Consider the following 57671-nt stretch of genomic DNA (forward strand, 5'->3'; position numbering starts at 1 on the left):
CTGAAACCCCAATAAACCATTGATCGCCAACCGTTCCTGGCATAATCATATTAAAGAAATCAATATAATGACCTAACAAAATTACGATTCCAGCCATAACTAATACCCAAGTAATTCTCTTAAAGTCAGTATTAATCAAAATTAAAAGAGGGAAAAGGAAATTCATAGCTACAGCACCAAAGAATGGAAGATTATACAACTGAATTCTTGTTACAAAATAAGTAATCTCTTCAGGGATATCAGCATACCAAATCAACATGAATTGAGAAAACCATAAATAAGTCCAAAATACACTAATACCGAACATAAATTTAGCCAAATCATGAATATGACTTGTATTAACGTGTTCTAAATATCCTTTTGATTTCAAGTACAACGTTACCATAGCAATCATTGTAATTCCACTTACAAAGAAACTTGCAAATACATACCATCCAAATAATGTACTGAACCAATGAGGATCAATTGACATAATCCAGTCCCAAGACATAATTGACTCAGAAACAATGAAGAAAACTAAAAATCCAGCCGATATTTTAAAATTCTTTTTGTAGTTTAAATTATCATTAGCCTCATCTTGAGCTAAACAATTTTTTCTTGAATAATAACGGTATAAATTCCACCCTAACAAGAATACAGCTGCTCTAACAATCCAAAATGGAAAGTTCAAATAACCGGCTTTACCTGCAATGATTTCATCATAATTAATGCTCTTAGGATCTGTAACACCTTCTCCTAACCAAACAAATAAATGATTAAAATGTAATCCAGATAATAGCAAGAATATAAAAAATAACACCGAACCAACAGGCAAATAAGATGTAATTCCTTGCATAACTCTAAACAATACAGGTGACCAACCAGCTTGTGCCACTTGTTGAATAGCATAAAAAGCTAAAGTTCCCATAGCAATCAACAAAAAGAAAATACAAGCAACATACAAAGCAGCCCAAGGCTTATTTTGTAATTGATGTAAAACATGTGTTAAATGCGCTTCGTGTTCAGCATGTGCATTATCCTCATGTGCTTCAGTTGCATCATGAGTTTTGCTTTCACTATTCGTTGCTACAACTTCATGAGATTTTTCAACTTCATGTTTAGCAACACCATGCTCACCATGGCTTTCAGAAGCTAAAAGCGCTTCAACTTCTTTAATATCTTTTGGAGCAGTATAAAAACCATATCCAATCCCTAGTAGACCAACAGCCATTAAGACTAAAGAAAAGGTTTTTAATTTACTTGAAAATGTGTACATATCTATTACGATCAGTTTGTTCAACAATTATAATTCACTTTTAAGTTTAAGAACATAGTTAGCAACTAACCAACGTTCTTTGGCATCCAATTGATTGGCATGAGAACCCATTGAATTAAGACCATACGTTATTACGTGAAAAATACTCCCTTCAGTAATAGGTCTGTCTGCATAACTAGGAACACCAAGAAATTTTTCTCTCTCTACTAATTTTCCTTTACCATTTCCAGCAGCACCATGGCAACTAATACAATAAATTTCATATAATTCTTGACCTTTAGTCAAATCTTTTTGAATAGAATCTAATGGAGATTTAAGGTTAGCCTTAGCCAATTCATAACCTGCAGTAGAATTTTCATATACGTAAGGCTCAAATCCTCTATTAATTGTACCAACTACAGGAAGTTGACCTTCTTTTCCGTCTTTAAATGCAGCCGATTCAGAATAGGTTTCATAACCTGCAGATTCGTACATGTTTGGAAAATATTGGTAATTTGGTGCAGATTTATCATGACAAGACGACACCAATGCAGTCATACCAAATAAAAACGCTATTTTAAATATATTTTTCATAACTATGATTAATGCTTTTCTATTACTTTAACTTCAATAGCTCCAGTGTTCTCGAAAAACGAAACTAATTCAGCTTCATTATCATTTACAGCAACTTCCATCAAAAAGTGATCATCAGTTGTTCTAACATCAGGATTTTCAGCTTCTTTAAATGGCCACAATTTACTTCTCATATAAAAAGTAATCACCATTAAGTGAGCTGCAAAAAATACCGTTTCTTCAAACATAATTGGAACGAAAGCTGGCATATTTTCGATATAACTGAAACTCGGTTTACCACCAATATCTTGAGGCCAATCTTGAATCATAATATAATTCATCATCCAAGTTCCAAAAGAAATACCACACAACCCATATAAAAAAGCACAAATGGCTAAACGTGTTGGGGCAAGTCCCATAGCTTTGTCCAAACCGTGAACAGGAAATGGACTAAAAACTTCTTCGATATGATGATGAGCAGCACGTGTTTTCTTAACGGCATCCATCAATATATCATCGTCATTATAAATGGCGTATATTACTTTATTACTCATGGTGTGAATCTTTATTTGCTCTTTCTCTAATATAATTATCTCCAGTTGCTTTTAGGATTGTTTTAACCTCTGCTTGAGCAATTACTGGGAATGTTCTAGCATATAATAAAAACAATACAAAGAAGAAACCAATTGTTCCAATGAATATACCAATATCAACAAATGTTGGTGAGAACATTGTCCATGAAGATGGTAAATAATCTCTGTGTAATGAAGTTACAATGATTACGAAACGTTCGAACCACATTCCAATATTTACAACAATAGAGATTATAAAAGAGAACATAATACTTGTTCTTAATTTTTTGAACCACATAAATTGAGGTGAAAACACATTACATGTCATCATCGACCAATAAGCCCACCAATAAGGTCCTGTTGCTCTATTTAAGAAAGCATATTGTTCGTATTCTACACCTGAATACCAAGCAACAAATAACTCAGTAATATAAGCTACACCAACAATAGAACCTGTAATCATGATTACAATATTCATCAATTCAATATGTTGAATAGTAATATAAGCTTCTAAATTAGATACTTTTCTCATAATGATAAGCAAAGTATTTACCATTGCAAATCCAGAGAATACCGCTCCAGCAACGAAGTAAGGTGGGAAAATAGTAGTATGCCATCCTGGAATTACTGAAGTAGCAAAGTCCATCGATACGATAGTGTGTACCGAAAGTACTAATGGAGTTGCTAAACCTGCAAGAACTAAAGATACTTCTTCAAAACGTTGCCAGTCTTTTGCTCTACCACTCCATCCAAAACTCAAGATAGAATAAATTCTTTTGTGAAAAGGTGTAATCGCTCTATCTCTTAACATAGCAAAGTCAGGCAATAATCCAGTCCACCAGAAAACTAATGAAACCGAAAGATAAGTTGAAATTGCAAATACGTCCCATAACAATGGTGAGTTAAAGTTTACCCATAATGAACCAAACTGATTCGGAATAGGCAATACCCAGTAAGCCAACCAAGGACGTCCCATGTGAATAATTGGGAATAAACCAGCCTGAATTACAGAGAAAATAGTCATAGCTTCTGCAGAACGGTTAATAGCCATTCTCCAACGTTGACGGAAAAGTAATAATACAGCAGAAATCAACGTTCCTGCGTGACCGATACCTACCCACCAAACGAAGTTAGTGATATCCCAAGCCCAACCCACGGTTTTATTTAATCCCCATGTTCCGATTCCTGTAGATACAGTATAGATAATACAGCCTAATCCCCAAAGGAAAGCTGTTAATGCGATTGAAAACACAATCCACCAATGTTTGTTAGCTTTACCTTCAACAGGAGCTGCAACATCTACTGTTACATCGTGATAAGACTTATCACCTATAACTAAAGGTTTTCTAATGCTTGATTCGTAGTGAGACGACATAATCCTTTATCTTGTTTCTTAATTAATATTTTATACTAGGTATTTCTAACTTTAACGTGATAAATCACATTTGGCTTAGTTCCTACATGCTCTAATAAATGATACATTCTATCATCAGCAGCCAACTTAGCTACTTTTGCATCTGCATCATTAACATCTCCAAATACCATTGCTCCGGTAGAACATGCATTTGAACAAGCCGTTTGGAATTCACCATCTTTAATCGCTCTTCCTTCTCTCTTCGCTTTAAGAATTGTTGCTTGTGTCATTTGTAGACACATAGAACATTTTTCCATAACTCCACGAGAACGAACATTCACATCTGGATTCAATACCATACGACCTAAATCATCATTCATATGATAATCAAACTCGCTATTTTGACTGTATAAGAACCAGTTGAAACGACGAACTTTATACGGACAGTTGTTAGCACAGTAACGAGTACCAACACATCTGTTGTAAGCCATATTGTTTTGACCTTGACGTCCGTGAGAAGTTGCTGCAACAGGGCAAACAGTTTCACAAGGTGCATGGTTACAATGTTGACACATAACTGGTTGGAAAGCCACTTGAGGATTATCCCCAGCTTTTTCCATTTCGTTAAATGTTGACAATGAACTTGACAAACCTGCAATATTTTCTTTTCTTTCGTTATCTCCTTCAAAAGTACTTTCAGAAGAATAATATCTATCGATACGCAACCAGTGCATATCACGACTTCTTCTAACTTCTGATTTACCAACTACAGGAACATTGTTCTCTGCGTGACAAGCGATAACACAAGCACCACAACCAGTACAAGCATTTAAATCGATAGAAAGATTAAAGTGATGTCCTATTGAACGATCAAATGAATCCCATAAATCAACTTTAGTTGACTCTACTTCTTTGTGATCCAAAGATACCATAGGAACTTCATTCCATTCTTTAGCATCTTTAGTATTAAAAATTTCTAAAGTAGTTTCTTTAATAATATCACCTCTACCCATCAAAGTTTTTTGACCTTGAACACAAGCAAACTCGTGTTCTCCATCAACTTTAACCAATGATACCGATTGTACATTATTAAACCCTTTATATAAAGCGTAAGCATTTATACCTACTACCATTTCTTCTTTTAGAGCAGCTTTACGACCATATCCTAAAGCTAAACCTACAGTTCCAACCGCTTGACCAGGCTGAACAATTACAGGTACATTGTCTAATTTAACACCCTCTGTAGTTGTAATAGTAGCATAACTACCATTTAATCCTCCATTAGCAACAATTTCATTAGTTAATCCTAATTTTTTAGCATCAGCATTAGAAACCGTTACATAATTATCCCAAGATACTCTTGTGATTGGATCAGGGAATTCTTGTAACCAAGGATTGTTAGCTTGTTGACCATCACCTAAACCAGTTTTAGTATATAAAACTAATTCAAATGCTTCTGAAGCTTTTGATTTTGACAAAGCAGTTGCTGCAGCAGCATAATCAGCTGAACCAGCAGATGCTGTTGGAACAACACCAACATATACACCATCATGTAATACTTTATTCCAAGTAGATCCTGCAATTATTGAAGCTGCAGTTCCTTTAATGTAATCATAAAAAGTACCTGCATTACCGTTCAACGACAATAAAACGTCTTGAAATTGTTTGGTATTAAATAATGGACGAATTGTTGGCTGAGTAAGGCTATAAGTCCCTTTTGTCAAACTTAAATCGTTCCAAGATTCCAAATAATGAGGAACCGGGGCAGCTATTGTAGCAACTGAAGCTGTCTCATCTTCTTTCAAAGAGAAAGCAACTGAAGTAGTAACCTTTTTAAGTCCTTCTACAAAAGAAGCACTGTCTGCCAATGTATAAACAGGATTAACACCACTCATAATCAATGTATGAACGCTACCTGCTTTCATTTCATTAATCAATTGAGCTACTTTCTCGTTAGATCCTTTTCTTATTTGTCTTGTTCCAGAAGTAGTAAAAGCTTCACTAGCCAATTTTTGATTGATAGCCAAAACTAATAACTGAGCATTTTTATCTTGAATTCCAGATACCAACACTCCTTTTGAACCTGCAGCCTTTAATTGTTGCGCTGCTTTTGTAACTTCTGATTTAAATTGATCATCTAAACTTACTGCAACTGAAGAACCAGTTACAACATTATACATATGAACTAATGCTTGTTTTTGATTCGCAGTTGACATAGGCAAACGCTTATCAGCAGCAGCACCAGACAAAGTCATATTCGCTTCCAATTGGAAATGACGTGACATTTTTCCGTTTTTAGGAATTCTACCTTGAGCATAACCCGCATCATATCCTCCACCTTGCCAATCTCCTAGGAAATCAGCTCCAACAGAAACGATTAAAGACGCTTTAGAAAAATCATAATCTACTAACGCTCTTTCTCCGTATACCGTTTCAAAAGCATCTAATGCTTCAGAAGATGAAACCGCATCATAAACTACATGTTTTGCATTTGGATTTTTAGCAACAAACTCAGCAATCAACTTTTCAGTTGATGGACTCGCCAAAGTATTTGTCAACAAAACGACCTGACCTCCTTTTGCTTTAGCTTCCACAATGCTTGATGCAATTTTAGAATTCACATCAGTCCAACTTGCATTAGAACCGGCAATTTTAGGCTCTTTCAAGCGCATACTGTCATATAAAGACAAGATTGACGCATGAACTCTTGCATTAGCAGAAAATTTTGCTCCAGCAATAGCATTATTATCAATTTTTATAGGACGACCTTCGCGTGTTTTAACTAATAAATTAGCAAAATCAAAACCGTCAAAAACAGAAGTTGCATAATAATCCGCTACACCAGGAATAATTTGTTCTGGTTGCAACACATAAGGTATTGATTTATGAACAGGACCTTCGCAAGCAGCAAGAGTAGCTGCTGCAGTACTAAATCCAACGTACTTTAAAAAATCACGACGTGTTGTAGAAGAAGATGACAAGGCATCATTATTTCCTAAAAATTCATCTGTAGGAATCTCTTCAACGAATTCGTTATTTTTAAGCGCCTCAACAATAGAACTATTTCCGTCTAGTTCCTCAACACTTTTCCAGTATTTTTTGTTTGATGACATATATAAATATTAAAAACTTAATAATTTGATTAATAGTGACATTTACCACATTCTAAACCTCCCATTTGAGCAGCAGTCAATTTGTCTACGCCATACTTTTTAGAAAGTTGTTCGTGGATTTTAGTGTAATATTCATTACCCTCCATTTTAACATCAGTTTTTCTGTGGCAATCAATACACCATCCCATTGTTAAAGGAGCAAATTGTTTTTGAATTTCATATTCTTGAACTGGTCCGTGACAAGTTTGACATTCAATTCCGGCAACAGTTACGTGTTGTGAATGATTGAAATATACAAAGTCAGGTAAATTATGAATACGAACCCATTTAACAGGTTGTGTTTTTCCAGTATACGATTGCGTTGTTTTATCCCAACCCACTGCAGTATATAACTTTTGGATTTGCTCATCATAAAATACCTTGCTATATTCTGGAGTAGCAGTAGTTTCTGCAACTTCAGAAATATTTTTATGACAATTCATACACACATTCAAAGAAGGAATACCGGCATTTTTACTAACTCTAGCAGCAGAATGACAATATTTACAATTAATCTCATTATCACCAGCATGGATTTTATGAGAATAATGAATTGGCTGAATTGGAGAATATTCTTGATCAACACCTACTTGCATCAAGAAACCATAAACCAAATAAGCACCAGATAACAATAAGAATATTGCCGTAACCAATATTAAAAATTGATTTTTAACAAATGCTTTCCAAATAGAAATTCTTGGTTCTTTTGGAGCAACTTCAATATTATTCGCTTTAGCTACTTTTCTTAACACATTGTTCACCAAAAACAACATTACCACAAGCATAGCCATCACCAAAGCAAGAGCTCCTAATATAATATTATTTGACAAACCACTTTCTGACGAAGCTGCAGCATCAGTTCCCGGAACAGCAGCACCAGCAACAACCGGAGCTTCTTCTTTAGGAGTTGAAGTATACGCTATAATATTATCAATATCTCCTTCTGACAACTGAGGAAAAGCAGTCATTACCGCTTTATTATTTTCTTCAAAAACTTTCACAGCAGCAGCATCTCCAGATTTAATCAAATCAGAGCTATTATGCACCCATTTGTAAATCCATGACATCTCATATTTACCAGCCACACCTCTAAGAGCAGGACCTGTAGATTTAGCATCTAATTTATGACATGCAGCGCAATTTGCATTGAATAGTTCTTTTCCTTTTGCAGGATCTCCACCAGTTGCAGCTGCAGGAGCCACCGTAGCATCAGCAGCTGCAGGAGCAGCATCTTGAGCAAATGAAGTTACAGAGAAAATTAGCATTAAAGCTAAGCAGAAATATAATTTCCTTAAGATCGAATTATGGTTACCCACCTTTTTCATATAGTATAATGATTATCTACTAAAATTGGTACGGTTTTTTCTACTAATGTTTTTAGAAAAAACGTATACATTCTTTTTAAACTTGCACAAAAATACGACTTAAGAACTATTCTCAAAACCTTAAAATAGTCTTAAATTCAATTTATATTAATTCTAAATAATATTTAGAGTTAACATTACTTTATTAAATATTACTTTTACATAAAAATCACCACATTATGAGAATTTTAACAATTTCAAAATGGCTTTTACCCATAATTATATTTGCAGTACTAAGCAACTCCTTAAAAGCCCAAAACACAAAAAGCACTTCAAATAACGAATCAAAATTCGAAAAATTATTAAACGAAAAACGAAAAGTACATGCTTCTATAGCTTTGAACGAGAGGTATAAAATTCAGATTTTTAGTGGCGAAAGTGAAAAAGCAAAAAAAACAGTACTCCAATTCAAACAAGAGTTTAAAGATATTGACGCTACCATTATCTTCAATACACCAAACTATAAAGTGTGGGTAGGCAACTTCAAAACAAGAATGGAAGCGGAAAGAAATTATGTGGAAATCAAAAAAAAATACAAAAATACACTCCTAATAAAGCCTAGCAAATAACATAAAAATAAGCACAAAAAAATCCCGATAAATCGGGATTTTTTTGTGCTATAAATTAAATATTACTTCAATTTCTTTTTGATTGCAACTTCATGGTATGCTTCAATAACATCTCTTTCTTCGATATCATTATAACCTTTAATTTGAATACCACAATCATATCCTTTAGTCACTTCTTTCACATCGTCTTTGAAACGTTTCAGCGCTACTAATTCACCATCAAATACCACAACACCTTCTCTAACTACACGAACCTTAGCATTTCTAGTAATTTTACCATCCATCACCATACATCCAGCAATAGATCCTACTTTAGAAATTTTAAATATCTCTCTAATTTCAGCAGTACCAAGTACTTCTTCTTTCATTTCTGGTGCTAACATTCCTTCCATTGCATCTTTCAAGTCATCGATAGCAGCATAGATAATAGAATAATAACGGATGTCTATCTCTTCTTTATCAGCTAATTGTCTTGCATTTCCAGCAGGACGAACATTAAATCCGATGATAATCGCATCCGAAGCAGATGCTAACATTACGTCAGTTTCTGTAATAGCACCCACTCCTTTGTGGATGATATTAATTTGAACTTCTTCAGTAGATAATTTAGAGAACGAATCAGACAACGCTTCAACAGAACCATCAACGTCTCCTTTAAGAATTACGTTTAATTCTTTAAATTGACCTAGGGCAATTCTTCGTCCAATTTCATCTAATGTAATATGACGTTGTGTTCTTACTGACTGCTCACGCATCAATTGAGAACGTTTTGAAGCAATTTGTTTTGCTTCTTTTTCGTCTTCAAAAATATTGAATTTATCTCCAGCAGTAGCTGCCCCATCCAAACCTAAAACAGATACTGGAGTAGAAGGACCTGCTTCTTTAACCACATGGCCTCTTTCGTCATGCATGGCTTTAATTTTACCATGATGTTTCCCAGCCAACATATAATCCCCGATTCTTAAAGTTCCATGTTGTACTAATAAAGTAGAAACATACCCTTTACCTTTATCTAAGAAAGCCTCAACAACAGTTCCCTGTGCAGGTTTATCTGGATTTGATTTTAAATCTAAAATTTCAGCTTCAAGCAATACTTTTTCAAGCAATTCCTTAACACCTAACCCAGTTTTAGCCGAAATATCATGCGATTGAATTTTACCTCCCCAATCTTCAACTAGCAAATTCATACCCGCTAATCTTTCTTTAATCTTATCTGGATTAGCATTTGGCTTATCTACCTTATTAATTGCAAAAATAATTGGAACACCTGCCGCTTGAGCGTGACTAATTGCCTCTTTCGTTTGTGGCATGATGTCATCATCCGCAGCAATTACAATAATTGCAATATCAGTAACTTGAGCTCCACGAGCACGCATTGCCGTAAAGGCCTCGTGACCTGGAGTATCTAAAAATGCTATTTTTTGCCCGTTATCCAAGGTAACCCCATAAGCACCAATGTGCTGTGTGATTCCTCCTGACTCTCCTGCAATTACATTTTCTTTACGAATGTAATCCAATAAAGAGGTTTTACCGTGATCGACATGCCCCATAACAGTTACGATAGGCGCCCTGAACACTAAATCTTCTTCTTTATCTTCAACAACTTGAATTGCTTCTTCGATATCTACGGTAATGAATTCCACTTCGTAACCAAATTCATCCGCAACAATAGTTAACGTTTCAGCATCCAAACGCTGATTCATGGTTACCATAATTCCAAGTGACATACATGTACCAATTACTTTAGTAATAGGCACATCCATCATGATTGCAATTTCACCTACAGTAACAAATTCAGTAACTTTAATAGTTTTACTTCCTTCGTCCAAAGCTCTTTGCTCTTCGTCAGATTTTTGACGGTGCGTATCTCTTTTATCTCTTCTGTATTTCGCTGCTTTAGATTTACCTCCTTTGCCTTGAAGTTTTTCTAAAGTTTCACGGATTTGATTTTTAACCTCTTCTTCTGTTGGCTCTACTTTTGCAACAATAGCAGGTCTATTTCCTTTTACAAAACCTGGTTTAGCACCTCTATTAGCATTGAAACCACCTCCAGCATTTGGAGTAATTTTATTCGGATTTGGAGCTCCTGGCTCACCTGGTGTTGATGGCTTAGCTACAATTCTTTTTCTTTTATTCTTCCCTGCATTAGCTCCAGCACCTGGCGCACCTGGTTTGTTTGGAGTAATTTTAGGATCTTCTTTTTTCTTTTTTGGTTTATTGAATTGAGATAAATCAATAGTTTGACCTGTCAAAGTAGCACCTGATAATTTCTGGTACTGAGTAGTAATTGTTTCGTCTACAGGAGCATCATCAGTATTAACCTCTGCTTTCACTTCAGCAGGAACTACTTTTTTCTCTTCTTTTGGTGCAACTTCTGCAACTGGTTTTACTTCTTTTTTGTCTGAAATTGGTTTTTCCGAAACAACATCTTGAGATACGTCTTGAGCTTTAACTTCTACAGGAGTTGACGGAACGTTAGCAGGTTTTTTAGGATTGAGTTCAATTTTACCAACCTGGACAGGACCAGTTACAACAGCTTTTGCTTTAATAACTTCTTGACGCTCCTCTTCTTGTTTGCGTTTTTCTTCAATCTCTTGCTCACGTTGAATACGTAATGCTTCTTTTTCTTTTCTTTTCTCTTCTCCTACTTCTTTAGAAGCCTCTTTATTCCCCTTATCGCCCGCAAATTGACTTTGTAGGATACCAAACTCTCGTTCAGAAATTTTAGCATTTGGATTTGCATCAATGGCAATTCCCTTATCTTTTAGATAATCTACTGCTCTTTCTAACGAAATGTTTAATTCCCTTAAAACCTTGTTTATTCTTATTACTCTCTCTTCAGACATAAAACCTTTTTATTATTATCTTTTTGTTGTGTTTCTCGACCCAGACCTTTTAAATATTTAAGGACAATGAAGTTAAGACATTTTTTTAAGAATTGGATTAATTATCAAATTCTTCTTTTAATATTTTGATTACATCTAGAATTGTTTCCTCTTCTAAATCTGTTCTTCTTACTAAATCTTCTACATCTTGCTTCAAAATACTTCTTGCAGTATCCAATCCTATTTTAGCAAATTCGTCTATAATCCATTCTTCAATTTCGTCAGAGAATTCAGTTAATTCAATATCATCTTCTTCTCCACCAGCCACATCTCCTTCACGAATTACATCTAACTCATATCCTGTTAACAGACCTGCCAATTTAATGTTGTGTCCACCTCTACCGATTGCTTTAGAAACTTCTTCTAATTTCAAGAACACTTCTGCTCTCTTAGTTTCTTCATTAATTTTAATAGAAGACACTTTAGCCGGACTCAAAGCACGAGTAATGTATAGTTGAATGTTACTTGTATAATTAATAACATCAATATTTTCATTTCCTAATTCACGAACAATACCGTGAATACGTGACCCTTTCATTCCCACACAAGCTCCTACAGGATCAATTCTATCATCATAAGAATCTACCGCTACTTTTGCTTTTTCACCTGGGATTCTTACTACATTTTTAACCATAATTAAACCGTCAAAAACTTCAGGAATTTCTTGTTCAAATAATTTTTCCAAGAACTTATCAGAAGTTCTAGACATAACGATTTGAGGTTTGTTTCCTTTTAATTCAACGCTTTCAATGATCCCACGCACATTGTCTCCTTTACGGAAAAAGTCAGAAGGGATTTGTTTTTCTTTTGGTAAAACAATTTCATTTCCTTCATCGTCAACCAAAATAACAACTCTTGGTCTTACGTGATGCACTTCGGCAGTATATATTTCACCGATAATATCTTTAAATTGTTTGTACAAATTAGTATTATCGTGTTCATGGATTTTAGAAATCAAGTTTTGACGTAAAGCCAAAATAGCTCTTCTTCCTAAATCAATTAACTTTACTTCTTCAGAAACCTCTTCACCGATTTCGAAATCAGCTTCAATTTTTCTAGCTTCTGTTAATGTTATTTCTTCATTTTCGAAATCCAAATCTTCATCAGCAACGATAACTCTTCGTCTCCAAATTTCCATATCTCCTTTATCAGGATTGATAATGATATCAAAATTATCATCTGAACCGTATTTTTTCTTTAATGCATTTCTAAATACATCTTCCAAAATTGCCATAAGCGTTACACGATCAATAAGTTTATCATCTTTAAACTCTGAAAATGAATCGATTAATGCTAAATTTTCCATGCGAATTCTTTAATTAAAATGTTACTGTAACAATTGCTTCTTTAATATCTGTATAAGGAAGTTCTACCGTTTTTTGAACTGTTTCTTTTCCTTTTCCTACTTTCTTTGGTTCTCTTGCTTGCCAAGACAAAATTACAAATTCATCATTAGCTTCCACTAATTCTGCTTCAATATTTTCTGTCGATGTCTTCACTATCAAGGTTCTACCTACATTTTTTTTATATTGTCTTACCATTTTTAATGGTGACCCAACCCCAACAGAGGCTACTTCTAGAGAATAGTCTTGTTCTTCTCTATCTAAATTACCTTCAATTGCTCGACTTACATCGATACAATCTTGCAATGCCACTCCATTGTCACCATCTAAATTAACAATAACTTTAAAAGCATCGGTAATCGTTAAGTCAATTAAAAAAAGACTTGGTTTATCTGCAAGGCATTCCTCTACTAGTGTATTTACTTTTTCTTTGAACGTCATAGTTGTATAAAAAGAGGGGACGATTAGTCCCCTCATTATCTAGATTTTAATAAATAACGATGCAAATATAGTGTTTTTTTTAATATTTAAAATAATCGAATACTTTAAAATTATAACTGCCACATAAAATTCAAAAGCAACATCGGACTATAACTAAAAAAAGTTCTACGAAATACATCGTAAAACTTTTTTAAAAAAATTTTAATTTAAATTGATTAGAATTGCTCCTGAACCAAATTAATAATAGCATTTGCGTCTAACTCTCCCGATTGCCTCCAGATCATTTGACCTTCTTTATAAATCATCAGAGTAGGAAGCCCTTTAATTCTTAGCGCTTCGGCTAGCTCTTGATTTTTATCGACATCAATCTTTATCACTTTAGCTTTATCACCAAGTGCTGCAGCTACATCTCTTATTACAGGATGCATGGATACAGAAGACTCATTCCAATCTGTGTAAAAATCAATTAACACAGGGATTTGTGCGTTTATAAGTTCTCCAAATTTTGACATAAAACCAAAAATTTAATTTTTATAATCTGCTTAAAAAGAGATAAATATTTTACAAATGTAGCATTTTTAACTAATTACACTACATTATTCCCTTTTTTTAGCTCTATCACCGTAATTTCAGGCATGATTCCAACCCTTCCTGAGTAGGCATGAAAACCAAATCCTCGATTTACATACACATGCCTACCTTTGTTTTCATACAAACCTGCCCATTGTTTATACACATATTGTGCCAAACTCCATTTGAAGTAACCAGGAATTTCAATTCCAAACTGCATTCCGTGTGTATGACCCGATAAAGTTAAATGAAAATTTTTCTTGTGATGTTGCACTATATAGTCCCAATGACTTGGATCGTGGCTCATTAAAATTTTAAAATCTTTTTTAGTTAATCCTTCAGAAGCCTTGTCTATATCTCCTAATTTTTTAAAATTATGACCCCAATTTTCAACACCAACTAGAGCTATTTTTTGACCGCCTTTTTCGATAAAAGTATGTTCATTTAAAAGCAATTTGAAATCAATTTGTCCGTATAAATCTTTTATAGCTTGAAAATTAGCTTCTTTTTCTTTTTCAGAAGGCCAAGTCACATATTCTCCGTAATCATGATTTCCAAGAACTGAATACTTACCATATTTATGTTCTTTAATCTTGTTAAAAGTCCCAATCCACGGAATCATTTCTTTGGCATGCGTATTTACAATATCTCCTGTAAACAAAATCATATCTGAATCTTGTTGATTTACCAAATCTATAGCATAATTAATTTTTTCAGGATTATCAAAACTACCACTATGCACATCTGAAATTTGAGTGATTTTAAAACCATCAAATTCTTCTGGTAAGTCTGGAAAATAAATACGTTGCTTAATTACTTTAAAATTGTACTTCCCTTCAAAAATACCATACATTAAGGATAAAAAAGGAATAGACGCTAATCCTAAACCCATCTGACTTACAAATTTTCTGCGTGAAGCAAAGAAAGGCTGATCTTTCTTTTTCTTTGCCAAATAATTTACAGATCCTTTTCCTACCCTAAAAAAATCTTCGGTTAACATCACTAGTGCCAAAACCGCTTTAGGCAAATACACCATTAGCGCAAATCCTAATACCAACATTGTTTTTCTAGTTTGACCAATTGAACGATCAAATTGAGAAATAGAATAAATAAAATAAACGGCTAACAGAAGTGAAACTGCTTGGTACAACACCAACATCTTTTTTCGTTGTAAAAGTGTTCGAAGAGCTTGAAAGGAAAACCACTCTATAGTTCCAAAAATCAGAAAAAAAGTTAATAAAACAGTAATCATTTATAGGACAATAAATTATTATAGGAGCAAAATAACAACTTAATTATACAAAACAGGTTTTAATTAATTAAAATTTAACTCTAAAAGAAAACTTTCATTCGGTTTCCTTATTTTTACAGATTCAAATTTTAGAACAAAATACTAATGTCTACTAAAAAACGACTTTTCCTTCTTGACGCCTATGCCTTAATTTTTAGAGGGTATTATGCTTTTATAAAAAACCCACGCATCAACTCTAAAGGGCTTGACACCTCTGCTATTATGGGATTTATGAATTCTTTGATGGATGTCATTAAAAGAGAAAAACCAGATCATCTAGCTGTTGCCTTTGACAATGGAGGAAGCGATTTGCGAAATGATATTTTTCCAGAATACAAAGCCCATCGTGATGCCACTCCCGAGGCTATAAAAATTGCTGTTCCTTATATCCAAGAATTGCTTCGCGCCATGCACATTCCTATTATTGAAGTAAAAGGATACGAAGCAGATGACTTAATTGGAACAATTGCTAAACAAGCCGAAAAACAGAATTACCAAGTTTTTATGGTAACACCAGACAAGGATTTTGCTCAATTGGTTTCAGAAAATATCTTCATGTACAAACCTGCCCGAATGGGAAATGGAATCGAAATTTGGGGTATTCCAGAAGTGTTAGCAAAATTTGAAGTAGAAAGACCGGAACAAGTAATTGATTTTCTTGGAATGATGGGAGATGCAGCGGATAATATTCCTGGACTCCCTGGAGTAGGCGAAGTAACTGCTAAAAAACTATTAAAAGAATTTGGCTCTATGGAGAACCTTTTAGCAAATACAGACAAGCTGAAAGGAAAAATGAAGGATAATATTGAAGCTAATAAAGAAAAAGGACTTTTGTCAAAAACATTAGCTACTATTTTACTAGACTGTCCCGTTCAATTTGACGAAACCGATTACGAGTTATCTACTCCCGATGTAGACAAAACAGATGCTTTATTCAACGAATTGGAATTTCGTAGAATGGCAGAACAATTTGATGCCATTTTCAGAAAAGGGGAAACAGCACCCGTAATAGACGAAGCCAAATTATATAAAAAACCACAACCGAAGACTGAAGAACAATTTGATCTTTTTGGAAGTGCTATTGATGAAGGTTCCGAAGAAACACGTCATCAATATTACAATTCGTTAGAAAACACAGAGCATTCGTACCAAATTATTCAAGGTGATTTAGGAATCAAATTATTATTGCAGAACCTACAAAACCAAACTTCGGTTTGTTTTGATACCGAAACGACAGGATTAGATGCCTTACACGCCGAATTGGTCGGGATTTCATTTTCGTATGAAAAAGGAAAAGGATTTTACGTTCCGTTTCCTGAAAACCAAACAGAAGCCCAAACTTTAATTGAAAAATTAATTCCTTTTTTCGAGAATGAAAACATTGAAAAAATAGGTCAGAATTTAAAATATGATTTAAAAGTATTGTCGAATTATGGCATTACTGTAAAAGGTAAATTATTCGACACCATGATTGCGCATTATCTAATCAACCCAGATATGCGTCACAATATGGATATTTTATCTGAAACGTATTTGAAATATGCACCTCAATCTATTGAAGCATTAATTGGCAAAAAAGGAAAAAATCAAAAATCGATGCGTGACGTTCCTTTAGAGGAAATAAAAGAATATGCAGTAGAAGATGCTGATGTAACCTTACAGCTTTCTGAAATTTTCAATACTGAACTAGACAAAACACACACTAAAAAACTATTTGAAGAAATCGAAATTCCTTTAGTTACTGTTTTAGCAAGCATGGAAAAAGAAGGAATCAATCTGGACGTTCCATTCTTAAAATCGCTATCGAAAGAATTAGGTGACGATATTTCTCAATTGGAAAGTCGCATTTACGAAATTGCAGGAGAGAAATTCAATTTGGCTTCCCCGAAACAATTGGGAGATATTTTGTTTGACAAACTAAAAATTGGTGGCGCCAAACAAAAGAAAACTAAAACCGGTCAATATGCTACTGGTGAAGAAATTCTAAGTTATTTAGCCAAAGATAACGAAATTGTGAGTGCTATTTTAGATTGGCGTTCGCTTATCAAATTACAAAACACCTATGTAGAAGCTTTGCCTTTGCAAGTAGACGCAAAAACGCATCGTGTTCATACCGATTATATGCAAACTGTAGCCGCTACAGGACGTTTAAGTTCTAACAATCCTAATTTGCAGAACATCCCGATTCGAACAGAACGTGGAAGACAAATCAGAAAAGCATTTATTGCTCGAGACGAAAACTATACGTTACTCTCTGCCGATTATTCTCAAATTGAACTGCGCATTATTGCTGCTTTAAGTGGTGAAGAAAATATGATTAAGGCTTTCCAGCAAGGAGAAGACATTCACAAAAGTACTGCCGCCAAAGTATTCAATGTCCCTTTAGAAGAAGTAACCAAAGAACAACGTAGTCATGCTAAAACGGTCAACTTCGGAATTATATACGGTGTTTCTGCTTTTGGATTAAGTAATCAAACATCTTTATCACGTGCCGAAAGTGCCGCGCTAATTGAAGCCTATTACAACACTTATCCAAAACTAAAATCATACATTCAAGAGCAAATTGAAAATGCACGAGAGAAAGGTTTTGTACAAACCATTTTAGATCGTCGTCGTTATTTAAAAGACATCAACTCGGCCAATGCAGTGGTGCGTGGTGCGGCAGAACGAAATGCTGTCAACGCTCCTATTCAAGGAAGTGCCGCCGATATTATCAAAATTGCTATGATCAATATTCATAAAAGACTGATTGCTGAAAATTGGAAGTCAAAAATGTTGCTGCAAGTTCATGACGAATTGGTATTTGATGTTCACAATAGCGAGTTAGAAAAAATTCAATCGATGATCAAACATGAAATGGAACAAGCAGTTTCATTAAGCGTTCCTTTAGAAGTGGAAATCGGAATAGGAAAAGATTGGCTAGAAGCCCATTAAAACCATAAAAAAAATCCATTCATTAGAATTGATTTTTTGTTTTTATACTCTTGCAGTAGTTTCACGTTCTTTCAAAACGGTTTTAATCACTTTAGTTTCATAAGGTGGTTCTTCTTCTGAATCGTCTTCCAAACGCTTAATCAATAATTTAGCCGCCTCTTCTCCTATCTCAATTCCGTGCTGACTTACCGTAGTTAAACTTGGTGACAATCTTCTTGAAGCTAAAATACCATCGGCAAAGCCAATAATACAGAGTTCTTCTGGAATTTTATATCCTTTTTTCAATCCCATTCGTAAAGCTGCAACCGAATCATTTTCTTCTAACGCGAAGATGCCATCAATTTTATTATTGGTAAAAACAGATTCCATTTTTTCTTTCAAATCTTCTTCTGAGTCGGTTCTAATAATCAAATTATTGTTTACAGGAATATTATTTTTTTCTAAAGCTTTCAAATACCCATCAAATCTCAGTTTTCCAACACTCAAATTATCAACTGATGAGAGTAGCGCTATATTTTTACACCCTAAATCAATTAAACGTTGCGTAGAATCTAAAGCCGAATCGAAATCATCAACAACCACTTTATCACAATCAATACCTTCGGCGATTCTATCAAACATCACAATAGGGGTCCCATCATTGATAATTTCCTTAAAGTGATCATAATTATTTTGTTTTTGGGCTTCTTCAGAAACTGACAAAATAAATCCGTCAATCGTACCATTACTTAACATCTCTAATGTATGCGCCTCTTTTTCCAAAGACTCATTGGAGATACACATAATAACGTTGTATCCTTTTTCATCAGCCACTTTTTCAATTCCACTAAAAACTTTTGCAAAAAACGAATTCAAAATGTTCGGAATAATAACGCCTATTGTTTTGGTCTTTCTATTCTTAAGATTCAAGCCTATAATATTAGGCTTGTAATTTTTAAGTTTAGCATATTCCTTTATCTTGGTTTTAGTTTGCTCGCTAATTTCAGGACTATCGTTAAGTGCTTTTGAAACTGTAGATACAGACACATTAAGTTCTTTGGCGATTTGTTTTAGTGTTGCTTTAGCTTTCATATATGGAATTTAAAACGCTAAAATAAGAAAAAAATTGGTTGAATAACGCGATTAGGCTAATGACTGGACGATTACGATTCAAAAAAACATTGAAAAATCAAGATTTTTTCAAAAAATAGATCCGATTTTAACAAAAAAGAAGCTCGAAAAATACAAAAACACAAAGCAGCCTAAAAACAAATCCTTTAGCTACTGATAATCAGAACTAAATAATATTTTAGGACAATTTGTATTTCAGAAAAATAATTGTACTTTTGCATCCCCTTTATTGGGGATGGAATGTTTAATTAAAAATAAAAATTGTGAACACATTAAGCTACAAGACAATTTCAGCTAACAAAGCCACTGTATCAAAAGAGTGGATTGTTGTTGATGCTGATGGTCATAACTTAGGTCGTCTTGCTTCAAAAGTCGCTATGATTTTGAGAGGTAAATACAAGCCAAGTTATACACCGCACGTGGACTGTGGAGATAACGTAATCGTTATTAACGCAGAGAAAATCAACCTTACAGGTAACAAATTGGATGAAAAAACATACATCCGTCACACTGGTTACCCTGGAGGACAAAGAAGTTTGACTGCAAAAGTATTGCAATCAAAAAACCCAGCTTTATTAGTAGAAAAAGCTGTAAAAGGAATGTTGCCTAAAAACAAATTAGGAGCTGAACTTTTTAGAAATTTAAATGTTGTTGTAGGATCTGAGCACAAACAAGGCGCTCAAAAACCTAAAACTGTTAACCTAAACGATCTTAAGTAATGGGAGTTATTCACAAAATCGGTAGAAGAAAAACCGCTGTTGCACGTGTTTATGTTTCGGAAGGAACAGGAGTAATCACTGTAAACAAAAAAGAATTCGCAACTTACTTTCCAACTGCTACTTTACAGTACAAAGTGTTACAACCAATGTCTATGACAGAGAACGCTAACAATTTTGACGTAAAAGTAAATGTTTACGGAGGTGGTTCAACTGGTCAAGCAGAAGCTGTAAGAATGGCATTAGCACGTGTAATGTGTGAAGTAAATGCTGAAAACAGAGCAATCTTGAAACCAGAAGGTTTATTAACTAGAGACCCTAGAATGGTTGAACGTAAGAAATTCGGTCAGAAGAAAGCTCGTAAGAGATTCCAATTCTCTAAACGTTAATATTACCTGTCTTGTTCAAATGGGACAAGACATCGTTCATTTATTATTGAATTTAAAAACACAGTTATTGTTGCTCCTACCGAGGTAGGGAATAGTTTAGCATCTAAATGTATATAGCCGAGCAATCGCCATCTATACATTGCTAATCAACAGAACGTAAACTAGTACAAAAAATGGCAAACAAAGTTGAAGTAAAAGAATTACTAGAAGCAGGTGTTCACTTCGGACACATGACTAGAAAATGGGATCCAAACATGGCTCCTTACATTTATATGGAACGTAATGGAATCCACATTATCAATCTATATAAAACTGCAGCAAAAATCGAAGAAGCTAATGAAGCTTTGAAAAAAATCGCTGCATCAGGTAGAAAAATTTTATTCGTTGCTACCAAAAAACAAGCAAAAGATATCGTAGCTGAGAAAGCTAAAGCTGCAAACATGCCTTACATCACTGAAAGATGGCCAGGTGGAATGTTGACTAACTTCGTAACTATCCGTAAAGCTGTTAAAAAAATGGCTACTATTGATAAAATGAAGAAAGACGGAACATTCATGACTCTTTCTAAAAAAGAGCGTTTGCAAGTAGATCGTCTTCGTGCTAAATTAGAGAAAAACTTAGGTTCTATCGCTGACATGTCTAGACTACCTGCAGCCTTGTTCGTAGTAGATATCAAAGCAGAACACATCGCTATAAAAGAAGCTCAAAAATTAAACATTCCAGTTTTCGCAATGGTGGATACGAATTCAGACCCAAGAGAGGTTGATTACGTAATCCCTGCAAATGATGATGCTTCTAAATCAATCGATAAAATTTTAACTTTAGTTACTGCAGCTGTTGTTGAAGGTCTTTCTGATAGAGGATCTGAAAAAGAAGTTGAAGAAGTTGCCGCTCCTGCTGTTGAAGCAGAAGTAGAAGCTGCTCCTGCTGCTGAAGCTCCAGCAACTGAAGAATAAATCAAACCATTTTAAGATTGAAAGATTTGAAGATTTCAAATTATTGATTGATACAATTAATAGTTAAGTCCTTAAATTTTTCAATCTTTTACTCTTTAAATTAAAAAAATTATGGCAACAATTACTGCTGCAGACGTAAATAAATTAAGAACAATCACAGGTGCAGGTATGATGGACTGTAAAAAAGCCTTGGTTGAAGCTGACGGAGATTTTGATTTAGCAATCGAAAACTTACGTAAAAAAGGACAAAAAGTAGCGGCTAACCGTTCTGATAGAGAATCTACAGAAGGTGCTGTTATCGCTGTTGTAAACGACGCTAAAACATCTGGTGTTGTTATCTCATTAAACTGTGAAACTGACTTCGTTGGTAAAAACGAATCTTTCGTGAAATTAGCACAAGAATTAGCTGCTTTAGCTTTGAACTTTGATTCTAAAGAGGCTTTCTTAGCAACTGATTTCCACGGAATCACTGTAGCTGAAAAATTAATCGAGCAAACAGGAGTAATTGGAGAAAAAATCGAAATCGGTTCTTTCGAAAGATTAGAAGGCCCATTCGTTGGTTCTTACATCCACGCTGGAAACAAAATCGCTACTTTAGTTTCATTATCTGCTAATGTTGCTGGAGCTGAAGAAGCTTCTAGAAACGTAGCGATGCAAGCTGCTGCTATGAACCCAATTGCTTTGAACGAAGCTGGTGTTGATGCTGCTGTTATCGAAAAAGAAATCGAAATTGCAAAAGAGCAATTAAGAGCTGAAGGTAAACCAGAAGCGATGTTGGAAAACATCTCTAAAGGAAAAATCCAACGTTTTTACAAAGACAATACCTTAATAAACCAAGATTATATCAAAGACGGTTCTATGAATGTAGCTGCTTATGTAAAATCAGTTGACGCTAACTTAACTGTTACAGGATTCAAAAGAGCTGCTTTAGGATAATCTAAGGAGATTTTAATCTATCCCTATAAATCCCATTCCTAACCGAATGGGATTTTTTTTGTGTTTATACGAGTGAAAGTAACCTAAATTAAGTGCTGAAAAAGAGAATTGTGGGTCAAGAAAAAAAATAGGATTAGCACAGAACAATTTTAAAAAGAATTACTATTTTTATCTCACCTAAATTTATTTCCTAAATCTTAATCTGCCCCAATTATGAAATCCATAAAGCACATAGATAGAATTAATAAAATACACTCCCTTATTAATTCTCAAAAAACAGGAACTCCAGAAACATTTGCCAAACAATTGGATTTAAGTCGTAGACAAATGTATAATGAGTTAGAATTCTTCAAAACCTTAAACGCTAAAATTAAGTATTGTAAAAAGAAAGAGACTTTTTACTATACTTCCGAATTTGAATTCTCATTTAGTTATGCATTGGTTGCAATTTCAGACGCGGAGTCTATAAAAATTTCAGGAGGGCTTTGTCTTAATACTATAAAGTTTAATGTATTTTATGAAAGATAATTTATCAAAGAAAGATTTAAGTATTTTAAAAAAGTCTTTAAGAAATATATTAATTGTTATCATTTACTATTTCATAATTCTCAATCGCCTACTTTTAAAAAATATTCACCAGATGTAATAGATTTTCTCTTAAACACCTTACCCAATTTTTCAGCTGGTATAGTTGGTACAATTGCATTTTATGAATATATACAACACTATAGAAACAGGTTGTTGTTTTCAATAATGATTTCGGGGATTTGGCTTACAGCAGAAGAGTATTATCCTGTTTTTTCTCATAATTTATATTTTGACTATTGGGATATTTTTATGAGCTGGTTTGGATGTGGTTTATCAGCATCATTTATACTTTTTAGAAGATTTAAAAAAATATTTTAATTTATTTCATAGTGCTTAGAACTTGCACGGAAGTAAGATAAATTTGAATTATTAAAAAAGTTCTCGAGAAACTAATTTTGTGTTTAACCAAATTATTAACGTTTTAAAAAATTTAATTATGAACTTAGAAAATTTAAATTTAGTAGAGCTTAATGCTCAAGAATCAAGAAAAATAGAAGGGGGATGGTCTTTTTTTAGATTCGTCTTAACTGGTGTTTTAGATGGAATTCCAAACAACACAGAGTCTCACTTCGAGCTTTTTGGCATAAGTCTATGGTAGTGTAAATAAATCAAATGCTCTATAAATTATTAAAGTATAGAGCATTTTTTACTCCCTTCCTAATGTGAAATTATTATACACTACAGAGAATGAAAAATAGACTCTTCATTATAGTTTTATTATCTTTTTCTTTTTCGTATTCTCAAAAATTAATTTGTGAACTTGGAAAAGATGTTACTGTTCCTTTTGTAGAAATATATTCTGACAATGGAGATTTAATAGACATAACAAATAAGAATGGTGTAATAAGCGAAAAATTAGAAGGAAAAATAGACTCCTCTAATACACAGTTTATAACTTTTAATCATCCTTTTTTTGAAAGCAAAGAGGTTTCTATTAGAGATTATTTCAAATCAAAAGTTTTTTTTTTAAAACGAACTGCAATTGAATTAGACGAAGTTCTAATAACTAAGAAGAAAAATATAAAATATTTAAAGTTAAAAGGTTATTTTAGAAGTGTGCAGATGAACGAAAATAAACCGCATTATTTCAATGATGGAATTGTAAGTTACTATGTATCACTAAAAACAGGAAAAATAAAATCAAAAGTATTGTACAATAGATCTTTTGAAGATAAAAATTTAAAACAATTAAGTGGATTATACCACTTTTCTGTCGTTGGAGTTCCCTTATTTAATGATTTGCTGATACAAAAAAACATTTTAAATAAATATACTTTAAATAAAGAATCTGATAAATTTAAGAGCATCATATTTGATAATAAAACAAAAGGATATTTAAACACAAATAATGACAATATTGAACTTCAACTTTCAATTAATTCAAAAGAAGATTCAAAAAAAATGAAATTATTAGGGATGGAATCGGAGTTAGATTTATATAATATTTCGGCCATTTATGATTCAAGTGACAAAATTGATTTCGACTTAAACAATCTTATATTTTTTAAAGAAATCCGAGGATATAATTTAAGAAAAAATAAACAACAAAATTTTTCAAGAATAGACGCAACACATGAGTTTTTTTTACTTGAAAAAGAATACCTTGAGAATATTGACGATAATAATTTTGATAATAACTATTCATTTATATATCCCAGTAGGTATGATTATTCATTTTGGTTAAAAATAGATAACAAACTATTTCAACCTTATCCAACCTCATTGTCCAAAGCCATTCAGCAAATGACAGAAATAAAATAATATGAAATTTGTTTTTTTATTTTTCATTGCCTCAAAATTATTTTCTCAAAATTCAACATCAATTGACAATTTGAGAGATACTGTCTCTAAAAAAATTATACTTAAAGATGTTATTGTAAGGAACAATTCAAAAATTAATGCTTTAGAATTAGGTATTTTATCGCGCGCGCCGAAAAAATATACTTTACAAGAAAGGAGGTATTATTCATCAACATCAGGGCCAATTTTCTTACTAATAAATAGTTTGAATGGAAATGTAAAGACCCTCAAAAAAAATATTGAAGTCGAAAAAAAAATAAAATTATTAGCAGATTTATCAAATCTTATAGACAACTCATTCTATATTGATGTTTTAAAAATATCAGAAAAAGACATCATGAGTTTTAAGTATTTCATTATTGAGAACTCTATTTTTAGACAAGAATTTAATTTAAATAAATTAAATATTATGAAATTTAAAATGATTGAATTGTCAATTAAATTTAAACAACTCGATTAATAAACTTCTTTATGTTACATTAACCATATAAATTTTATTAATATTTCATTTAGTGCTTAGAACTTGCACGGAAGTAAGATAAATTTGAATTATTAAAATGAAGTTCTCGAGAAACTAATTTTGTATTTAACCAAATTATTAACGTTTTAAAAAATTTAATTATGAACTTAGAAAATTTAAATTTAGTAGAGCTTAATGCTCAGGAAATGAAAGATATTGAAGGTGGCTTCTTGTTGGAGTTACTATGTCTTGTCGTTGGAATTATTGTAGGAGTAAATTTGTATAACGCAACTCATTAAAACTTAAAATTATGAAATTAGAAACATTAAATCTAGTAGAACTAAATGAATCTGAAAAAATAGATACTTCAGGAGGTTTTTTTGGTTGGTTTATGCTTGGTCTTTTTATAGGCTGGATTTTATCTGGAGGTGAGGTAACAACAACACAATAGTTATGAGCATTAATAATGTTGTGAAACATTAAATCAATCAGCAAACAATTCTCTGGTAAAACAGAGAATTGTTTATTAAAAACAACAAACTATATGAAAAAAACATTGCTAATTTTCTTAACTTTTCTAAATATCGGTTTTTCTCAAACAAAATACTATTGTTTAGATATAACTGACGGTTCGAATAGTTTATTTACAATAAATCAATTCAATAATTTGGTATTAAACGGTTATAGAATAGGATTTGGACAAATTAACTATGAAAAATTAACAAAAAAAGAAAAATTAATCATAAATTCTTCCCAGCTATTGATTTCAGGACTTTTAGCATTGCCTCTAACTCATGAAGAAGGCCATCGATCAGTTCTTACTAATTTAGATATAGGGTCAATTAGTGCACCTATCATAGATTCAAAAGGAGTAGCTAAAGTTGTAGGTGTAACTGACGTAGTGTTAAAGGATTTGCGAGACACCAATTTTCCAAATTATATAAGACTGCATAATGCAGGATTAGAATCGGATTTTGATTATCTCAAAAAGTCAGACGCTTTGTTTAATTTTAAGGAAGAAGAATACAATGTTTTATCTAATGATTATTTTATAAGGAAATTATCGGTTTCAATGTATTATCTATCAACATTAATTCATAATAAAACGGGGATCAAAGAATCGGATACTCCTGAATTAAAAAAAGATATTGTAGGCCACGATATTTTTGGAATGATACGGCATTTACATAGACCAGATATGGAATTCAAGCGTTACACAGAATGGGATGATTTAACAACCCAAGAAAAAAATTATGGCAAAAGAATTGGTTTGATGTCTTTATTCAATTATGCAAATCCAAATTTATGGAGAAAAAGTAGTTATAAATTATCAGAAAACATTGATTTCAATTTTTCACTCAATTATTGCTTAGCTCCTTTTGGAGATTTTATAGAACAAAATGCTTACTTAAATATCAATAAAAAATGGAAAATAAATCCTTTTATAAGGCAATATTTCAACAAAAATAATACTTTTTGGGCTTCAGGAATTAATCTGCATAATTTTGTGATAAATGAAAATTTCTTACTTAATAGTTCCATAGAGGCTTGGCAACAACCAAAAAACCAAAGTTTTACTACATCTGATTCGGATTTTGGCATAGGGATAAAAACAGAAATAGCATATAATATATTAGAAGTTAAGAAAAGTAATATTTTCTTTAATCTAGGATTAAATTATAAAACTAAAGGGTTCATTCCTGCTTCTCCCTCTTTAGGCAAAGATTTCAGAGTCAATTTTGGTTTGATAATAGCAACGTCTAAATAGTTTACCCAAAAAAATAGTAATAAATGACCTTCAGTCAAGATCCCATCCATAACCTCGAAAATTTTACCCATAAAAACAAAACTAAGAGTATCTCCATTTACTTGGTTGTAGTGTTGTCACTATTAGTTTTCATAAGTTCATTGCCCCTTGTCAAGATTGACATTAGTAGTCAAAGTCGTGGTATCATTCGTAGTACTACGGATAACGTACCTTTAACCAGTTTGGTTAATGGAAAAGTAGTTTATGTTCATCTAAAAAACAACCGCTTGGTGCAAAAAGGAGACACCTTAGTCCAACTCACCCAAGAAAGTCTCAACACAGAGAAATATACCACTGAATCACTATCAAGTGATTTACAGAACAGAATTAGTGATTTGTCTCGTATTGTAACGAGTTCAAACGCTGTACTAACCACCCCTGAACTGCAACAAGAATGGAACTCGTACAACAGTAAAAAAAATGAATTAGAAAGTAAAATCGCACAGGCTAAAATTGTGTATGACCGTAACAAACAACTCTTTGACAAAGGAATCATCGCAAGAGCCGAGTTTGAAAAATATAGTTTTGATTATACCTACTCTGAGCAATCGTTGTCAAGTTTAATCAAAAGTCAAAAAAGTGTGTGGCAAAACCAAAAAAGAGATTTGGAAAATCAATTGAAGAATCTCAAAGGAACACTCAATAAAATCAATGTAGAATCTAAAAACTATGTGATTACTGCTCCCATTTCAGGAACCATCGAGAACTTCTCAGGAATACAAGTAGGTTCTTTTTTGAATGCTTCACAACCCATTGCCACTATTTCAGCCACCGATAAGTTAATTGTGGAAAGTAGTGTCTCTCCGAGTGACATAGGACTCATTCATAAAAACCAAAAAGTAAAGTTTCAAATCGATGCTTTCAATTACAACCAATGGGGACTATTGGAAGGTAAAGTCATCGACATTGACCATAACATTACCATTCAAGGAGAACAAGCCTTTTTTAAAGTACGTTCGGTTTTAAACACTACGCAATTACAACTCAAATCAGGTTACAAAACCAAAGTCTCCAAAGGAATGACCCTAACCACCCGATATATCTTAACAAGACGAAGTCTCTTTGACTTACTCTTTGATAAAATGGACGATTGGTTGAATCCCAAAATCAAATAATACAATACATGGCATCAATAAAAATAAAACAACATGATATTAAAGATTGTGGTGCGGCTTGTTTGGTATCTATTGGCAATCATTACAAGGTTAATCTCCCGATAGCCCGTGTACGTCAATTAGCCAATACTGATAAACGAGGTACAAACGTCTTAGGAGTTATAGAAGGAGCTGAAAAAATGGGTTTCACTGCCAAAGGGGTTAAAGGTGGTTTAGACGCTATTGATAAAATCCCACTTCCTGCCATAGCCCACGTAGTAGTAAAACAACAATTACACCATTACGTGGTTATCTATTCTGTAACAAAAGACAAGATAGAAGTAATGAATCCTGCCTTTGGTAAAATGGAGACCTACACCTTTGAAGAATTTCAAAAAATTTGGTCAGGAGTGTTAATACTTTTTGCTCCCAATGATGACCTAACACCTCATAACGATAAGGTATCTCCAAGTCGTCGTTTTTGGAATTTAGTACAACCACATAAATCCATTTTAATTCAGTCCTTAGTAGGAGCAATTGTGTTTACCGTTTTGGGACTCGCTATGTCCATTTACATTCAAAAGATAACCGATTATGTCTTGGTCGAAGGAAATAAGAAATTATTGAACTTACTAAGTATTTCAATGATTGGTATCATTCTACTGCAAGCCTATATCGGTTCAAAGAAAAGTATCTTCGTGATGAAGACGGGACAATTGATTGATGCGAAATTGATTTTAGGTTACTACAAACATTTACTTCATCTTCCCCAACGTTTTTTTGATACGATGCAAATTGGAGAGATAACTTCAAGGATTAATGATGCGGTCAAAATACGTTCTTTTATCAATGAAGTAGCCATTGATATGATAGTGAATGTTTTTATTGTTATCTTCTCCTTTACGTTGATGTTTACCTACTATTGGAAACTAGCCTTAGTCATTCTATTAGTGATTCCATTTTACGGATTAATCTATTTCTTGCTCAACAAATTCAACAAGAAAGTAGAACGCAAGATTATGGAGAATTCAGCTGAATTAGAAACGCAGTTGGTAGAGAGTGTAACACACATTAGAACGGTAAAGGAATTTGGAATAGAAGAATTTTCTAATCTTAAAACGGAGAATCGATTTGTAAAACTATTATTTACCACCTACAAATCAGGTATGAATTCGGTCTTTGCTGGTACTTCTACACAGTTCTTGGCGTCCATTTTTACGGTGGTTTTAATGTGGATAGGTCGGGATATGTAATTGACCGAGATATAACCCCTGGCGAATTGTTTTCTTTCTATGCTCTAATCGGTTATTTTACTTCTCCTGTGGCTTCACTTATAGGAATGAATAAAACAGCTCAGAACGCTCTTATTGCAGTCGACAGACTCTTTGAAATAATGGATTTGGAACAAGAAGAAACAGAAAACAAAATTGAACTACAAAAAGAGAATCTAGGAGACATTGTTTTTGAAAATGTAAGTTTTAGATATGGCTCACGAACAGAGGTTTTCAAAGATTTTAATGCCGTTTTTAAAAAGAATGAAACTACCGCCATCGTAGGTGAAAGCGGAAGTGGAAAAACAACTCTAATTTCACTCTTACAAAACCTATATCCTATCAAAAAAGGTAAGATTTACATTGGAGATTATGATTTGCAATTTATCCATTACCAAAGTCTTAGAAATTGTGTTGGGGTTATCCCTCAACAACTCAATCTGTTCACAGGGAATATTATAGAAAATATTGCCCTTGGAGATTCATTCCCTAACATTCAATTGGTATTAGATTTATCCAAACAATTAGGAATTACTGAGTTTGTGGAGAAATTACCCAATGGATTTGAAACCCAAATAGGAGAAAATGGAGCGATGTTATCAGGAGGGCAAAAACAACGAATTTCCATTGCAAGAGCCTTATACAAAAATCCTGAAATCTTATTAATGGATGAGGCGACATCGTCTTTAGATACTCACTCCGAAACCATCGTGAAGAATGTAATTGATGATTTTAAAGCCAAAGGAAAAACGGTAATCATAATTGCTCATAGATTGAGTACAATTGCCAACGCTGACCAAATTTTGGTTATGGAAAATGGAATAATTGTAGAATCAGGAAATCATCAAGAACTATTGAACCAAAAAGAAAAATACTTTGAGTTATGGAACAAACAGAGTTTGGGGTGAATTCCTATTCAATCCCATTCCTAACCGAATGGGATTTTTTTGTATCGAAAATTCCAAAATAAAATGCTAAATTTGAGAAACTAATCCCATCGCTTATGTTCAAATCTAAGAAAGATACCGTATTTGTAATCCTAGCAGGGATTTTCATTACCAATGCCGTGGTTGCCGAATTAATTGGCGGAAAGCTGATTCAAATTGGTCCTTTTATGATGAGTATTGGTATTTTACCTTGGCCAGTGGTATTTTTAACCACTGATTTAATCAATGAATATTTTGGCGAAAAAGGAGTGAGAAGACTCTCTATTCTTACCGCTTGTTTAATTGCTTATGCTTTTATCATTTTACTTTTAGGAATTGTTATTCCGGCCGCCAAAGGAATAAGCCCCGTAAATGACGAACAATTTCAAGCTGTTTTTGGACAAAGTATGTGGATTATCGTCGGGAGTATTATTGCGTTCTTAGTTTCACAATTAATTGATGTGACTGTATTTTGGTATTTTAGAAACAAAACAGGCGACAAGAAAATTTGGCTTAGAACTACTGGTTCTACCGTAATATCACAATTATTTGATTCTTTCATTGTATTGGGAATTGCGTTTTGGCTACCTGGAAAAATTAACTTTGAAACTTTTATTGGTTCTGCCTTAACAGGCTATACGTTTAAATTAGGCATAGCAATACTTTTAACGCCATTAATTTATTGGGGTCACCGAATTATAAAAAACTATTTAGATAGCGATATACCTGCTTAAAATGAATAAAAACAGATGCAAATGGTGCGTAGGCATTCCAATTTACGAAGCCTATCACGATCACGAATGGGGAGTTCCTATGTATGATGACCAAAAATTATTTGAATTCCTAATCTTAGAAACGTTTCAAGCAGGGCTAAGTTGGATAACCATTCTAAAAAAGAGAGAAAACTTCCGCGCCGCATTTGACCAATTTGATTACCAAAAAATAGCGTTATATAACGAACCGAAAATTCAAGAATTATTACAAGATTCTGGTATTATTCGCAATCAATTAAAAGTGCGCTCTGCTGTGTCAAATGCAATTGCTTTCATAGAAGTACAACAAGAATTTGGCAGTTTCAGTAAGTACATTTGGCAATTCACTGATGGAAAACCTATTATCAATCAACCGCAAACACTAAAAGATATTGCTGCTACTACTCCACTTTCAGATGCGATTAGTAAAGACTTGAAAAAACGCGGGTTTAAATTTGTAGGTTCGACAGTAGTATATGCCCACATGCAAGCCACAGGAATGGTAGACGATCACGTTGCGGATTGTTGGAAAAGAACTAGCTAAGTACGAGGTACGATTTAAAAGTTGATTTTTGATATTGATTTTTGATATTGAAATTGTGTCTAGCTTTTCAGAATTTCAATAAAATGGTCTCTTGCTATTTCGCGACAACCTAAACTTTCTAGATGTGGATTATAAATTTGGCAATCCAACAATTTATAATTATTTGCTTCTAGATGTCGTGACCAATGAATAAAAGCCACTTTAGAAGCATTCGTTACTTTTGAAAACATACTTTCTCCGCAAAAAATAGTTCCTAAGTCAACTCCGTATAGACCGCCTACTAATTCTCCCTCTTGCCATACCTCAACGGATTTGGCTATGCCTAATTCATTCAACTTGCAATAGGCTTCAATCATCTCATTGGTTATCCAAGTTCCGTGTTGTCCTTCTCGTTTTATTTTTTGACAATTGGAAATTACCCCTCTAAAATCTTGATTGAAGGTTACCTTGAATGTATCTCGATTCAGAATGTTTCTCATACTTTTTGAAACTACTAAATCCTCAAAAAACAATACCATTCTGGGATTAGGCGACCACCACAAAATAGGATCTCCTTCTTCAAACCAAGGAAAAATGCCGCTTTTGTATGCCAATATTAATCGCTCAGGAGATAAGTCCCCACCAATAGCCAAAAAGCCGTCTTCGCTAGCTTTAGAAACGGGTGGAAATACTAAGTCTTTAGTGAGATAATGCATTTAATAATCAAATTGTTCTAAGACAAATATACTATTAAAAAAAACAGCCGTCAATAATGACGGCTGCTCTAATATGTATTTGTAGGATTTTATGAACCACACATTTCGCATTCCTCAGGGCCTGCGTTACGCGCTTGCTCAATCATTGCTCTGTACTCTTCGGCAGTCATTTCAACGGCTTCGTTAACCACAGCAACAGGTTGCTCCTTCACTTCTACTTCAACTACCTCAACTGGCTCTACTTTTTTATCATTGTTTACCGTAAACTTAATCGCATCTACTGCTGATTTTGTTCTTAAGTAATACATTCCTGTTTTCAAACCTGATTGCCAAGCATAGAAATGCATTGAGGTTAATTTAGAATAGTTAGCATCTTGCATGAACAAGTTCAACGATTGTGATTGGTCAATAAAATACCCTCTGTGACGTGACATATCGATAATGTCTTTCATTGACATTTCCCAAACGGTTTTGTATAGCTCCTTCAAATCTTGCGGAATAACATCAATGTTTTGAACTGAACCATTGTGACGCATGATTTCTTGTTTCAATGATTCGTTCCACAAACCACGCTCTACTAAATCGTGCAATAAATGTTTGTTTACCACAATAAATTCTCCTGACAATACACGACGTGTGTACAAGTTAGAAGTATACGGTTCAAAAGCTTCGTTGTTTCCTAAAATTTGAGAAGTCGAAGCAGTTGGCATTGGCGCTACCAATAATGAGTTTCTAACACCATTTGCTACCACTTCTTTTCGCAACGATGCCCAGTCCCAACGACCTGATAATTCCTCGTCTTTCATTCCCCAAAGGTTATGTTGGAATTCTCCTTGAGAAATTGGAGATCCTTTGAAAGTAGAATAAGGCCCTTCTTCTTTAGCCATTTCCATTGAAGCTGTTACCGCTGCAAAGTATAATGTTTCAAAGATTTCTTGGTTCAATTTTTTAGCTTCGTCACTTGTAAAAGGCAAACGCAACATAATAAAAGCATCGGCCAATCCTTGTACACCAAGACCTACTGGACGGTGGCGTAAATTAGAGTTTTCTGCCTCTTTTACAGGATAGTAATTTCTATCAATTACTTTATTCAAGTTGCGAGTAACACGTTTAGTAACATCAAACAACAATTGGTGGTTGAAACTTCCGTTTTCCACAAACATTGGTAATGAAATAGAAGCTAAGTTACACACCGCGATTTCGTCTTTAGAGGTGTACTCCATAATCTCGGTACACAAGTTTGACGAACGGATTGTTCCTAAATTCTTTTGGTTTGATTTACGGTTTGCCGCATCTTTATACAACATGTATGGAGTTCCAGTCTCAATCTGAGATTCTAGAATTTTTTCCCATAATTCACGTGCTTTAATTGTTTTTCTACCTTTTCCTTGCGCTTCATACGAAGTATATAACGCTTCGAATTCTTCGCCATATACATCATACAATCCTGGACATTCGTTTGGACACATCAACGTCCAAGTAGTATCTTCTTGTACACGTTTCATGAACAAATCAGAAGTCCACATGGCAAAGAATAAATCTCTAGCACGCATTTCTTCTTTTCCTGTATTCTTTTTCAAATCCAAGAAATCAAAAATATCAGCATGCCAAGTTTCGATATAAATCGCAAAACTACCTTTACGTTTTCCTCCTCCTTGATCTACATAACGAGCCGTATCATTAAACACTCTCAACATAGGAACAATTCCGTTTGAAGTTCCGTTAGTTCCACGAATGTAAGAACCTGTTGCACGAACATTGTGAATTGACAATCCAATTCCTCCAGCTGATTGCGAGATTTTAGCCGTTTGTTTTAAGGTATCATAAATTCCATCAATACTATCGTCTTGCATAGCCAAAAGGAAACAAGAAGACATTTGTGGTTTTGGCGTACCCGCGTTGAACAAGGTTGGCGTAGCGTGCGTAAAGAATTTTTTCGACATTAAGTCGTACGTTTCTATTACTGAATCCAAATCGTTCAAGTGAATTCCAACCGAAACACGCATTAACATGTGTTGTGGACGTTCTACAATTTTTCCGTTAATACGCAACAAATACGAGCGCTCTAAAGTTTTAAATCCGAAATAATCGTAGTTAAAATCTCTATTATAAATGATGTGTGAATTTAAAAATTCAGCATTCTCTTGAATTACTTTATGTACTTCCTCTGATAACAAAGGAGATTCTTGATTCGTTCTTGGATTTACATAATGGTACATTTCATTCATCGTTTCAGAGAATGATTTGTTAGTGTTTTTATGCAAGTTAGAAATCGCAATACGGGCAGCTAACTGTGCATAATCTGGATGCGCAATAGTCATTGCTGCTGCGGTTTCGGCCGCAAGATTATCTAATTCTGATGTAGTAACTCCGTCATACAATCCTTCAATCACACGCATTGCTACTTTTACAGCATCAACTAAATCATTTAAACCATAACATAGTTTTTTAATTCTATCTGTGATTTTGTCAAACATTACCGGTTCTTTATGACCGTCTCTTTTTACTACATACATAATCTTGTGGGTTTTTAAGAAACCAAGGAATCCCTTCCTTGTTTTCGGGTATTTGTTACTAATTGTTTGCGCCTATGCGCGGTAATCTATTTAGAATCTAAAACAAGTTCAGATTAAAAATCGGCATCGAATGTTATTTTTTGAGCATCAGAATCGGTATTCATCACTCCTGCTTTTTGGTATTCACCAACACGTTTTTCAAAGAAATTGGTTTTTCCTTGTAACGAAATCATATCCATAAAATCAAATGGATTAGAAGAGTTGTACACTCTATCACAACCCAACTCAACTAAAAGTCTGTCAGTAACAAACTCTAAATATTGTGTCATCAAATTGGCGTTCATTCCAATCAAACTAGCAGGAAGTGATTCTGTGATAAACTTTCTCTCGATATCCAATGCATTGGTCAAAATCTCTGTAATTCTAGCTTTAGGCACTTTGTTTACCAAGTGATTGTTATGCAAGTGAACGGCAAAATCACAGTGCATTCCTTCGTCTCTTGAAATCAACTCATTAGAGAAGGTTAAACCTGGCATCAAACCACGTTTTTTCAACCAATAAATAGAACAAAACGAACCCGAGAAGAAAATTCCTTCTACCGCTGCAAAGGCAATCAATCGCTCTGCAAAAGAATCAGAACTAATCCATTTCAAAGCCCATTCTGCTTTTTCTTTAATTGCAGGAAAGGTTTCTATAGCGTGAAACAATTCGTGTTTTTCAGCCTCATCTTTCACGTAAGTATCAATCAACAACGAATAAGTTTCACTATGAATGTTCTCCATCATAATTTGGAAACCATAGAAAAACTTCGCTTCTGGATACTGCACTTCTGCAACAAAATTTTCAGCTAAGTTTTCATTAACAATTCCGTCAGAAGCTGCAAAAAATGCCAAAATATGCTTTATGAAATAACGCTCATCGTCATTCAACTTGTTGTTCCAATCGTTCAAATCAGTATGCAAGTCAATTTCTTCAGCGGTCCAAATACACGCTTCTTGTTTTTTGTACCACTCCCAAATATCTTGGTGTTTTATTGGAAAAATAACAAAACGATCTTTGTTTTCTTGTAAAATTGGCTCAATTGCAGACATAATTCTTTGTTAGTTTTTTGATTGAAAAAATAAAAATTTTTGGGACATCTTGGGGATTACAAAGATTATGAAATATTGCGGTTATTAAAAGTCAAACTTATTCACAATCGGCTCTAGTTTTTAACAAAACTAAAAACAACAAACATTTTTATCCAAAACATAATTGATTAAAAATCAGTATTTTGAAAACCAAAAAATCGATGTAGCCCCGTAAAATATAGGGATTTAGAAATACAGAAAAAGAAAATTCCTGTACTGAAGTAAAATTATTTTTTTAGATCCAAAGCTACTTTTTCAAGCTCCAAATACCAATCTTCTCCAAACCTTCTAATCAATGCTTCTTTGACGAATTTATAGACCGGAACTTGCAATTCTTTACCTAAAGTACAGGCATCGTCACAGATGTGCCATTTGTCGTAATTTACAGCCGTAAATTCGGTAAAATCCTTCACTCTGATAGGGTATAAATGACAAGAAACGGGTTTTTTCCAGCTTACAATTCCTTCATTATAGGCTTGTTCAATACCACACAAAGCTGTTTCACCATCAAAAATAACATACGCACAATCTTTTCCTTCAATTAGCGTGGTTTCAAAATCACCATCTTCTCCTTTTACCCAAGTTCCTTGCGCTTCAATTGCAGCAATTCCTTCAGGACGCAAATAGGGTTTTACTTTAGGATAAATTTCTTCAAGGATTTTAGTTTCCTCTTCATTTAATGGCGCTCCAGCATCTCCATCGATACAACAGGTTCCTTTGCACGCAGACAAATTACAAACAAACTCTCTCTCGAGTATTTCTTCTGAAACGATGGTTTTTCCTAATTGAAACATTGGATACATATATTGAATAATGAAGTGCAAATGTAATCAAAGCACTTGAAGAAATTAACTCCTATCGTATCATAAATTTAAAGACTTCAAAATCAAGGCGAAAAAATATAACATTATCAATTAATTTCCTTAAAAGTGTAACTTTGCAACAAAAAAGAATATGTTTGAAATTGACTTCAGAGAAATATTAACAGTTGGAATGGTATTGTTTGCCGTGATTGATATTGTAGGTAGCATTCCAATCATTGTAGATTTAAGAACCAAACACGGTCATATTGAATCAGAAAAAGCATCCATAGTTGCCGGAATCATTATGATTGTCTTTTTATTTATTGGTGAAGAATTTTTAAAAATAATTGGTATCGATGTCCATTCTTTTGCCGTAGCAGGATCCTTTGTCTTGTTTTTCATTGCCTTAGAAATGATTTTAGGAATTCGCATCTATCGCGACGAAGAATCCAGTTCAGCCTCTATCGTGCCTATTGCTTTTCCCTTAATTGCAGGAGCAGGAACCATGACTACATTACTTTCTCTACGTTCTGAATTTCATACTATCAATATTTTGATTGCTATTTTATTGAATTTGATTTTAGTTTACATTGTTTTGAAACTATCTTCTAAACTAGAAAAGTTGTTAGGAAAAAATGGGTTAGGAGTTATTCGCAAAGCTTTTGGAGTAGTACTTTTGGCTATAGCTGTTAAATTATTCGCTGCTAATGTTAAAGGTTTGTTCGTCTAAAAGAAATTTTTATAAATTTACACCGATGTTCTTTATAGAATACAATTGATTTTTTGGAAATTCACAGCAAGCCCCAGTTTCCTCAACCTTTATTGTACTAATAACAAAAAATCATCTTATGAAAATTTTTACAGCTGTTTTGATTTTTTTGGCTTCTGCTTTAATTATCTTTAATGTCACCCGTCTTGATTTTAGCAACCTATTACAAGGAGAAAGTATGTATGCCTTAATTGGAATTGCAGCCTCTTTTTGTGCGGTTTTAATTCTTTTGATTTTTAGAATGTCAAAAGAAATTGAAAAAAGAATGAATGACTAATACTTTTGACGTACTTATTGTAGGCGGTGGAGTTTCAGGAATGTCCTGCGCACTTGTTTTAGGTTCAGCCAAAAATAAACCCTTTGCCTCCAAAAAGAAAATCGGAATTTTTACGCATCAAAAATCATCTGCATTACAAGAAGCAGTTTTCAATAATGCTTACGGCATTTCTCCTGGAAAATTAGGCTCGGAATTATTAGTCGAAAGTAAAACACACCTCTCAGAAACCTACCCACATATTATCCAAATTCCCGAAGAAAAAGTACTAAAAATTCATGGGGAATATCCTAATTTTACTGTAACATCTAATAAAAACACCTACAAAACCCAATATATCATTGTTGGAATTGGTTCAGCCAATACATTTGACATTGAAGGACTGAACCAATTTGTAGTCCCTCACCAAAAAGCATTAGCCGAAAAGCAACGTATTCAGCTACGCAATATAGACCACAAAGTGATTGAAGGCATTTATGTGATTGGAACTTTAGCTGGATGTAGAAGTCAGCTCACGATTGCCGCTGGAAGTGGAGCAGCCGTTGCAACAGATCTACTTACTATTTGGAACGAAGGAATTCCTGTTCAAGTTCATGACAGTAACAAAAAATAGCTAACCTATTCTTCTTCTAAAACAGCTATGTGTTGCACATCAATTCCTGCTTTAATCAAAAATTGAAGACCGGAATCGTCACGGTATCCATTGTGATACACTACCCTTTTTATACCCGATTGATGAATTAATTTACTACACTCTTTGCATGGTGAAAGTGTAATATATAAAGTAGCACCTTCACAAGATTGTGTAGAACGAGCTACCTTCAGGATCGCATTGGCCTCGGCATGCAAAACATCCCAACGTGTTAATCCTTCTTCGTCTTCGCAGCAATTTTCAAAACCAGAAGGCGTTCCATTATACCCATCTGAAATAATCATTCGGTCTTTAACAATAATAGCACCAACTTGTTTGCGCTTACAATACGATAAAAGACTCCACTCTTTTGCAATTCGCAAATACGCCTTATCGTATTTATTTAATTTTTTTTCTTCCATTTTTAGTACTGATTCCAAATTTCATTTTCTAATATCATTGGCACAACTACTCCTATTATAAAAGCTGAACTTACCAAAATCCAATCTCTCTTAGAAAATTTAAAGAGACTTTGTGTGACATAAGCCACTATTAAGACCGCAAAAACAACAGCAATTTGCGCGCCTTCAATTCCTAAAGCAAACTCCAACAAAGGTACTAATTTGGAATTTGAACTCCCTCCCAATATCGTTTTAAAATAATTAGAAAATCCTAAACCGTGAATCACTCCAAAGAAAAGAGTAATCAAGAAAATTAAATTCAAGCTTTCTTTTCTATTGGTTTTGCCAATAGTAAACAAGTTAAAAAACGCCGTAATTAAAATAGTTATTGGTATCAACAACTCAACAACATTGACTTTAACAACCAAAATTTCGTATACTGAAAGTAATAAAGCAGTGGTATGCCCCAAAGTAAAAAGAGTTACCGAAAGTAATATTCTTTTCCAATCTTTAAATGTGAATGGAATAACCAAAGCCATTAAAAACAACACATGATCATACGCATGAATATCCAAAACATGTTGTAGTCCTATCTGAAAGTAAATCAAAAATTCTGACATTAGTCCGGTATTGAATTGATTAAGGGATGTAAACTTACGATTAATTTTGAAAAGACAAATTGAGTGCCTGCCAAATCCATTTTAGAAATAAAATTTGTCACTGAAAATTTCAATTGAAAATCGTCTTTTTTTCAAAAAAAACGTACCTTTATCGTAATTAAAAACTTATATTATTATGTCATTTTCAGATTTATTTGATAGCGAATTTAAAACCAGAAATAAAGGTCATTTCTCAGCCATTGTTCGCGTGGCACTTGCCGATGGAAAATCTTCACCTGAAGAAAAAGCGTTTTTAGACAAATTAGCTACTAATCTTGAGATTTCAGCTTCGGAATATGAAGAAATTTTAGCTAATCCATTGAAATATCCAATCAATCCACCTTACTTATATAACGATAGATTGGAACGTTTATTTGACTTAGGTAGAATGGTACACATTGACCATCAATTAGGTGACAGTCAAGAAAAATTATTAGAAAAATTAGGAATCGCTTTAGGATTTACTCCTGAAAACATCTGCTACATCGTAAACAAAGCATTATCACTAATCGACAAAAAAGTAGATTTAGATACCTTCATTTATGAAATGAAGAATATGAATAAATAAACAAAAGTCCCTACATTATTCAACATTAAAAGCTCCTTAAAAAGGGGCTTTTTTAATTTAGTAGTAATCAGAAAAATATTGGAAGTCACAAATAGGGTATTTTTTGTGAAAATGACACAAATTTTATGTTGTAGCTGGCTATCCTTGTATATTTGCTAACCAAATTGACAAATTCAGGTAAAAAAATTATTATTTTTAGCAATTCAATCACTAATATTAAGAATTTATGACTATTCGAAAAGGAAATCCCGAAGACATGAAAGGAGTATTAGCTCTAATTCAAGAATTGGCCGATTTCGAAAAAGAGCCTGATGCCGTTGTTATAACTGAAGAGGATTTAATTAGAGATGGTTTTGGGACCAATCCGTTATTTCATGTTTTTGTTGCTGAAGTTGAATCTACCATTGTTGGTATCGCTTTATATTATTACCGATATTCTACTTGGAAAGGAAAAACTATACACCTTGAAGATTTAGTCGTTAAACAAAGTATGCGAGGAACTGGCTTAGGATATGCCTTGTATTCAGAAGTAATCAAACAGGGAAAAAAAGACAATGTAAGACGAATTGAATGGGCTGTTCTAGATTGGAACACACCCGCAATTGAATTCTATAGAAATTCAGGAGCCAAAGTTTTTGATGATTGGAGAGTGGCACAAATGGACGAAGAAGGAATTAACTATTTTCTTGAAAATAAATTAAAGTAAAATTATAGCAGTACTATTATATGAAAATATTCAAATTTGGAGGCGCCTCTGTAAAAGACGCCGATGGAATCAAAAACGTGTACGACGTTTTACAAAAAGCAGGTTACGAAGATGTACTATTAGTGGTTTCAGCTATGGGCAAAACGACTAACGCATTAGAAGTAGTAATCAAAAATTATTTTGACAAATCGCCTGAGTTAAGCTCATCGGTTCAAGAAATTAAAAAATACCACAATCAAATATTATTGGATTTGTTTGAGGATGATAATCACCCCGTATTTGCATCTGTAAACGAACAATTTTCAGATTTAGAATACTTCTTAGCACACAATAAATCGCCAAATTACAACTTTGTTTACGATCAAATTGTAAGTTATGGCGAGTTAATTTCGACCAATATTTTGAGTCACTTTATGAATTTTATGAACATCAAAACACAATGGTTGGATGTTCGTAACTTCATCAAAACCAATGCTAATTACAGAGACGCAGAGGTAGATTGGGATTTAACCCAAAAGAATATTGCTAAAAATATAGCGCCAAAAATCTTGAACATTACACAAGGATTCTTGGGTTCTGACGAGAATAATTTCACTACCACTTTAGGACGTGAAGGTTCTGATTATACTGCTGCTATTTTTGCTTACTGCTTGAATGCGGAAAGCGTAACTATCTGGAAAGATGTTCCTGGCGTAATGAATGCTGACCCTCGTTACTTTGAAAACGCGAGTTTGTTAAATCAAATTTCGTACCGTGAAGCCATCGAATTGGCTTTTTATGGCGCATCGGTAATTCACCCAAAAACATTACAGCCATTACAAAAGAAAGAAATTCCTTTGTATGTAAAATCGTTTATCAATCCATTATTAAAAGGGACTAGCGTTTCAAAAGGTGTTGATTTAGAACCTCTTTTACCCTGTTTTATCGTAAAAAGAAACCAATTATTAATTTCGCTTTCTTCAATAGATTTCTCTTTTATTATGGAAGAAAATATTAGTGAAATTTTTGGTTTATTCCACGAATACAAAATCAAAGTGAACTTGATCCAAAATTCAGCGATTAGTTTCTCTGTTTGTGTTGAAGACAAGTTTGACAACTTTAAAGAATTAAACGCTATTTTATCTAAAAAATTCAAGGTAGATTTTGAAGAAAATGTTACATTATATACCATTCGCCATTTCAATGACGATGCGGCACAAACTGTTGAAAAGGACAAAACTGTTTTATTAAAACAAGTGAGTCGTGAGACAATGCAAATTGTAACCAAAGAATAGATCAAATTTATTTACAACAAAAAAAGCACCATTACTGGTGCTTTTTTTGTTGTTGAAGGGTTTAATAGTAATATAAAACAGCCTTAGTTTCATCATAGGATTCCGAAGTAATAACAAGAAAGGGGCTTCCTTTTTGAGCGGCTTTCTCTTGCAACCTTCTCTTTTTCATCGTAACTAAATCATAATCTGAGAATCCTTTGGTTCTGCCAAAGAAAACACTAATAGCTTCTCCTTTTTTTAGACCCGCAGTTTCAGATTCTTTTAAGAATACTATATCTCGAAACCCATTTTTATCCTTTACATCAATTTTAGAAGAAATAATTTGAGTGCTTCCTGTAACCTTATTGGTTATTGAATGCACGGCATATTTACTAATTTTATTTTCTTCAGAAGAATTAGGAGTGGAAAAACAAACTAGATTATACTCTGTCTTATTATAATTAATCCCTGTTTTTTCTCCATTATGTTTCACTAATTCATGAGTTTGAGCTGACATTGAAGCTGCAAACAAAACAGCCAAAACAATACCTACTTTTTTCATTTTTTAGAATTTTAATTGATACACTTTATCTAAATCTCTTTCCGAACTAATATTAACATCCAAATCCGTTACAAAACCAGAATTTAATCCATATACCCAACCGTGCAACGTTAATTCCTGACCATTTCTCCATGCTGCCTGAACTATCGAAGTTTTAGCTAAATCAAACACTTGTTCTTTTACATTCAATTCAACAAACTTGTTAAAACGTTCATTTTCATCAATAATAGAGTCTAAATATTTATTGTGTAAGCGATATACATCTTTTATATGACGAATCCAGTTGTCAATAATTCCAATAGAATCATTTCCTAAAGCAGCTTTAACTCCTCCACAGCCATAATGACCACAAACAAGGACATGCTTTACTTTTAATACATTCACAGCGTAATCTAAGACACTCAACATATTCATATCTGAATGAATTACCATATTGGCAATATTTCTATGTACAAAAACTTCACCTGGTTTTGCCCCAATAATTTCGTTGGCAGGAACTCTACTATCTGAACACCCAATCCATAATAAAGGGGGTGTTTGTCCTTTAGCTAAATCTTGAAAATAATTAGGGTCACTTTCTAACGAAGTCTCTACCCATCTCTTATTATTGTCTAATATTTTTTTATAAAAATCTACCATTTTTTATGATTTAAATTGTCACTTAATTAGTTAAAATTGCACTAACACCGAAATTAATTAATCGCATCAAAACGTTTCACTTCTTTTTTTACCATTTCTCTTTTTAATGCATCATAATGATGTTCTATCGTAACATGATTGTCTTCATTATTCTCTAACTGATACTCCTTTTTAAACCCTTTCAATTTGACTTTAATATGCTCTTCTTTAGCTCTAATCGTTTTAAACTCGTGGATTAAATCTAAAATATCATGCGCAATATAAATCGTGTCTTTGGCATCAATGATTACCTTAGAATTTCCAGGAATTGAATTTAATGTTTGTTTGATAGCCGCTTTATTCAAAAACGAAACTTCTTGTGCCAAATCAATATGAATTACATCTCCATCAGCATACTCTTCTTTTCTAAAAATGTAAGCTCTTTTCAAATTCCCTTTCAGTATGAAAATCACACTAATAATCATTCCTAAAGCAACCCCTTTCAGCAAATCTGTAAAGACTACTGCAATTAAAGTGGCAATAAAAGGAACAAATTGGTACTTTCCTTTATGCCAAAAATGAACAAAAGTAGCGGGCTTTGCTAATTTATACCCCACTAAAAGTAATACTGAAGCCAAAGTGGCCAATGGGATTTTATTTAACAACAAAGGAATTGTCAAAACACTGATTAATAATAAAACTCCATGAATTATAGCCGACATTTTGGACTTTGCACCTGCTGCATTATTAGCAGACGAACGTACCACTACAGAAGTCATTGGAAGTCCTCCTAAAAGAGAACTTACAATATTTCCAATGCCCTGGGCTTTCAATTCTACATTAGTGTTTGTGTATCTTTTTTGAACATCCATTCTATCTGCTGCTTCAATACATAACAAAGTCTCAATCGATGCCACAATAGCAATGGTTAATCCTACAACCCAAACATCTGGATTGAGGAAACCAGCAAAGTTTGGCAACACAATAATCTGTTTGAACTCATCTATGGAAGTAGGAACGGGTAACGAAACTAAATGTTCCTTTGCAATAGCTAGAGAGCTTCCTGAATTAATAAAAATTTCATTTAAAATGATACCCGTAATCACGGCTACCAAAGCCCCTGGAATTAGTTTTATTTTTTTTAGAAAGGAAACTTTATCCCATGCAATCAAGATACTCAATGAAATGATTGACACTATAATTGATCCCAATTGAACATAATTCAATACATTAAATAAAGATGAAAATGTGTTACTACCATCCGATTGAATGAAAGATTGATCTCCTTCAAAATCGCTATCAAATCCAATAGCATGCGGTAATTGTTTCATGATTATGATGATTCCAATACCTGCTAACATCCCTTCAATAACATTGGTAGGAAAATAATTGGATATAGTTCCTGCTTTTATAAATCCAAGAACTAATTGGATTAAACCTGCAATAAAGACCGCAGTTAGAAATACGTCAAAGGCTCCTAAATCAGTAATTGCTGTTAACACAATTGCTGTTAATCCTGCAGCAGGGCCTGAGACACTGATATGAGATTGGCTTAAATAACCTACTACAATTCCGCCTATTACTCCTGAAATAATTCCCGAGAATAATGGGGCTCCCGAGGCCATTGCAATTCCTAAACACAAAGGTAGCGCCACCAAAAAAACCACTAAGCCAGAAGCGAAATCTGATTTAAGGTTGGCAAAAAGATTGATTTTTTTTGTCATTATATTGAACTAAAATTACACATAAAAATAACTCACATTGAAGAAAAATGTGAGGAAATACATTTTAAAATGACTCCATTTTAAAATAGATTATGTACTAAATTAATTCGGGTGGTGGAATAAAAATTCCTAAAGAAACATCATCGTGTTTCAAGGAATTTTCAGTCAATATAGTTTTTGATACTACATTAGAAAGATAAATTCTGCTAAACACTTGATCGTAATAAAAAACAAGCTTTATATCTTTATGGATTTGTTCTTCTTCTGAAAAACTGTAGACAACGGAAACATCTGCATCATTCTCAATAGCACTTACAACCGCAGGTGTTATTAAAAATGCAACAAATAGAAAAAGTAATATTCCAGCTATTTTTTTCATTGCAACAAAAATAGAGTTTATATTGAGTTTTTGGAATTAATTAAAAAAAAATTAACACATTAAAAACCCTTTCCAATCTCTATTCTTCAAATTTCTCGTGCTTGATGATTTTAGCATTAATCATAAAGAACACATTCTCCGCTATATTCGTACAATGCTCAGAAATACGTTCTAAATGCTTTAAAACAATTACCAAATTAGTTCCAGAAACGACTGCTTTAGAATTCACTTTCATTTCACCAACAATATTATGAATTGCATCATCGGTTTTATTTTTGATACTTTTATTCAAAATAAAAATTTCACCGATCGTAGTCTCATCACGAGTTAAAAAACATTCATTCGTTTTGATCGTGATTTTTTCTACTTCTTTTGCTAACTCCGCTACTTGAAATCTAGAAATCAAATCGTGTTTGTCTTTTGTATTTTTTGCTTTTTTGATAATGCTTATTGCCAAATCTCCTATTCGCTCAATTTCATTACTGATTTGCATTGCCGACATAATGAAACGTAAATCAGACGCAACAGGTTGTTGCAAAGCGAAGATACTCTGACAAATTTCGTCAATTTTTACATCTAATTTATCAATTTTGTGTTCGGTCTTTTTCACCTCTTTTCCTTCAACAGCAGTTTCAGAAAGCAATGCTTTAACTGACTCTCCTACTTGATTTTGGGCAAGAATACCTATTTTTTCGATTACGGTTTTTAACTTTTCTAATTCTATTTCAAAGTGTGTCATCTTATTATTTTTTAAAAGATAAAAATTACAAATCCTGTTTCCTACTTACCTTATTTCTTGAATTATCCAAATCTTCCAGTAATGTAATCCTCCGTTTGTTTTTTCTCTGGTTTGGTAAAAATAGTATTTGTTTTCCCCATTTCAATCAATTCGCCCATATAAAAGAAAGCAGTATAGTCACTTGTTCTTGCGGCTTGTTGCATATTATGAGTCACGATAATGATTGTATATTGTTCTTTCAATTCGTGAACCAATTCTTCGATTTTTGAAGTAGAAATAGGATCCAATGCACTTGCAGGTTCGTCCATAAGTATAATATCTGGACTTACTGCCAAAGTTCTAGCGATACATAGTCGTTGTTGCTGACCACCAGAAAGTCCTAAAGCCGAATCTCCTAAACGATCTTTTATTTCATCCCAAATAGCTGCTTTACGCAAAGAAGTTTCAACGATTTCGTCTAACTCTGTTTTATCTTTTACACCGTTAATTCTTGGTCCATAAGCGATATTCTCATAGATAGATTTTGGAAACGGATTTGATTTTTGAAAAACCATTCCTATTTTCTTTCTAATATTCACAACATCAACATCATCATCATAAATATCAATTCCTTCAACTAATAGATTCCCCGTTATCTTAACATCTGGAATCAAATCATTCATTCTATTGATACATCTCAAAAAAGTAGATTTTCCACAACCTGAAGGTCCTATTAAAGCTGTTACTTTATTCTTTGGAATCTCCAAAGAAATCTCTTTTAATGCTTTTTTCTCTCCGTAGTATAACGATAAATCTTCAACTGTAATTTTAATATCTTTCATTTTCTTTTTATTATTACCCAAATAAGTATCCTAATTACTTTGCTTTTCTTCTAATTCTAGATCGTATTACAACTGCTACAAGATTTAATGATAATGTTAACAACAATAAAACTAAAGTAGTAGCAAATTGAATCGGCATTGTTTTCTCTACATCAGATGATTGTGTAGACATAATATAAATATGATATCCCAAATTCATGAATTGATCACTCAATGAACCCGGTAACGTCGCCAAATAATACGCAGCTCCTGTAAATAGAATAGGTGCTACCTCTCCAGCTCCACGACTTACAGCCAGAATAGTTCCTGTCATAATTCCTGAAATTGAACCTGGAAAAACCACTTTTTTTATAGTTTGCCATTTCGTTGCACCTAAAGCCAAACTAGCCTCTCGCAATTCTCGAGGAATCGTTTTTAAAGCTTCTTCTACCGAAACAATAATCACTGGCAATGTCAATAATGACATAGTAAGGCTCGCCCAAAGAAGATTGGGCTGACCCCAACGCAATTGACCTCCATTAAAAACGGTATCAGCTCCTGAACCTACAAATTGAATAAAGAACCCCAATCCAAATAATCCAAAAATAATGGATGGTACTACCGCTAAAGTTCGAATGGAGAAGCGAACAGCTGTAGCTATTTTAGAATTTTCTTTGGCATACTCCGTCAAATAAATTGCCGTAATAGTCCCAAAAGGCACTGCTGCAATTGACATTACAATTACCAATATAAAAGTTCCTATCAAAGCTGGAAAAATTCCACCTTTGGTCATTCCGTCAGTTGGAAATGAACTAATAAACTCCCAAGAAAATTTATCTCTCCCTTGATAAACAATGATCCCAAGTATAATAAAAAGGATGGCGATAATTAACGCAACTGCTAATTGAGTAGTCCCAACAATCAATTTCCCTTTAATATCAATTCCTTTTCCTCCCTTAGAAAGAAAATGGTTTTCTGTTGTATTTGTATTCATAACTATTTTCCTTGGAATTTCTTAATTAATTTTCCTTTCACATAGAACTCTGCCAACGCATTCAATGCAAATGAGAAAATAAAAAGTAACGAGCCGATGAAGAATAACACACTGTAATGCGTTTCGCCAAAAACAGTCTCAGCCATTTCAGCACCAATGGTTGCTGCAAATGTGCGCACACTCTCAAATGGATTCGCCGAAACTAAAGCTGCATTACCTGTAGCCATCAAAGCAATCATGGTTTCGCCAAAAACACGTCCAACGCCTAATAACAAAGCTGCAAAAATTCCGGGAGTAGCCGCTGGCAGAACAACAAAAAAAGCAGTTTGCCATTTGCTCGCGCCTAAAGCAAGACTAGCTTCTGTATAGGTTTTTGGTATTGAAGATAAAGCATCTTCTGAAATAGTGTAAATGATAGGTATAGCAGCTAATGCCATAGCTATACCTCCAATAAAAGCATTCAGTCTTGAATCATAGCCCAATACATTTTGAAAAAAAGAAGCCAACACCATCAAAGCAAAAAATCCAATCACCACCGATGGGAAAGCTGCCAGCATTTCAATAACAGGCTTTATGATTTCTTTGGTTCTTTTAGAAGCAAAACAAGAAGTGAACAATGCTGCCAACACAGCCAATGGACCCGCAATTAACATCGCAATCAAAGTTACTTTCAAAGTCCCTATCAACAATCCTATTAAACCAAATCTTGGATTATCTGATACTGGAACCCATTCTGAAGTTGCAAATGTGTTCCAAGTCTTATCCCTGCCTTCTTTGTTTTCAGTTTTTATATCATTTTCTAGTTCTGGACTAGATTCGGTTAATGACTCTACCTCAACACCACCATACGATTCAGGAGCGGCGTCAGCCTCAGATACTGTTTCTGAACTGTCTGATTCAGACATTAAATCCTCCGTTGGCACACTACCATACGATTCTGGTTGTAATTCTTCAGAAGAAGTTGAATCGTAGTTTTCTGCAGTAGCCGTAGACACCTCAGTGGTAATTGCTTTTTTCTCTTCTGCTCCAAAATTAAAAATGGGCAAGGATTCCTTAAAAACAAAAACGAAGATCAATAAAATGATGGCAATCGATAAAAATGCTACTGACGAGATAATTTTCTCTGCAAGAAATTCTGAAAGTCTAAATTGTTTTTTTAGACTCTCTTTTGAGAAATTAGTTGTTGACATTTGAGAATTCATCTGAGTGGATTAAAGAAAAATAAAATTGGACTTAAAAAATTATCCCTCCCTAAGTAGGAAGGGATAATTACTTGTTTTTATTTTACTGGAAAGTATCCTACTCCTGCAATTATTTTTTGTCCTTCTGAACTCAAAATCCAGTCAATGAATTTTTTAGTTTCACCTGTTGGCTTTGAAGTTAAATACATGTATAAATATCTTGCAATTGGATATTTTTTGTTTTTAATATTTACTTCTGTTGGCAAATATCCTTTACTATTAGCATCTTTTTTTACTTTACAGTCTTTAACACCTTCTGCATAAGCCGCTCCACCATATCCAATACTGTATTTGTCTTTTTTTACCGCATTGATGATAGCAGCAGTTCCTGGCAAGGTTTGACAAGTGGCTGCAAAATCAGTTTGAACTACGTGCTCTTTAAAGAACTCAAATGTACCTGAGCTACTTTCTCTACCATACAATTGGATTTTAGCATCATCTCCTCCTACTTGTTTCCAGTTGGTAATTTTTCCAGAGAAAATACCTCCAATTTGAGCAATTGTTAATTCCGAAACTTTATTCCCTTTATTTAAAAAGACAGACAAACCATCTTTAGCACAAGGAATTTGAATAGCATTTTTTCCAAATTTTGCTTTAATTTTCTCTAACTCTGCAGGTTTAATTGGACGGCTTGAGTTAGCAATATCTGTTGAACCATTAATCAAAGCAGCTAATCCTACTCCTGAACCACCCCCAGTTACTTGAATAACCGTTCCAGGATTTTTCTTCATATAGATCTCAGCCCATTGTTGTGATAAAATCACCATAGTATCCGATCCTTTAATTGTAATTTTACCTAAGGAAGTAAAAGAATACCCAATAGCCATTATTACTAAAACAGCTATAATTTTTAATTTTGTTGTTTTCATTTTGATAAGTTTACTAGTTATATATTTTAGAAATTAAATTGAGCTTGTAAACGCAATAAATTACCTTGCTGTCTGTTATTTCTTAAAGCACTATCTTCAAAAGTTCTATCAGCAATAACCCACTCAGCTGTTAATTCAAAAGCTTTGAAAGGTTGCCATTCGATTCCTAATTCGTAGTCTCTAACCACATAACTTCTTGCATCTTTTTCAAATTTCTTACCACCATTATAGTATTGAAACTTTGCAAAAGGATATAAATATTGTTGTTTTGGCAAATCCAATTTATAGTTCAAAGTTAGGTATCCTCCTTCTAGGTGGGACACTGCAACTGAATTAGTAACCTTTTCATAACGTGGCCCTTTTCCAATATTATATTCGGCTTGAATTCCAAATGGTTTTGGATATAAAATGAAGGATGCCGCTATTCTTTCATCATCTACATACGTCTTTTCGTTTATCGAAACCCCTGAAGAAATCTCACTTCCAAAAGCCCATTTTCCTTTATAAGCCTGAAGTCCTGGCTCAATAATTTGCCCTCCTATTTCAAAAGGATAACTAATTCTAGTAACTACGTGTAAGTTTCTATTTCCTTCTGATTTATTCGCTGTTTGCCCATTGTATGCTCCAAAAGCAAACACACCATAATCTCCTGAACCTTTGTAACCATCTTTAACCAACATCGCAAAACGATCTCTAATTTTGCTTGGTGCCCAATAGAAAAAAGCTCCTAGGTCACGCTCATTGGCAACCGCACTATTCAAAGCATCATTACGATCTAATGTTAAACGATTCTGACTTGATTGTAGATTTTCAAATCCGAAAGGCACTTTACTTTGTCCAACTCGTACTCTAAATTCTTTCTTTGTATCAAAAGACAAATCAAAATAAGCATCTCTTAATTGTACAAAATGATTTACTCCAGAAGCTGGTGAACTTGCAACATCTGGCTGAATATAGAAGTAAACATTAGGATGTACCTGACCAGAGAAAACCAAACGTGCGCGTCTAATAAAAAATCCGTTATTTGACTTAGCATCTACTGCTGTTGATGTAGTTCCCCAAGATTTATCACACTGATCACATGATACTTTGTCATTAGTCGACAACAAACCATTGTATCGTATTTGAGCATATCCTCTCAAGGAAATTTTATCGTACCAGAGGTCTTTTTTTGCTTTAGCTTTTTCTTCAGCTAATTTTACTTTATTTATAGAATCTAGAACACGAACTACTTCTTTAGTAATTATTTCTTTATTAGTTTCTTGAGCACTAACTATACAAGAAAATAAAGCTAAACCTATACCTAAAAATTTTTTCATCGTTGTTTGTTTTAATTTTGATGCAAAGATGAAACCGCTTTGTTAAGTTAATGTTAACTCAATATTATATTGATAATAAATTAACACTGGCAAAACAATTTATAAACAGTACACAAGAGGGTTTTTAAACTATTTGTGTGATTTTTCAGATAGCAACCATCCAAAAATAAAAAAAAGGGAAATTTCCCTTTTAAAATATATTAGCTTTAAATAAAAACTATCCAATAAAACCGGACTATCTTGACTTTACTTTTTCAATTGTAAATGAAAACTCCGAGCCAACACCAAACTCACTCTCCACATATATCTTTTGCTTGTGAGCTTCTACGATATGTTTCACAATAGCCAATCCTAAGCCTGAGCCCCCTTCTGAACGAGAACCGCTCTTATTCACTCTGAAAAAACGCTCAAAAAGCCTTGGGATATTTTGCTGTTCGATACCCTCTCCATTATCCGTAACTCGAACTACTATTTTTTTATTTGTAAAATTCATTACCGATACCTCGGTCTCGCCTCCTTCTTTACCATACTTAATAGAATTCACTAATAGATTCTGGATTACTTGTTGCAACTTGCCTTTATCTCCTCGAACATAAACAGATGCATCATTATTTTCAAGATGAAATTTTATTTTCTTTTTTTCAGCCTTCATTTCTAATAAGTCAAATACACTCTGTATTAACTCAATAATATCAAATTCTGAGATTTCTAAATGCAGCTCTCCCGATTCTAATTTGGTTATCATATCCAAATCTTCTACAATATAGATAAGACGTTCCACTCCTTTTTCGGCTCTTTTCAAATATTTCTTACGGATAGTTTCATCCTCCATTGCCCCATCAAGCAAAGTATCAATATATCCTTGAACCGTAAATAGAGGCGTTTTTAATTCGTGGGAAACATTTCCTAAAAATTCTCTCCTATATTCTTCTCGAACTTGGAGCATCTCAATTTCTAATTTCTTATCGGCAGCAAATTTCTTTACTTTTCTAGATAAGGTTTCCATATCAGTAGTAATAGGTTGATTGGCAAATGGAGAGGATTCCAATAATGCCACATCATCATAGATTTTTTTTATGCGATTGTAAATAAATCGTTCTGCTCGATATTGCAATATAATAAATGAAAAAACTACGGTAAGTAGAAATAATAAAAATCCAAAAGGCAATACAATTTCTTGTTCTAGTTTGAATAAATACTTCAATAATAGCATCCCAATTAAAGAAGCAAAGAGTCCTGTAAAGAAAGCTGACTTGGAAGCGAATCGGTAATTTTTTTTAAAACTAATTTTCATTTGATAGGTATCGTTCTACTATTCCAAGAATTGGATTAATATTATACTTCCAGTTTATAACCTACTCCCTTTATGGTTTTGAAGTAATCATCTCCAATTTTTTCACGAAGTTTTCGAATGTGTACATCTATAGTTCTCCCTCCAACAATTACATCATTCCCCCAGATAGTGTCTAAAATTTCCTCACGTTTAAAAACTTTCCCAGGCTTAGAAGCTAACAAATATAGCAATTCAAATTCTTTTCTTGGCAAGACAATTTCAATATTATCTTTAATAATTTTATACTCTTCTCTATTTATCAGAATACCCCCAACATTTAATGTTTTATCATTTTCTTCTTGCTCTTTAGAACGACGTAATAAAGCTTTTACTTTACTCACTAACAACTTAGGTTTGATTGGCTTTGTAATATAATCATCTGCTCCTGCGTCAAAACCTGCTACTTGCGAATAGTCTTCGCTCCTTGCCGTCAAAAAAGTAACAATAACATGATTCAATTCTGGAATTTTTCTAATATTCTCACAAGCCTCCATTCCGTCCATTACCGGCATCATCACATCCATAATGATCAAGTCAGGGATTTCCAATTTTGCCTTTGTAATCGCTTCTTTACCGTTTGATGCTGTGATAATTTGATATCCTTCTTGAGACAAATTATAACCTACAATTTCTAAAATATCTGGTTCATCATCTACCAATAATATTTTAGTGTTTCTCTTTTTCATAATGTGAAAATTATATTTAATACAAGAAATTACAACCTATATCTTGAGTATAATTTGTATTTCTGATTGTAAATATAGTAATAAATGAACCTTTTATAAAAGGCTATTAACCGTAATTTAATATGTTAACGATTTAATAATAATACCGAAACCCAATGGTAATAATCAGCTAACTCTAGGTTCAAATAGTCACCATTCCTTTGCGTAAATTAAAAATGAAATTAAAATGAGAATTCGAGTATTATTTATCGTTCTATTAATTACGACACTTGGCTTTGCCAAAAATTTAGGAACAATTACAGGTGTCCTAACAGACAAAAATGCAACCAACAAAGCGCTTTCAAACGCAACTGTAGTAATAAAAGGAACAAATATCTACACTAATACTGATGGCGAAGGAAAGTATTCACTTTCTGTATCTGCTGGTGATTATATAGTAGAATTTAGTTTGCCTGGTTATGAAACTACTGAAGCAATCGTAACTGTAAAAGAAGGCGAAACTACTATTATTAACGAAATGTTAGTAGCTGCAAGTTACAACTTAAAGGAAGTTGTAGTGAAATCAACCCGTAATAGGGAGAAAGAAACCGCACTATTATTAGAACAAAAAAATGCAGTTTCTATAAAACAAAGTATTGGCGCACAAGAAATGGCTCGAAAAGGAGTAAGTGACGTTGAAGAAGGTTTGACTAAAGTTACTGGAATTACTAAAGTAGATGGCAGGGGACTTTTTGTAAGAGGACTAGAAGATCGGTATAATAATTTATTAATTAACGATTTAGCAGTTCCTTCAAACAATCCATTTAAGAAAATTATTCCATTAGATATTTTTCCAACAGACATTGTAAGTGTTATCGACACGTATAAAACATTTAACACTAACTTATTCGGGGATTTTGCTGGGGGAACTTTCAATATTGCTACTTCTAAAGGTTCTAAAAGTCAAACCAAAATTAATTTTGGAGCTGGTTTTACTTCTAACAATAATTTAAGAAAATTTCTAACTTCTAAAGATGCAACTTCCGTTGGAGATTATTTTGGATTTTCAGGTACTGAAAGAAATTTTCCTGCTGTTTTAGGCAAAGTTCCTAGCAACCACGTTTTCACCACAAACGAGGCATTAAATCAATTTGGTTCAGGATATGATGTCGAAGAAGCTAATTCTCCACTTAATACAAGTTTCGGAATTTTAAATTCAGAAAAATTCACAATTGGAAAGAACAGTAATTCACTTCAATATCTTTTATCCTTCAATTTTGACAACAAGTACCAATACCGAGAAGGTGCTGATCGTTTTTTCAATGCAGCACAAGGAAACTATGACAATGATTTGTTCAACAAGCAATACAAGTACATTACCAATTCATCTGCGTTAGCTTCTTTAAACTTTAAATCAGAACGATTGAATTTAACTTCAAATACTTTCTATTTAAAATCAACAGATAATATGATACAAGATCAATTGGGTTATACAAATTCTGCCACTGTCAATAGTAATGGATTTATCAGAATGAATCAATTGACTCAATCTGACTTCTTAAACACACAATTGTTTGGAAATTACAAACTATCAAAGGACGATAAACAAAACATTAAAGCGGGTGTTTCTTTCACAAAAACTGGATTCCAATTACCAGATAGAAAATCATTCAAAGGTGTATTGCTTGACGAAAACACAACTGCCATCAGTTATACGGGCAATAGTTTGTACAGACAAACTTTCGATGTTGACGGTAAATTCAACGTTTCAGGAATGTTGGAATATACTTGGAATTTTGGCAAAGCCGAATTAAACAATTCTCATAAATTAACAGTGGGTTATAATTCTTATGTTAACAATATGGAATCAAGTTTTAGATTTCTAGTTTCTGAAAGATTAAACTCAAATGCAATAACTTTTACTACTAACACTCCCGATGCTACTTTAGCCTCAGAGATTACTAATACTAATTTCACGTATAGAGAAGGAACGAATTCAACATACAAAGCTAAATTATTAGAATATGTTAATGCAGGTTATACTGATGTAGCTTTGAAAATTAGTGATGTTTACGAAATGAATTTTGGAGTACGAGTGGAGCAAAGTTTTAGAGAAACTAAATACAGAACTCCGGGCTCTTTTGATGATCCCTATCAAAAAAAGACAGTGACTGGAGTTGACATCTTACCGTCATTAAATATGAAATACAAATTTAATGATGCTTCAAATTTAAGATTTGCTGCTTCAAAAACTATTACACGACCTGTTATCATGGAATCTTATCCTCTTGAATTTGTGAATTTAGATGGCACAATCGAGAACGGTAATCCAAATGTAATAAATAGTAACAACTATAATTTTGATTTGAAATATGAAATTTTCCCAACCACAAAAGAATTACTTGCTGTAACTACTTTTTCAAAATTAATCCAAAATCCTATCGAAAGATTGTTTACTCAATCAGCTGGAAGTGGTGGCCAAATCATTACTTATGATAACTCAGACAAAGCCTTACTTCTTGGAGCTGAATTGGAATTATTAGTACAATTAGAAAGGATATCTAATAGTTTCAAAAATTTATCTTTAGGATTCAACACTTCATTGATGTATTCAAAAGTAACGATAAGTAAAAACAATACAACTGAAACAAATCCAAACAGAAAACTTCAAGGTGCCTCTCCGTGGTTAATTAATGCCGATTTGAAATATGATTTTGATTTTTCTAATAATTGGAACAATACAGTATCATTAGTGTACAATGTTTATGGTAAAAGAATTTATGCGGTAGGAACTAATGGACTTGATCATTACTACGAACAACCTTTCAATAAATTAGATTTAGTTTGGAACAATAAAATAGGAAAAAAATGGGAAGCAAAATTTTCAATAGATAATATTTTGAATCCTAAATACAGCATTAAGCTGGGTGAAGAAAGCAAACTCCCTATCACAGAAAAAGATTTAACAGTTAAAGATTTCACTAAAGGAATTGGGTTCTCAATGAATATTTCTTATTCATTTTAACATAACCTACTTAACGTTAAAAAAACATTTATATCGCTTTTTAATCATGTTTTAATAACAATAAGAAAAGGTCAAAAAAAATAAGACAAAGTACTTTTGAAAAACAAAAAATCAATTAAAATTATTATGAAAAAAATTATTATGAAAAAAATCGCATTTAGTTTAGCTATCATTATTACTAGTAGCTTAGCTAGTTGTTCAAGTAACGAAACCGAAACTACTAAAGTTCCAGTAACTGGCGAAATAGCAGGTGATTTAACCGTTTCTAAAACGTATGCTTATGGAAACTATACGCTAAAAGGTTTTGCTAAGGTAGCAAGTGGAGTAACGATAACTTTTGAAGCTGGTTCTACGATAACAGCAGACAAAGCAGATGGTGATGATGCGTTTGTAATTTTAAATGGAGGTAAATTAGTTGCTGTTGGTACAGCTGCTGAACCAATTGTATTTACCGAAAAATCGAAAGTATCTGGATCTTGGGGGGGTATCATTATGTATGGTGATGCACCTATTGTAAACTCTGCAACAGCTGTAGCGCCACAAACCGCTACTTCTGAAGACGGTTTAGCATTATCATATGGTGGAGCCAATGCTACTCATAATGGAGGTACTCTAAAATATGTAAGAGTAGAATATGCTGGGCAAGTTATTACTCAAAACAATAAGGAACAAAACGGATTCTCTTTTTATTCTGTTGGATCAGGAACAATTTTAGAGAATTTAGTTTCTTACAAAGGTAATGATGATGGATTCGAATTTTATGGAGGAACTGTAAGTGCTAAAAACTTAATTTCTTACGGAAATGCAGATGACGCTTTTGACTGGCAAGACGGTTGGAGAGGTCAAGAAAACACCAACTGGTATGCTTACCAAGAAGTTGTAGGTAATTACGGAATGGAAATTGAAGCAAAAAGTGTTAACAATGCATTCTGGCCAAAAGTTACAAACATTACTCTTAAAAGAGCTACTGGAACTGCAACTGAAGCACAATCAGAAATTCAATTGGATGCTATCCAATTCAAAAAAGAAGGTAATGGGGAGTACAGTAACATTATCATTGATGGTTATAAAAACCAAACTACTCCTACTACTAAGAATGGTGGTGCAATTCAAATCTTAGATTTAGCAACTTACAACAATCAAGTTGCAGCTGGAAAAATTAAACTAACAAACGTTACAATCACTAACACTGATAACACGTTTATTTCTGGCGCTACAACATTTACAGTTGCAGCATCAAGTTTCTTACCAACAACAAATTGGGCAACATCAACTACTGCAACTGGGGCAAGCTTAACCACTGGTGCTTGGGCTACTGTGAACGGGGCAAGTTTGATTAAATAACATCAAAACACCTAATAATTTAA

The 57671-nt window shown here is 33.4% G+C and carries 54 protein-coding genes and 1 pseudogene (1 of these 55 cut by a window edge); 25 read left to right on the plus strand and 30 right to left on the minus strand.

The window, feature by feature from the left end:
- The 6 genes in view from Q0L65_RS06580 to Q0L65_RS06605 are tightly spaced (at most 35 nt apart) and all read right to left on the minus strand, a layout consistent with a single transcriptional unit that may run on beyond the window.
- Positions 1–1255, minus strand: the 5' portion of a protein-coding gene (locus tag Q0L65_RS06580; protein ID WP_296684651.1) for a quinol:cytochrome C oxidoreductase. The gene continues 125 nt to the left of window position 1, outside the view; only the first 1255 of its 1380 coding nucleotides appear in the window; the start codon lies at positions 1253–1255; its stop codon lies off the left edge, out of view.
- 27 nt (positions 1256–1282) lie between these two features.
- Positions 1283–1828 (minus strand): cytochrome c, encoded by a 546-nt coding sequence (locus Q0L65_RS06585; protein ID WP_296684653.1) that lies wholly within the window; start codon positions 1826–1828, stop codon positions 1283–1285.
- An 8-nt stretch (positions 1829–1836) separates the two neighbouring features.
- Positions 1837–2361, minus strand: a complete 525-nt coding sequence (locus Q0L65_RS06590) for a DUF3341 domain-containing protein (protein ID WP_296684655.1) — start codon at positions 2359–2361, stop codon at positions 1837–1839.
- Positions 2354–3754, minus strand: coding sequence for an NrfD/PsrC family molybdoenzyme membrane anchor subunit (gene nrfD / locus Q0L65_RS06595; RefSeq protein ID WP_296684657.1), 1401 nt, complete (start codon positions 3752–3754; stop codon positions 2354–2356). Before nrfD ends, Q0L65_RS06590 begins: the two co-directional genes overlap by 8 nt.
- A 35-nt stretch (positions 3755–3789) precedes the next feature.
- On the minus strand, positions 3790–6846 hold the full coding sequence (locus Q0L65_RS06600) for a TAT-variant-translocated molybdopterin oxidoreductase (protein WP_296684660.1): 3057 nt from the start codon (positions 6844–6846) through the stop codon (positions 3790–3792).
- A gap of 29 nt (positions 6847–6875) precedes the next feature.
- Entirely contained in the window at positions 6876–8210 is a 1335-nt protein-coding gene (locus Q0L65_RS06605) for a c-type cytochrome (protein ID WP_296684661.1), read from the minus strand.
- 218 nt (positions 8211–8428) lie between these two features.
- Between Q0L65_RS06605 and Q0L65_RS06610 the strand changes: the two genes are divergently transcribed.
- A complete protein-coding gene (locus Q0L65_RS06610) occupies positions 8429–8818 on the plus strand; it encodes an SPOR domain-containing protein (RefSeq protein ID WP_296684663.1) in 390 nt (129 codons plus the stop codon).
- Positions 8819–8880: 62 nt separating this feature from the next.
- Here Q0L65_RS06610 and infB read toward each other — a convergent pair whose 3' ends face one another.
- The 5 genes from infB to Q0L65_RS06635 form a co-directional block, all read right to left on the minus strand.
- Entirely contained in the window at positions 8881–11664 is a 2784-nt protein-coding gene (gene infB, locus Q0L65_RS06615) for a translation initiation factor IF-2 (protein WP_296684665.1), read from the minus strand.
- A 97-nt stretch (positions 11665–11761) separates the two neighbouring features.
- Entirely contained in the window at positions 11762–13009 is a 1248-nt protein-coding gene (gene nusA, locus Q0L65_RS06620) for a transcription termination factor NusA (protein WP_296684666.1), read from the minus strand.
- 13 nt (positions 13010–13022) lie between these two features.
- The gene (gene rimP, locus Q0L65_RS06625) at positions 13023–13487 is read right to left on the minus strand and encodes a ribosome assembly cofactor RimP (protein WP_296685204.1); all 465 of its coding nucleotides are present in this window, start codon (positions 13485–13487) and stop codon (positions 13023–13025) included.
- 215 nt (positions 13488–13702) lie between these two features.
- Complete coding sequence (locus tag Q0L65_RS06630; RefSeq protein ID WP_296684668.1) at positions 13703–13999, minus strand: thioredoxin family protein; 297 nt, start codon at positions 13997–13999, stop codon at positions 13703–13705.
- 74 nt (positions 14000–14073) lie between these two features.
- A complete protein-coding gene (locus Q0L65_RS06635; RefSeq protein ID WP_296684669.1) occupies positions 14074–15309 on the minus strand; it encodes a metallophosphoesterase in 1236 nt (411 codons plus the stop codon).
- Positions 15310–15453: 144 nt separating this feature from the next.
- On the opposite strand from Q0L65_RS06635, the gene polA reads away from it, so the two are divergent.
- A complete protein-coding gene (polA, locus tag Q0L65_RS06640) occupies positions 15454–18282 on the plus strand; it encodes a DNA polymerase I (protein ID WP_296684671.1) in 2829 nt (942 codons plus the stop codon).
- Positions 18283–18324: 42 nt separating this feature from the next.
- On the opposite strand, the gene Q0L65_RS06645 is transcribed toward polA, so the two are convergent.
- The gene (locus tag Q0L65_RS06645; protein WP_296684673.1) at positions 18325–19353 is read right to left on the minus strand and encodes a LacI family DNA-binding transcriptional regulator; all 1029 of its coding nucleotides are present in this window, start codon (positions 19351–19353) and stop codon (positions 18325–18327) included.
- A 302-nt stretch (positions 19354–19655) separates the two neighbouring features.
- On the opposite strand from Q0L65_RS06645, the gene rplM reads away from it, so the two are divergent.
- The 15 genes and pseudogenes from rplM (at position 19656) to Q0L65_RS06720 (ending at position 31631) form a co-directional block, all read left to right on the plus strand.
- Entirely contained in the window at positions 19656–20111 is a 456-nt protein-coding gene (gene rplM / locus Q0L65_RS06650) for a 50S ribosomal protein L13 (RefSeq protein WP_264534442.1), read from the plus strand.
- On the plus strand, positions 20111–20497 hold the full coding sequence (gene rpsI / locus Q0L65_RS06655) for a 30S ribosomal protein S9 (RefSeq protein WP_229317674.1): 387 nt from the start codon (positions 20111–20113) through the stop codon (positions 20495–20497). The genes rplM and rpsI overlap by 1 nt, the downstream gene beginning before the upstream one ends.
- Positions 20498–20670: 173 nt before the next feature.
- Positions 20671–21453: a 30S ribosomal protein S2 gene (gene rpsB / locus Q0L65_RS06660; RefSeq protein ID WP_296684676.1), complete on the plus strand. Its 783-nt coding sequence runs from the start codon at positions 20671–20673 to the stop codon at positions 21451–21453.
- A 111-nt stretch (positions 21454–21564) separates the two neighbouring features.
- Entirely contained in the window at positions 21565–22389 is an 825-nt protein-coding gene (gene tsf, locus Q0L65_RS06665; RefSeq protein ID WP_296684677.1) for a translation elongation factor Ts, read from the plus strand.
- 213 nt (positions 22390–22602) lie between these two features.
- A complete protein-coding gene (locus Q0L65_RS06670) occupies positions 22603–22917 on the plus strand; it encodes a hypothetical protein (protein WP_296684679.1) in 315 nt (104 codons plus the stop codon).
- A gap of 496 nt (positions 22918–23413) precedes the next feature.
- Entirely contained in the window at positions 23414–23575 is a 162-nt protein-coding gene (locus Q0L65_RS06675; RefSeq protein ID WP_296684681.1) for a hypothetical protein, read from the plus strand.
- Between the two features lie 89 nt (positions 23576–23664).
- Positions 23665–24738 (plus strand): hypothetical protein, encoded by a 1074-nt coding sequence (locus Q0L65_RS06680; protein ID WP_296684683.1) that lies wholly within the window; start codon positions 23665–23667, stop codon positions 24736–24738.
- 1 nt (position 24739) lies between these two features.
- Complete coding sequence (locus Q0L65_RS06685) at positions 24740–25237, plus strand: hypothetical protein (RefSeq protein WP_296684684.1); 498 nt, start codon at positions 24740–24742, stop codon at positions 25235–25237.
- 161 nt (positions 25238–25398) lie between these two features.
- Complete coding sequence (locus Q0L65_RS06690) at positions 25399–25536, plus strand: class IIb bacteriocin, lactobin A/cerein 7B family (RefSeq protein ID WP_296684686.1); 138 nt, start codon at positions 25399–25401, stop codon at positions 25534–25536.
- Positions 25537–25547: 11 nt separating this feature from the next.
- Positions 25548–25688, plus strand: coding sequence for a hypothetical protein (locus Q0L65_RS06695; RefSeq protein ID WP_296684687.1), 141 nt, complete (start codon positions 25548–25550; stop codon positions 25686–25688).
- 93 nt (positions 25689–25781) lie between these two features.
- A complete protein-coding gene (locus Q0L65_RS06700; RefSeq protein ID WP_296684689.1) occupies positions 25782–27005 on the plus strand; it encodes a hypothetical protein in 1224 nt (407 codons plus the stop codon).
- Positions 27006–27028: 23 nt separating this feature from the next.
- Positions 27029–28159, plus strand: a complete 1131-nt coding sequence (locus Q0L65_RS06705) for an HlyD family efflux transporter periplasmic adaptor subunit (protein ID WP_296684691.1) — start codon at positions 27029–27031, stop codon at positions 28157–28159.
- 8 nt (positions 28160–28167) lie between these two features.
- Positions 28168–30317: pseudogene (locus Q0L65_RS06710) on the plus strand (peptidase domain-containing ABC transporter).
- Between the two features lie 95 nt (positions 30318–30412).
- A complete protein-coding gene (locus Q0L65_RS06715) occupies positions 30413–31069 on the plus strand; it encodes a queuosine precursor transporter (protein WP_296684692.1) in 657 nt (218 codons plus the stop codon).
- A 1-nt stretch (position 31070) separates the two neighbouring features.
- Positions 31071–31631, plus strand: coding sequence for a DNA-3-methyladenine glycosylase I (locus Q0L65_RS06720; protein ID WP_296684693.1), 561 nt, complete (start codon positions 31071–31073; stop codon positions 31629–31631).
- Between the two features lie 59 nt (positions 31632–31690).
- Here Q0L65_RS06720 and aat read toward each other — a convergent pair whose 3' ends face one another.
- The 4 genes from aat to Q0L65_RS06740 all read right to left on the minus strand — a co-directional run bounded on the left by aat (position 31691) and on the right by Q0L65_RS06740 (position 36766).
- Positions 31691–32326 carry a leucyl/phenylalanyl-tRNA--protein transferase gene (gene aat / locus Q0L65_RS06725; RefSeq protein WP_296684695.1) on the minus strand — a complete coding sequence of 212 codons (636 nt, stop codon included), beginning with the start codon at positions 32324–32326 and terminating at the stop codon, positions 31691–31693.
- An 89-nt stretch (positions 32327–32415) separates the two neighbouring features.
- On the minus strand, positions 32416–34842 hold the full coding sequence (locus Q0L65_RS06730; protein WP_296684697.1) for a ribonucleoside-diphosphate reductase subunit alpha: 2427 nt from the start codon (positions 34840–34842) through the stop codon (positions 32416–32418).
- Positions 34843–34955: 113 nt separating this feature from the next.
- On the minus strand, positions 34956–35933 hold the full coding sequence (locus tag Q0L65_RS06735; protein WP_296684698.1) for a ribonucleotide-diphosphate reductase subunit beta: 978 nt from the start codon (positions 35931–35933) through the stop codon (positions 34956–34958).
- A 266-nt stretch (positions 35934–36199) separates the two neighbouring features.
- Entirely contained in the window at positions 36200–36766 is a 567-nt protein-coding gene (locus Q0L65_RS06740; RefSeq protein WP_296684700.1) for a DUF3109 family protein, read from the minus strand.
- A gap of 160 nt (positions 36767–36926) precedes the next feature.
- Between Q0L65_RS06740 and Q0L65_RS06745 the strand changes: the two genes are divergently transcribed.
- The 3 genes from Q0L65_RS06745 to Q0L65_RS06755 all read left to right on the plus strand — a co-directional run bounded on the left by Q0L65_RS06745 (position 36927) and on the right by Q0L65_RS06755 (position 38431).
- Positions 36927–37505, plus strand: a complete 579-nt coding sequence (locus Q0L65_RS06745; protein WP_296684701.1) for a MarC family protein — start codon at positions 36927–36929, stop codon at positions 37503–37505.
- Between the two features lie 118 nt (positions 37506–37623).
- The gene (locus Q0L65_RS06750; RefSeq protein WP_296684703.1) at positions 37624–37821 is read left to right on the plus strand and encodes a hypothetical protein; all 198 of its coding nucleotides are present in this window, start codon (positions 37624–37626) and stop codon (positions 37819–37821) included.
- A complete protein-coding gene (locus Q0L65_RS06755; RefSeq protein ID WP_296684704.1) occupies positions 37814–38431 on the plus strand; it encodes an FAD-dependent oxidoreductase in 618 nt (205 codons plus the stop codon). Before Q0L65_RS06750 ends, Q0L65_RS06755 begins: the two co-directional genes overlap by 8 nt.
- A 5-nt stretch (positions 38432–38436) precedes the next feature.
- Here Q0L65_RS06755 and Q0L65_RS06760 read toward each other — a convergent pair whose 3' ends face one another.
- Together Q0L65_RS06760 and Q0L65_RS06765 are read right to left on the minus strand one after the other, a co-directional pair.
- Positions 38437–38871, minus strand: a complete 435-nt coding sequence (locus Q0L65_RS06760) for a dCMP deaminase family protein (RefSeq protein ID WP_296684706.1) — start codon at positions 38869–38871, stop codon at positions 38437–38439.
- A gap of 2 nt (positions 38872–38873) precedes the next feature.
- Complete coding sequence (locus Q0L65_RS06765; RefSeq protein WP_296684707.1) at positions 38874–39470, minus strand: HupE/UreJ family protein; 597 nt, start codon at positions 39468–39470, stop codon at positions 38874–38876.
- Positions 39471–39645: 175 nt separating this feature from the next.
- On the opposite strand from Q0L65_RS06765, the gene Q0L65_RS06770 reads away from it, so the two are divergent.
- From Q0L65_RS06770 to Q0L65_RS06780, 3 genes are all read left to right on the plus strand, one after another.
- Positions 39646–40077 carry a TerB family tellurite resistance protein gene (locus Q0L65_RS06770; protein WP_296684709.1) on the plus strand — a complete coding sequence of 144 codons (432 nt, stop codon included), beginning with the start codon at positions 39646–39648 and terminating at the stop codon, positions 40075–40077.
- 226 nt (positions 40078–40303) lie between these two features.
- Positions 40304–40783: a GNAT family N-acetyltransferase gene (locus Q0L65_RS06775; RefSeq protein ID WP_296684710.1), complete on the plus strand. Its 480-nt coding sequence runs from the start codon at positions 40304–40306 to the stop codon at positions 40781–40783.
- A 20-nt stretch (positions 40784–40803) separates the two neighbouring features.
- Complete coding sequence (locus tag Q0L65_RS06780; protein ID WP_296684711.1) at positions 40804–42057, plus strand: aspartate kinase; 1254 nt, start codon at positions 40804–40806, stop codon at positions 42055–42057.
- A 61-nt stretch (positions 42058–42118) separates the two neighbouring features.
- On the opposite strand, the gene Q0L65_RS06785 is transcribed toward Q0L65_RS06780, so the two are convergent.
- The 12 genes from Q0L65_RS06785 to Q0L65_RS06840 all read right to left on the minus strand — a co-directional run bounded on the left by Q0L65_RS06785 (position 42119) and on the right by Q0L65_RS06840 (position 53300).
- Entirely contained in the window at positions 42119–42598 is a 480-nt protein-coding gene (locus tag Q0L65_RS06785; RefSeq protein WP_296684712.1) for a hypothetical protein, read from the minus strand.
- 3 nt (positions 42599–42601) lie between these two features.
- On the minus strand, positions 42602–43237 hold the full coding sequence (gene can, locus Q0L65_RS06790; protein WP_296684714.1) for a carbonate dehydratase: 636 nt from the start codon (positions 43235–43237) through the stop codon (positions 42602–42604).
- A 53-nt stretch (positions 43238–43290) separates the two neighbouring features.
- On the minus strand, positions 43291–44940 hold the full coding sequence (locus tag Q0L65_RS06795) for a SulP family inorganic anion transporter (protein WP_296684716.1): 1650 nt from the start codon (positions 44938–44940) through the stop codon (positions 43291–43293).
- A 97-nt stretch (positions 44941–45037) separates the two neighbouring features.
- Positions 45038–45319 carry a hypothetical protein gene (locus Q0L65_RS06800; RefSeq protein ID WP_296684717.1) on the minus strand — a complete coding sequence of 94 codons (282 nt, stop codon included), beginning with the start codon at positions 45317–45319 and terminating at the stop codon, positions 45038–45040.
- 79 nt (positions 45320–45398) lie between these two features.
- Positions 45399–46058: a phosphate signaling complex protein PhoU gene (phoU, locus tag Q0L65_RS06805; protein WP_296684719.1), complete on the minus strand. Its 660-nt coding sequence runs from the start codon at positions 46056–46058 to the stop codon at positions 45399–45401.
- A gap of 62 nt (positions 46059–46120) precedes the next feature.
- The gene (pstB, locus tag Q0L65_RS06810) at positions 46121–46879 is read right to left on the minus strand and encodes a phosphate ABC transporter ATP-binding protein PstB (protein WP_296684720.1); all 759 of its coding nucleotides are present in this window, start codon (positions 46877–46879) and stop codon (positions 46121–46123) included.
- A gap of 34 nt (positions 46880–46913) precedes the next feature.
- Positions 46914–47852: a phosphate ABC transporter permease PstA gene (gene pstA, locus Q0L65_RS06815; protein ID WP_296684722.1), complete on the minus strand. Its 939-nt coding sequence runs from the start codon at positions 47850–47852 to the stop codon at positions 46914–46916.
- Between the two features lie 2 nt (positions 47853–47854).
- Positions 47855–49054 (minus strand): phosphate ABC transporter permease subunit PstC, encoded by a 1200-nt coding sequence (gene pstC / locus Q0L65_RS06820; RefSeq protein WP_296684723.1) that lies wholly within the window; start codon positions 49052–49054, stop codon positions 47855–47857.
- A gap of 77 nt (positions 49055–49131) precedes the next feature.
- Positions 49132–49962 (minus strand): phosphate ABC transporter substrate-binding protein, encoded by an 831-nt coding sequence (locus Q0L65_RS06825; protein WP_296684725.1) that lies wholly within the window; start codon positions 49960–49962, stop codon positions 49132–49134.
- A 26-nt stretch (positions 49963–49988) separates the two neighbouring features.
- Positions 49989–51281 (minus strand): porin, encoded by a 1293-nt coding sequence (locus tag Q0L65_RS06830; RefSeq protein WP_296684726.1) that lies wholly within the window; start codon positions 51279–51281, stop codon positions 49989–49991.
- Between the two features lie 235 nt (positions 51282–51516).
- Entirely contained in the window at positions 51517–52575 is a 1059-nt protein-coding gene (locus Q0L65_RS06835; RefSeq protein ID WP_296684728.1) for an ATP-binding protein, read from the minus strand.
- 41 nt (positions 52576–52616) lie between these two features.
- A complete protein-coding gene (locus tag Q0L65_RS06840) occupies positions 52617–53300 on the minus strand; it encodes a response regulator transcription factor (protein WP_296684730.1) in 684 nt (227 codons plus the stop codon).
- A 226-nt stretch (positions 53301–53526) separates the two neighbouring features.
- Here Q0L65_RS06840 and Q0L65_RS06845 point away from each other — a divergent pair, with 226 nt between their 5' ends.
- Together Q0L65_RS06845 and Q0L65_RS06850 are read left to right on the plus strand one after the other, a co-directional pair.
- Positions 53527–56304 (plus strand): TonB-dependent receptor, encoded by a 2778-nt coding sequence (locus Q0L65_RS06845; RefSeq protein ID WP_296684731.1) that lies wholly within the window; start codon positions 53527–53529, stop codon positions 56302–56304.
- A gap of 141 nt (positions 56305–56445) precedes the next feature.
- Positions 56446–57648 carry a hypothetical protein gene (locus tag Q0L65_RS06850; RefSeq protein ID WP_296684733.1) on the plus strand — a complete coding sequence of 401 codons (1203 nt, stop codon included), beginning with the start codon at positions 56446–56448 and terminating at the stop codon, positions 57646–57648.
- The last annotated feature ends 23 nt before the right edge of the window (positions 57649–57671 follow it).

Source organism: Flavobacterium sp. (genome assembly GCF_024642105.1).
Taxonomy (GTDB): domain Bacteria; phylum Bacteroidota; class Bacteroidia; order Flavobacteriales; family Flavobacteriaceae; genus Flavobacterium.

Excerpts from the sequence above, each read along its gene's own strand:
- Q0L65_RS06585 (WP_296684653.1), bottom strand. The coding sequence starts at position 1,828 with ATGAAAAATATATTTAAAATAGCGTTTTTATTTGGTATGACTGCATTG.
- Q0L65_RS06590 (WP_296684655.1), bottom strand. The coding sequence starts at position 2,361 with ATGAGTAATAAAGTAATATACGCCATTTATAATGACGATGATATATTG.
- nrfD (WP_296684657.1), bottom strand. The coding sequence starts at position 3,754 with ATGTCGTCTCACTACGAATCAAGCATTAGAAAACCTTTAGTTATAGGT.
- Q0L65_RS06600 (WP_296684660.1), bottom strand. The coding sequence starts at position 6,846 with ATGTCATCAAACAAAAAATACTGGAAAAGTGTTGAGGAACTAGACGGA.
- Q0L65_RS06605 (WP_296684661.1), bottom strand. The coding sequence starts at position 8,210 with ATGAAAAAGGTGGGTAACCATAATTCGATCTTAAGGAAATTATATTTC.
- Q0L65_RS06610 (WP_296684663.1), top strand. The coding sequence starts at position 8,429 with ATGAGAATTTTAACAATTTCAAAATGGCTTTTACCCATAATTATATTT.
- infB (WP_296684665.1), bottom strand. The coding sequence starts at position 11,664 with ATGTCTGAAGAGAGAGTAATAAGAATAAACAAGGTTTTAAGGGAATTA.
- nusA (WP_296684666.1), bottom strand. The coding sequence starts at position 13,009 with ATGGAAAATTTAGCATTAATCGATTCATTTTCAGAGTTTAAAGATGAT.
- rimP (WP_296685204.1), bottom strand. The coding sequence starts at position 13,487 with ATGACGTTCAAAGAAAAAGTAAATACACTAGTAGAGGAATGCCTTGCA.
- Q0L65_RS06630 (WP_296684668.1), bottom strand. The coding sequence starts at position 13,999 with ATGTCAAAATTTGGAGAACTTATAAACGCACAAATCCCTGTGTTAATT.
- Q0L65_RS06635 (WP_296684669.1), bottom strand. The coding sequence starts at position 15,309 with ATGATTACTGTTTTATTAACTTTTTTTCTGATTTTTGGAACTATAGAG.
- polA (WP_296684671.1), top strand. The coding sequence starts at position 15,454 with ATGTCTACTAAAAAACGACTTTTCCTTCTTGACGCCTATGCCTTAATT.
- Q0L65_RS06645 (WP_296684673.1), bottom strand. The coding sequence starts at position 19,353 with ATGAAAGCTAAAGCAACACTAAAACAAATCGCCAAAGAACTTAATGTG.
- rpsI (WP_229317674.1), top strand. The coding sequence starts at position 20,111 with ATGGGAGTTATTCACAAAATCGGTAGAAGAAAAACCGCTGTTGCACGT.
- rpsB (WP_296684676.1), top strand. The coding sequence starts at position 20,671 with ATGGCAAACAAAGTTGAAGTAAAAGAATTACTAGAAGCAGGTGTTCAC.
- tsf (WP_296684677.1), top strand. The coding sequence starts at position 21,565 with ATGGCAACAATTACTGCTGCAGACGTAAATAAATTAAGAACAATCACA.
- Q0L65_RS06670 (WP_296684679.1), top strand. The coding sequence starts at position 22,603 with ATGAAATCCATAAAGCACATAGATAGAATTAATAAAATACACTCCCTT.
- Q0L65_RS06675 (WP_296684681.1), top strand. The coding sequence starts at position 23,414 with ATGAACTTAGAAAATTTAAATTTAGTAGAGCTTAATGCTCAAGAATCA.
- Q0L65_RS06680 (WP_296684683.1), top strand. The coding sequence starts at position 23,665 with ATGAAAAATAGACTCTTCATTATAGTTTTATTATCTTTTTCTTTTTCG.
- Q0L65_RS06685 (WP_296684684.1), top strand. The coding sequence starts at position 24,740 with ATGAAATTTGTTTTTTTATTTTTCATTGCCTCAAAATTATTTTCTCAA.
- Q0L65_RS06690 (WP_296684686.1), top strand. The coding sequence starts at position 25,399 with ATGAACTTAGAAAATTTAAATTTAGTAGAGCTTAATGCTCAGGAAATG.
- Q0L65_RS06695 (WP_296684687.1), top strand. The coding sequence starts at position 25,548 with ATGAAATTAGAAACATTAAATCTAGTAGAACTAAATGAATCTGAAAAA.
- Q0L65_RS06700 (WP_296684689.1), top strand. The coding sequence starts at position 25,782 with ATGAAAAAAACATTGCTAATTTTCTTAACTTTTCTAAATATCGGTTTT.
- Q0L65_RS06705 (WP_296684691.1), top strand. The coding sequence starts at position 27,029 with ATGACCTTCAGTCAAGATCCCATCCATAACCTCGAAAATTTTACCCAT.
- Q0L65_RS06715 (WP_296684692.1), top strand. The coding sequence starts at position 30,413 with ATGTTCAAATCTAAGAAAGATACCGTATTTGTAATCCTAGCAGGGATT.
- Q0L65_RS06720 (WP_296684693.1), top strand. The coding sequence starts at position 31,071 with ATGAATAAAAACAGATGCAAATGGTGCGTAGGCATTCCAATTTACGAA.
- aat (WP_296684695.1), bottom strand. The coding sequence starts at position 32,326 with ATGCATTATCTCACTAAAGACTTAGTATTTCCACCCGTTTCTAAAGCT.
- Q0L65_RS06730 (WP_296684697.1), bottom strand. The coding sequence starts at position 34,842 with ATGTATGTAGTAAAAAGAGACGGTCATAAAGAACCGGTAATGTTTGAC.
- Q0L65_RS06735 (WP_296684698.1), bottom strand. The coding sequence starts at position 35,933 with ATGTCTGCAATTGAGCCAATTTTACAAGAAAACAAAGATCGTTTTGTT.
- Q0L65_RS06740 (WP_296684700.1), bottom strand. The coding sequence starts at position 36,766 with ATGTTTCAATTAGGAAAAACCATCGTTTCAGAAGAAATACTCGAGAGA.
- Q0L65_RS06745 (WP_296684701.1), top strand. The coding sequence starts at position 36,927 with ATGTTTGAAATTGACTTCAGAGAAATATTAACAGTTGGAATGGTATTG.
- Q0L65_RS06750 (WP_296684703.1), top strand. The coding sequence starts at position 37,624 with ATGAAAATTTTTACAGCTGTTTTGATTTTTTTGGCTTCTGCTTTAATT.
- Q0L65_RS06755 (WP_296684704.1), top strand. The coding sequence starts at position 37,814 with ATGACTAATACTTTTGACGTACTTATTGTAGGCGGTGGAGTTTCAGGA.
- Q0L65_RS06760 (WP_296684706.1), bottom strand. The coding sequence starts at position 38,871 with ATGGAAGAAAAAAAATTAAATAAATACGATAAGGCGTATTTGCGAATT.
- Q0L65_RS06765 (WP_296684707.1), bottom strand. The coding sequence starts at position 39,470 with ATGTCAGAATTTTTGATTTACTTTCAGATAGGACTACAACATGTTTTG.
- Q0L65_RS06770 (WP_296684709.1), top strand. The coding sequence starts at position 39,646 with ATGTCATTTTCAGATTTATTTGATAGCGAATTTAAAACCAGAAATAAA.
- Q0L65_RS06775 (WP_296684710.1), top strand. The coding sequence starts at position 40,304 with ATGACTATTCGAAAAGGAAATCCCGAAGACATGAAAGGAGTATTAGCT.
- Q0L65_RS06780 (WP_296684711.1), top strand. The coding sequence starts at position 40,804 with ATGAAAATATTCAAATTTGGAGGCGCCTCTGTAAAAGACGCCGATGGA.
- Q0L65_RS06785 (WP_296684712.1), bottom strand. The coding sequence starts at position 42,598 with ATGAAAAAAGTAGGTATTGTTTTGGCTGTTTTGTTTGCAGCTTCAATG.
- can (WP_296684714.1), bottom strand. The coding sequence starts at position 43,237 with ATGGTAGATTTTTATAAAAAAATATTAGACAATAATAAGAGATGGGTA.
- Q0L65_RS06795 (WP_296684716.1), bottom strand. The coding sequence starts at position 44,940 with ATGACAAAAAAAATCAATCTTTTTGCCAACCTTAAATCAGATTTCGCT.
- Q0L65_RS06800 (WP_296684717.1), bottom strand. The coding sequence starts at position 45,319 with ATGAAAAAAATAGCTGGAATATTACTTTTTCTATTTGTTGCATTTTTA.
- phoU (WP_296684719.1), bottom strand. The coding sequence starts at position 46,058 with ATGACACACTTTGAAATAGAATTAGAAAAGTTAAAAACCGTAATCGAA.
- pstB (WP_296684720.1), bottom strand. The coding sequence starts at position 46,879 with ATGAAAGATATTAAAATTACAGTTGAAGATTTATCGTTATACTACGGA.
- pstA (WP_296684722.1), bottom strand. The coding sequence starts at position 47,852 with ATGAATACAAATACAACAGAAAACCATTTTCTTTCTAAGGGAGGAAAA.
- pstC (WP_296684723.1), bottom strand. The coding sequence starts at position 49,054 with ATGAATTCTCAAATGTCAACAACTAATTTCTCAAAAGAGAGTCTAAAA.
- Q0L65_RS06825 (WP_296684725.1), bottom strand. The coding sequence starts at position 49,962 with ATGAAAACAACAAAATTAAAAATTATAGCTGTTTTAGTAATAATGGCT.
- Q0L65_RS06830 (WP_296684726.1), bottom strand. The coding sequence starts at position 51,281 with ATGAAAAAATTTTTAGGTATAGGTTTAGCTTTATTTTCTTGTATAGTT.
- Q0L65_RS06835 (WP_296684728.1), bottom strand. The coding sequence starts at position 52,575 with ATGAAAATTAGTTTTAAAAAAAATTACCGATTCGCTTCCAAGTCAGCT.
- Q0L65_RS06840 (WP_296684730.1), bottom strand. The coding sequence starts at position 53,300 with ATGAAAAAGAGAAACACTAAAATATTATTGGTAGATGATGAACCAGAT.
- Q0L65_RS06845 (WP_296684731.1), top strand. The coding sequence starts at position 53,527 with ATGAGAATTCGAGTATTATTTATCGTTCTATTAATTACGACACTTGGC.
- Q0L65_RS06850 (WP_296684733.1), top strand. The coding sequence starts at position 56,446 with ATGAAAAAAATCGCATTTAGTTTAGCTATCATTATTACTAGTAGCTTA.